Genomic DNA, 57,671 nt, shown 5'->3' with positions numbered 1-57,671 from the left:
CAAGCAGGCAAATTCGGCAAGCCCCGTGCGTTACGGCACCGTCCTGCAGATGAAGAACCTTCTCTTCAACATGATGGTCTTCCAGTCGCTGCCGCGATCCTACGGCGGTGAATGGATGGACAAGGACGGCAAGATCACCGTCGACTCCAATGCCTACAGGACGGGTCTCGAGCTCTACAAGAAGCTCTATGACGCCGGCGCCTCGCCAAAGGACTCGCTGAGCTACGAATACGCCGAAACCAACGCCGCCTTCGGCTCGGGCCAGGCCGCGACAGCACTGCAGTGGAACGCCGCAGCGGCAGACCTGACCAATGCCGAAAAAACTCCGGCTGTCGCCGAGGTGACTGGCATCGTTGCTCCCCCCGCCGGTCCAGACGGACGCGCCGACCACATTCACGGCCTTGGCCTTGGCCTCAACAAGAATGCCAAGAACAAGGAAGGCGCGGTCAAGTTCCTGAAGTGGCTGGCGAGTGAAGATGCGGCCCTGCTTTATGCCAAGAGCGGCGGTTCCCCGGCACTGTCGCCAGATGTCGTCGCCAAGGTCGCCAAGGAACGTCCCGATCTCGTCAAGCTTGGCGAATTTGCCAGCAAGTACGGCTACGTCATGAATGGCGCAACCTCCGCCAACGCGCTTTCGGTCTACGAGCTGCAGGCGAAGGAATTCACCGGATACTGGTCCGGCCAGCAGGGGCTCGACGACGCGCTTGCCCATGTGCAGACCGGCATGCAGGATCTCCTGAAGAAATAGGACAAAGCCGGCGTCAGCCCTTTGGCTGTCGCCGGCATTCCCGGCGGATCATGATGGCTACCGTAAAACATGCCGAAGGCAGGGCCTACCTGACGCCGCTTGTGGCGTTCCTGCTTCTGTTTCTCGGCTTTCCCTCTCTCGTCAACCTGATCTATTCGGTCTCGACGGTCAGTTTCGAAAACCTGCGCAGTCCAAGCCTCACTGGTCTTGGCAATTACACCTCGGTGCTGGCCGACGGAGAGTTCTGGCAGGCCGTATCCTTTTCCATGCGGTTCGGCAGCTTGACCGCACTGATGGAATGCCTGATCGGGCTGTTCCTCGCGATCTTCCTTGCGCCGCTTCTGGCCAGGCGGTCCTTCCTGATGGCACCATTGATGCTGCCGTTGATGGTTGCACCGGCGATGGTGGGCCTGATGTACCGTCTCGTCCTGCACGAGTTTGCCGGACCGGTGCCCTATTATCTGTTCCTGTGGTTCGGGGACAGCCCCGCATTCCTCGATGTGACCAACGCCTTCCGTACCCTTGTCGTCGTCGAGACGCTGCAATGGACGCCCTTCGCCTTCCTGCTCTTCTACATGGCCTACGTGGCGATCCCGCTTGATGTCCGGGAGGCCGCCGCACTCGACGGAGCACCCTGGTACAAGATCCTCTGGTGGATCGAGCTTCCGCTGATGGCGCCGACCCTCGTCATCGCCTTCTTCATCCGGTTCATCGATGGCTTTCGCGTCTTCGACAACGTCTATGCCCTGACCGGAAGCGGCGCCGGCGGATCGACGACATCGCTCTCGATCTACATCTACCAGGCATTTTTCAAGCAGGGGGCAATCGGAAAGGCCGTCGCGGCGTCGGTCGTGCTGTTCATCGCATCACTGGCCGTGCTCTACGGCCTGAACTGGCTTGCCGCCCGCAGGAGGACTTAGGCGATGCTCAATGCTGCTCGCTGGATCGTTTTTGCTGTCGCCGCCTTTGCCATGAACTTCCCGGTGATCGTCACGCTCGTCACCTCGCTGAAGAGCACGCGGGAACTGTCGATGAATGCCGGCCTGCTCGTCAGCCAACCGACGCTCGAGAACTACCTTCGCGTCCTGACAAACACGGATCGCTTCAACATCTACTCCTATCTTTTCAACAGCACGATCGCATCCCTGATCGGCACGGGCCTTGCCATCGTGCTGGCGTTTCCGGCTGCCTACGCCATTGCCCGAAGCGAGGCAGGCAAACGAACACTCCTGCCTGTCATCATCAACCTGCGGGCCGTGCCGCTGATCATCTTCGCCATCCCGCTCTACATGATGTATCAATGGCTGGGGCTTCTCGACACGCAGCTCGGGCTCGGGCTCATCCTGACGATCGTCAATACGCCGCTCGCACTCGTCATCATGGTCAACGCGATTTCCGACGTCCCGCTGGAGCTCGACGAGGCTGCGAAGGTTGATGGTGCGAGCTCCCTTGAGATCATGCTCCTGATCATTCGGCCGGTCGTGCGGCCGGCACTCGTGACCACATTCATCTTCGGCTTCATCACCGCCTGGAACGAGTTCCTGTTCGGCCTTATGTTGACAACCAGTCGAGCCGTTCCGATGACGGTCGGCGCTTCGTTTTTCTTTGCAGCCAGTGGCGGCGGTGTCCAGTGGGGAACGGCTTCGGCCGTGATGATACTTGGCGCATTGCCGCCGGCCGTGCTTGGACTTCTCATGTACAGGCAGATTTCCGGCTCGATGACCGCCGGCGCCGTCAAGGGATAGGTCTTCCGGCGGCCTCTCGGGTGGCCTTGACCGGTCTCTTGCGCGCTCCGGGCCTCGAAGATCCAGTTTTCCGGACAGCGAGAAAAACGGCCGGATCGCTACTTGGCATCGAAAGTATAAAACATGCTTCCGCAATATTTACGCATCTTGCCTCAATATACATTCCACCGAGCCAAATCCTGCCCCAATGCTTGCATGATATACTTTTTGTTTCGACTGAACAAATTCGATCACAGGGACTTAATTGCCTGATTTTCCTGATTTAATTCAATATAGGATTTGGCATCGAAAAATTATATTATCGCAAATATGTTTTTACTGTTGCATGCGGAGTTATTTGCGCCTAGCATGTAATGACCGCGATACCAAGGACGATCAATAATACGTCCGGGTGGGGTTTCCTTAAACTGCAAGAATTCATTCCGTAGAAGTCATTCCTCGGAAGGTTTAACTACGCGCAGACAGAGGTCGCCCATGGAACTTGATCTTCATTCCATTCACCATGCCTCCACGCAAAAAGTTGCTCTTCTCGACGCCTACTATCCGGGCACGGAGACGCGCACCCATCGGGTCAGTGTCTTCGGTGCCGGCTATGTTGGTTGCGTATCTTCCGCATGTCTCTGCAATGACGGTTTCCCCGTCGTCGCAGTCGATCCCGATCCCTTCAAGGTCGACCATCTCGCCGACGGTCAGGCTCCGATCGTGGAGCCGGGTCTGGACGAGTTGCTTCACAACGCCCATGACGGCGCACTGCTAAATGCCACGCAATCGGCAGCCGATGCCATCAACGACACGGATATCTCGTTCTGCTGTGTCGGTACGCCAAGTCTTCCCGATGGAACGCTCGATACCAGCCATGTGCGGCAGGTTTGCGAGGATATCGGCAAGGCACTTCGGCACAAGAACGAGTTCCACATCGTCGTCATGCGGTCGACCATCCTGCCCGGTACGATGGAAGAGATCGTCATCCCGACACTGGAGACCGCTTCCGGCAAGGTTGCTGGACGTGATTTCGGCATTGCCTACTATCCGGAGTTTCTTCGTGAAAGCACGGCGATTGCTGACTACTACAAACCAGGCGCGATCGTGTTTGGACAGTATGGGGACGATACCCGTTCGATCGACGCCCTCAGGGACCTTGTCAGCGGCATCGACGTGACACCGCACGTCATCCCGATGCGAAGCGCCGAAATCGTCAAATACGCCAACAACTGCTGGCATGCCGTGAAAATCAGCTTCTCCAACGAGATCGGCAACATCTGCAAGGCCAAGGATATCGACAGCCATGTGGTGATGGACGTGCTCTGCTCGGACACCCGCCTGAATATTTCCCGGGCCTACATGAAGCCCGGTTTTGCCTTTGGCGGCTCCTGCCTTCCCAAGGATCTCAGGGCATTGACGGCACTCGGCCGGTCGATGAACGTTCCGACACCGCTTCTGGATGCGGCCAGGCTTGCCAACACCGTCCAGATCGATCACGCGCGTTCGCTCGTCGATGCGGCACCGCACGAAAAAATCGGCTTCATCGGCGTGACCTTCAAGGCAGACACCGATGATCTCAGGGAAAGCCCGCTCCTCGAACTGGTCGAGGGTTTCCTTGGCAAGGGCAAGGAGGTGACGATCTACGATCCACACGTTGCCAGGGATGCCAGCCAGGGCCGCAACTACCTCAGGCATATCGCCGTCCATTTGCGCGACAGCATGGACGAGGTCATTGCGTCCTCCGAGGTCATCGTCGTCGGCAACAAGTATCCCGGCCTGAAGGATGCACTCGAAGCCGCCGGCATGCCGGTTACGGTGATCGATCTCGCCCGCATCGAACGGCCGCAGAACGGGAACGTCACCTACCACGGTTTGTGCTGGTGATTGTTCTGCGCCGGCCGCGGCAGGTGGCCGGCGCATCCATCCGGTGCGGGTGGAGGGAAAGCCCGGGGGCTTCCCGATTTCTGTCAGCTCTTTGTTCATGATCAATAAGGCAGGAACCATGGCGGGGATACCGTACGCCGATCACGCAAGACCTGTTGCGACACCAGTGGACCGTCTGCCTGCTGTGTCGACGTTCGGCCGCGAGGGTCGTGCCGCCGCGCGCTTTGTTGCCTGGAGCGAGACATTCGAGGCGCATCTGGCCTATATCGTCCTTGTCGTCGGCATCGCCTGCATCACCCCGATCGACAGTCTTGCAAGCGCCCACTCGGGAGCGCTGTTCGGCCTCGGCCTACTTGCGATCTGGCGCTATGGCTGGGGACTGACACATTTCGTGCGGTCCAACATCTATCGCTTTCTTGTCTTTCCAAAAATGCGCAAGGTCGCCGATGACTGCATGCGCGCCAGTGATGGCAGCGCGAGCAAACAGCGTGCCTTTCTGCTCGTGACCAGCTACCGCATCGACAGCGATACGACGGCCGCCGTCTATCGCGCCGCATTCGAGGCGGCAAAACGCGCGCCCTGCGAAACAACAGTCGTGGCATCCATTGTCGAGCTCGGCGACCAGCGGCTGATCAAGCTGGTTCATCGGCTGATCTGTGGCAATAACACGAAGGTGTCGCTGATCATCACCCGCATTGCCGGCAGTGGAAAACGCGACGCGCTCGCCTATGCCTTCCGGGCAATCTCCCGGCAGGACCCAGGAGAGGACGACGTCGTCGCCGTCATCGACGGAGATTCGATCGTACCACCCGATCTCATCGGCAGATGCCTCGGCTTTTTCCGTGCCAGCAGCCGGGTCGGGGCGCTGACGACCGACGAGGTTTCCCGGGTGCACGGCAAGGCGAAGTTCCATATCTGGTACAGCCTGCGTTTTGCCCAGCGGCACATTCTCATGTCGTCGAACGGGCTGTCCCGCAAGGTGCTCACCCTGACGGGGCGCATGTCGATGTTCCGGGCATCGATCGTCTGCAATCCCGACTTCGTAAGACAGGTCGAGTCTGATTACGTCGATCACTGGCGCTTCGGCCGCCTGAAATTCCTAACTGGTGACGACAAGTCGAGCTGGTTCTGGCTTCTGCGCAACGGCTACCAGATGCTCTACGTTCCCGATGTCGTCGTCGCAACCGTTGAGGAACCTCCGTCGAAACGGTTTTTCCCGGCGGCGACGCAGTTGATGGTGCGCTGGTTCGGCAACATGCTGCGCACCAATTCGCGGGCACTGAGGCTCGGACCGCGCAAGGTCGGCTACTTCACCTGGTGGACAATCTTCGATCAGCGCGTGTCGATGTGGACCTCCCTTGCCGGACTGGCAATGGTGTGTCTGGTCGGGCTGTTCGAAACGCCATTCGCGTTCCTGATCTACGTTCTCTGGGTTCTGGTTACCCGCTACGTATTGACGCTGATGCTGTTCAATTCCAGACCGCGGGTGTCTGCCCTCTATCCGTTTTTCATCTACTTCAACCAGATCTACGGATCGATCATCAAGACCTACATCTTCTTCCATCTCAACAAGCAGCGCTGGACCCGCCAGAAGACAACGCTTGCAGATGGTCGTACCCGTTTCGCCGGGCGGCTTCGCGAAGCGTCCTCCGCTTTCGTGCAGGTCACCGCGGTCATGGTTTTCATCACACTCGTCGCTCTCGTGCTGGGGCAATTGGCTGTCCCGGACGCATCCATACTTGCAATGGCCTACGGACTGGACCCGATAGATTGAGGAAGCGGATATGAACGTCGTCAAATTCGAAGCCGATGTACAGCGCCAGCATCCACGTTTTAAGCTTCCCTTGAAATGCATCATCGAGGGCTACCGCTATGAGTGCCTCGACTGGTCGGTCGGCGGTATCGGCGTCGCGACCGGCAAGACCCGATTACAGGAGTTCGGGACGTTTCCCGTCGACCTGGAATTCCCCTTCGACGGCTTTGTCTTCACCCTGAGAGTGACCGCGCAGGTTCGCTACAACGATCCGGTCAAGGGACGTACCGGATTCCAGTACATGTCCCTGACCGAAGAACAACTTCGCTTCCTCCGTTATGTCAGGGATGCGCATCTGACCGGTGAGGTTGTCACCCTCAACGACCTTCTCGATCTAACGAGCCGGTCGATCGAGCACCACACCCGCAAGAAGGAAGCCGAACCTCTGGAACCCTCGGGACGCCATCGCTATGCGGCGCTCGCCGAGCGGTCGCTTCGCATTGGGTTGCTCGGAACTCTCTGCCTGGCGGTCGTCCTGTTCCTGTGGGGCGCGCTCTATCAGAAACTCTGGACCTTCCGCGCTGACGAGTCGCTCGTGACGATCGATTCAGCGCCCGTGATTGCGCCGTCCGACGGGGTCCTCACCAACGTCGTGACTGAAGGGGCGGTTAAGGCGGGCGATCCGGTAGCGACGATATTGCCGACGGCCAACAACAAGAGCATCAGCGTGCTCGCCCGCTGTGACTGCATTGTTCAGGACGTTCAGGTGGAACTGGACAGCCAGGTGAGGGCCGGTCAGCGGCTTCTTTCCCTGCGTATGGCCAATGCCAAGCCGCATGTCGTGGCGATGGTCGACTACACCGAGGCGCAGCGCCTCTTCAGGGGCGCGCGGGTGCTCGTCGATCTTCCGCATGGACCGCGGATCCCGAACGCATCGATCCGGGACCTGCCGAAGCTGACAACCACCGACCTTGAATCCGGCGACCGGATCCCGATCAACATCGACGTCGGCGATGCCGACCTGTCGTCCTTCGTCGGAACGCCCGTGACCGTCCGCTTCGTGCAACTGCCTTGGACGGGGCTTCCGCTCACCGAAGCCGTAAGCGAGGCGGTCGGGGCAATCGATACCGGGAGCACGCCACCTGCACAGCCGAAAGGGTGAGACGCGCCCCGCGTGCAACAGCACGTCAAGCGAGTTCGACAGTCTGCAATGACGAGGAAACGGACGGAGTCCATGCGTATGACCTGCACAAAGCGATCCCTCGCAGAATTGACGGCCCCGGTTCTGGCTGTCGTCGTCCTCGCCATCGGCCTGGCCCCGGCATGCGCGCGGGCCGCTGATAGCGCCGACGAGATCATCGACAGGATCCACCAGTCCATCCTTGACGTCGACAAGGCCAAGGCGCCAGCCGATCGCGTCAAGGCCTATGACCGCGCCCGCGACGAGCTGACCGCATTGAAACAGGCGGCAGAGAGCGGTGACGAGGCAGCGCGAACGGGCATAGACGGATTGAAGACGGATGGCATCACGCCCGATGTCGTGACGTCCGGATCGCTGAGCGCGATCTTATCCAGCCTGACGGACAAGGGCGTCGATCCCGACGAGCGCATCGCCACGCGGGTGAAGATCGACGAGCTGATTGAAGAACTCTCGGCGCCGGCGCTGAAGGTCTCCGCTCTCGCCTATTATGCCCGCCAGATCGCAAGCGATCATGATGCGGCTCTTGCCCTTCTCGATCGGGCCATCGGCGAGACCGCCAAATTGACCTCGGCCCAGGAAAAGAACGCAGCGCTGAACGATATCGCCCAGGTTGGCGCATATGTCGAACCGATGCTGACCTCGAAGATCATCAACAGGGCGGTCAGCAGCATGTGGCCGACACGGATGCGAGGGTTTGCGCGCTACGACGTTGCCCTTCGTATCCTCGGCGATCGGAAAGTCGGCAAGACGGATGTCAGGGACGCCAAGTTCGACGATCTCTCCGCCGCAATCGAAACCGAACTCTCCGCCGGCCGGATCGAGCAGGCCCTGCTTCTCGCCCTCGCGGTCGATCCGGAATCGTCGAAACATCGCGCGCAAGCGATGAATGAGGTGCTCGATGCCGCGCTCAAGGCAAATGCCGTAAACCTGTTTCCGGTGCTGTCCACGAGCTTGGCCGACAGGAGCGACCAGGAAGACCTGATCGTCCGCATCGTGAAGAACCGTGTCGATGCCAATCGCCTGATCGACGCGACCGCAATGACCGAAGCGATGGAGACCGGTCCGGGACTTGCGGAGATCGACTTCATCCTGGCGACCGAACTTGACGATCGCGGCCTGACCAAGATGGCCCTCGAACAATATCAGCGAGGCACGACCATCGCCAAGGCGTTGAGCGGCGAGGCGAAGGAAGCAGCCCTTATTGCGGCGATCAGCGGTGCTACCGATCTGAAGCGCTTTGACGATGCCAGCGCCTTTGCAGGCCAGCTGACGGACATGGCGGGAGCGTCAAGTGCGCTTGGCAATCTTGCAAAGGCATTCGCAGACAGCGACGACCTCACCAAGGCTGAAGCGCTTCTGCCGAAAATTGCCGAACAGAAGGACCGCGAACAGGCCCTTTCAGGCATTGGTCGTGCGAAGGCAAGGGCAGGCGATCTCAATGCGGCAGCGAGCATTGCAAACGAGATCGCAAACGATGAGGACAAGGGTCGCGTGCAGTCGGAAATCGTCCGGGTCTTTGCCCGCAGCGGCAGGATCGACGATGCGCTCGGCCTTGCAACGTCGATCAAGGAGCCGGAGTATCGCGTTGAAGCCCTGCTGCGCCTCGCCAAGGAAATGTCCGGAAAGAGCGGGGCTGACCGCGCCCGCGATGTCGTCGGTCAGGCCATCAGCTTCACCGGCGGCATAGGCAAGGCGCAACAGCGTGACGACCTCTATTTGGACATCATCGACTACCTGTCAAAGTCCAATCAGATCGACCTTGCCAAATCGCTCGTCGGAAAGATTTCAGACGAGAAGCTGAAGGCCAAGGCAGCCGGACGCATCGCAAGCCGCGCCGCCCTGTCCGGCGATGCCAAGAGTGCGTTTGCCTATCTCGACAGCCAGCTCTCGGCGGGCGAGGAGGCCATCAGGGCCGAGGTGCTTGTCGCAGCCGCGAGCGATCCGGCCTATGTCAAGACAGCTGTCCTTTCCACCCGTGACATTCGCGATCCGATGTTGCGCGTGAAGACGTTTCGGGCCATCGCTGAAGTGCAACTCTCCCATCTCGACCGCCTCGGTTTCGGGATGGGCAGGGGCGAGCCTGCGGACTACGTGATGCCAGTGAGCGGGGCGCAGGACAAGGACCAATCCACCGCAGGCGTGTCCAAGTCGATCTTCAGCGACGGCAGGATGTCGATCCATACGACGTCGATGTCGACGCCGCCGCTTGCCCAGGGCTATCCAGATATCAGCAAGACCGCAGCGACCACGCGCGCGATGATTCCGCTGCCTGTCGCGGGGCGTGTCTCGATAACGCTTGGAAACCTCAGTCCCTATGAGAGCAAGTTCATGGAAGATCTCGCCGGCGGATCGACCGGCCTCTCCCATGCGGCACGGGCGCAGGGCCTGCTTTACCCGCGGATCATTGTTGTCCAGAGCGGCATCTATACGCTTGGCAGTCTGGCGATGCAGCTCGGCAGCGTCGGCGACACGCCGCTCATCGAACGGGACGGTGATGTCGTGACCCTTCGCGCTCCCTTGCTCGTCGGCGAGGAAGCAAGCCTGATCCTGTCCGGCCAGGAGGCCTCCGTCTATCGCCTGTCGGCAACTGGCGGTGCCTTCATGGCGATTGCCGGCAAACTCTACATCCAGGACACGACGGTGACATCGTGGGACGAGACGCTGAACGAGCCGAGGAGCTCCAGCAAGGCCACGCGCGGATCCTTCCGCCCGTTCATTGTCGGCTGGAGCAATTCAGAAATGTATATTGGCGGATCGGTCATGGATTCGCTGGGCTATGCAGCCTCGAAGTCATTCGGGCTGACTTTTTCGGCCGGTCCGAAGGCCATCGCCAAGGCCCGCGATGCCTTGAAAAACCCGACCGGCATTGTCGTCGAGAACTACTTCCACAATTTCGAATACGGCTTCTACTCCTATGAAGCCGATGACATCTCCCTTGTTGGCAACGAGTACGCGAACAATGTTCTGTACGCGGTCGATCCGCACGACCGCTCGCAGCGGCTGCTGATCGCGCTCAACACCGCCCACGACACCATCGTGAAGCATGGGATCATCATCTCGCGCGGCGTCGACGCCAGCTGGAAGGTCGGCAACGTCGTTTTCCACAACAAGGGCTCCGGCCTCATGCTGGACCGCGACAGCGTCGACAACCTTCTCTATGGCAACTTCTCCTTCGAAAACGACCAGGACGGACTGACCTTCTTCGAAAGCAGTTGCAATCTTGCGGTCGCAAATGCCTTCATCGACAACGGCCGGTCCGGGATCAGGCTTCGCAACAGCTGGGATGTCGCCGTCAGGGACAATACGATCGTTCGCAACAAGCTCGAGGCGATCAGCGGTTACATCAGCGACCTGTCTTCCGCGCAAGACGAGCACAGGCGCGATCTTGTCATGGATCCCTATGTGCCGCTGACAACCTTCACAGCGACGGGCAACCTGATTTCCGCCAACGGCAAGGGCATCAAGGCGGACGGTGCTTCCGGCGTGACGCTTGCGCAAAACGAATTCCAGAGCCAGGAAGGACGCCTACTCGACGGCGACGCCCGTCCCTTCGAGGGACATGTCCTGCGCTTCAACGGGCATGAACCTGTCGCAATCGCCTCCACATGCCGGCCGCTGCGCCCGGTCAACTATGAATGTGCGTTCCGCAAGGCCGGACTGGTCGGGGAAAACGATGCCCTCTTCTTCGACAGCAAAGCAGAAGGCAACTGCACGGACACGCATGGCTCGGTCCAGTTCGATGGCTTCCACGCAAAAGGAGACAGCACGTGAAAAAAGCGGCTCCCATGTTCATGGCCGTGCGCCACGGGCTCGCCTTCCTGGCCCTCCTATCAACTGTGGCAGTATCGCCCCTTGAGACGCTGGCGGCGGCTTCAGAGACGACCGACAGCGCTTCCTATCAGGGCCTCTTCGACGTCGCAGCCCGCAGGGCATTCCTCGCGCAGAAATCATCGTCCGACGCACGCAAGGCATGCCTGTCGGTCGACGCCGATCCAAAGTGGATGGACATCGAGATTGTCAAGGGCCTGACGACCACCGAAGGCTACGGAACCGACGGGTCCGGCAACCAGTATGCGTTTGCTGTCATGGTGCTCTCTGGCCGCGCACTCGCGGGCGACAAGCGTGCGGAGGACATGCTGAAGCGGTTCCTGCTGAAATGGGCGGACGCCGGCGCATTTTCTAAGACCGAGAAAATCCACGACGCCTATTACGCCCTGAAGCGGCTGATGCTGCCGACCGTTGTTGCCTTTTCGATCATTCGCGACGGGCTCAGCGATGAAGACAAGCAGAAGCTCACTGCCTGGATCGATCCGCTGGTTCGGCGCACCGACCAGATGTTCGAGGGAAGTGTCGACTACAACAATCACCGGTATCTCGCCGACAGCGTGCTGATGGCCTGGGGCAGCCTGACCGGCGACCGGGCGCTCTATCAGAAGGGTATCGACCGCTTCCGCGTCATCCTTGACGATGCGCGCGCCGACGGCAGCCTGCCTCTCGAAACCCGCCGCGGTGCGCGCTCCCTCTGGTACATGCGCCAGTCGCTGACGAGCATGACCGTCATGGCTGAAATCGCCAGGGGCGCAGGCGACGATCTGTTCGACGCCACGGCCACGTCAGACGGTGCCAAAAAATCGATGTGGACGGTGCTGTCCTACTGGATGAACGGCATGACCAACCCGATCCTGGTCAACGCCTACGCGGCGGAGAACTATATTCCAGGTCCGGAGGAGGATTTCATGAAGCCCGATTTCGGCTTCCTGGAAAACCGCGGCAACGGACGGCACTATCTCGCCTTCCTCGAAGCCATCGCAGTGCGCGAGCCGGAGAACTTCCCGGGCAGGCGGGCAGGGGCCCTCCTCGAGCGGGAAGGTGCGAACGAACGTCCTCTCATCGATGAGTTCGCCGGTGGCAACGCCACCTGCTTCTGGAGGCAAGGATGACCCGTTGCCGGAACCGCCGCCACTCTGTTCTTGTCGCAGCCATGTGCCTCGCTTTGTCGACGCCTGTCCTGGCAGCCGACGAAGCGGCGTCAGAACTGGTGGTAGAACCGGCACAGCAGGTCGATCTCCTCATTCAGCGCCACGACAGCGACGGTCTGGTCAAGCTCGCCAGACAATTGCAAGGTGGGGATGCGGTCTCGGTCGACAATCCGCTGCGGGTTCCGGATTTTCCAAAGGCGCGCCAGGCGTTTGAAGCTGCCGTGACGATTCCGGGTCCAAGACAGGGCGAAGCAAAGCTCTTTCTCGCCAAGATGATGCTGAGCGGGGAGGGGGGACCGGTCGATGTCGACCGCGCGCTGTCCCTGCTTGAGGATGTCATCAAGGCAGGCAACGCCGAAGCCGCATTTCTTCGCGGGCAAAGGCTGGCATCGCGTCCAGACCGGATCGCGCAGGCGCGTGATGACCTCAATCTTGCCCTTCGCCTTGGCGACGCGGCGGCAGCATTCGAGCTTGCCAAGCTTCCCGGCTCGACCCCTGAACAGGCGGCCGCCATGACGCAATTCGGCATCAACCTCCTTGGCCAGCGAGCCGCGCGCGGCGACGCCAACGCCGCATTCGATCTTGGTGGCTACTATCGCAGGCTATCGGCCAAACCGGAGGATCAGGAAAAGGCACTCTCCTGGTACCGCAAGTCGGCGGAACTCGGACAGGCGACGGCCACCTTGTGGGTCGCCCGCCTGCTCGCAAATCCGGACTCCCCGCTGTTTGATCCCGCCGCCGCAGTCAAGCAGTACGAGGCGGCCGCGCGCGAGGGGTCGATCGAGGCTGCACAGGAGCTGGTCCGCGATTTTGCCGATGCCGGCAAGCTTTCCGTGCCACCTGCAGTCTATGACACCTGGATCGGAAAGCTGATCGACGCCAAGGACGCCACGGCGGTCCTCTACTATTCGCAGGCATTGCAGGAGACGGCCGAGCAGCGCAGGACGTCGTCGGACGCCCTTTACGAGGCGACGATGTCCGGCCGGGTGGCTCCCGAGGACCTGGTCCGGATCGGCGAGAGCTTCCGGGACGGCGCCGGCGTCGTCATCGATCAGACCCGCGCGGCAAACATTTTCAGGCTTGGCGTCGAAAACGGATCGGGCGCGGCGCTGACACGGTTCGCCCATATCGTCATCGATGTCCCGTCACTGCGCAGCCATGAAAATGTGGCGCTTGCCGCCGCCAAGCTGTCTGAGCTTTCCTCAAAAGGCAGCGTGACCGGGGAAATGCTGCTTGGCGACATGTATGCGAAAGGCGTCCTTGGCGCCGTCGACGAGACGAAAGCCATCGATCACTATCTCAAGGCTCTTGCACATGCAGAATCGGTCGAGGTCCTCAATCGCGTTGCCGACGTCTACCTTTCCTCCCCCGACAACGATACGCAGAGGAAGGCCTTTCCCTTCATCGAGCGCGCATCGAGCGCCGGCAGCGAAAGCGCCATGCTCAAGGAGGCCCAGGCTTACGCCGATGGCAAGCTCGTCCGCCAGGACTTCGACAAGGCTGTGACCCTCTACAGGAAGGCAATCGCGCTTGGTGCCACCGACGCACTGGTAAACCTTGCCAACCTCTACCTCTCGCGTGGCGGAGACAGCGCGTTCAAGGACGCGCATGAAGCCTTCTCCAGTGCGATTGCAGCGGGAAACCGCGAAGCGCCGGTGGAAATGGCAAGGTTCCTCAAGGCCAACGGCAAGCTCGACGAAGCGATCAGCCGATTGACCACGGCCGCCCGGAAGAAGAACAGCCCGGCTGCCGTCGAACTTTACCAGTACCTTTCGGAGCGGGCCCAGAATCCTGATGTCGGCATCCAATGGCTGCGTCTTGCACTGAAGACCGTCAGCGATATCCCACGCGAGAAAGTACGTCTGGCAAGCGCCATGCTGCTGCCTTCCGACGTCAGGCTGAACGGTCAGGCTGCCTTCATGCTGCGTGAACTTGCCGGCGCGAATATTCCAGGTGCCGCCGTTGCCCTCGCCAATGTCTACATCGAGGGGAAAGGGGACGCGAAGGATGTTCCGGCCGGCCTGGAGCTGCTCGAACAGGCATCGCAGAAGGGTGAGATCGATGCCCTTACGAAACTCGGCGATCTCTACATGGATGGCCAGTTTGTCGAGGGCGACGAGCCGCGGGCCGTCGGCTACTACCGTGCCGCGCTGGTGATCCATCCGACAGATCCGTCCGCTAACATGCGCCTGGCGCGAGCCTATCGCGAGGGCCGCGGTGTCAAGCGCGATCTCGCGGTCGCGGCGACCAACCTGAAGACGGCCTCCGATGCTGGCAATCCGATGGCGACACGCGAACTTGGCCTCGCCTACATGTGGGGCAGCGGTGTCGAAAAGAAGGAAGACAAGGGCCTTCAGCTGCTGCGCTCGGCGGCCGACCATGGCTATGCATTTGCCTGGCACGACCTTGCCGAAACCTATGGTTCAGCCGTCGGACCCGGTGTCGATGCATCGCAAGCATTCCGGATGAACATGCGCGGCGCAAAGGAAGGTCACGTCTCCGCGATGATCGGGGCCGGCATCGCGCTTCTGTCCGGCTTCGGCACCCAACGCGATCCCGAGGCTGGCATTCTCTGGCTGGAACGGGCGTCTGCGAGCACCGGATGGGATGCCTCCGACGCCATGTACCGTCTGGCCGAGGTCTATCAATACGGCATCGGTGTCGACAGGAACCTTGAAAAGGCACGGGAATGGGAGCTTCGTGCCGCCAATGCGGGAAGCACCACGGCAATGTTTCATCTCGCCCTGCAACTCGAAGCCGACAATACGGACGCAAGCAGGGCCGAGGCCATCAAATGGTTGGAGAGCGCCCGGGCGCTGAAGCATGTCCAGGCCGCCAAGAAGCTCAGGACGATGCAGGCGGGAGACGGCACGGCCGCATCCTCGCCAGGGGCAGAAGACAAAGGGGTGGAAGACAATGGTGTGGAAGAGTGAGCGCCAACGCAGCGTCACGTTTCGCAAGCGTCTGCCGCGTCCGCCGCTCAGCGGCGTGAACCTGCAAGGAACCCCCGAGAGCAGTTGGCGGGTGCTGGCGTGCACCGCGCTGATTGTTCCGGCACGTGGCGATCGCGATCACGGCCCATCCAATGACTGGGTCGTTCTGGTGAGAGACGAAATCCTCTCGCAAGCGCGCCAGCGCCTGCACCGGAGAGGAAAGGCCACCCGCAGCAAGAACGACGACGACCGGAAGCAGTAAGGTGATGTTGGCATGGCGAACGGAAACAGCAGATTGAATGCGGTAGAGGCTCGAAACGGCCGGCCACTTTTCGGACTGGCCGTGACTGCCATGCTTGCCCTATACGCGCCGATCCTTTCGACCGGGGCGATCGCCGCCCCGGGCACGTTGATCCCGTTGAGCCCCGATTTCGACTACTCGCATATCTGCGTCACGCCGCCCGCCGCGCCTGCACCGCGAAACTGGAGCAGCTGGAACGGCAAAAGCGCCGGCACGATGTCACCGGACGACATGCTGAGAGATGCCCAGACGCTCTTCAATCCCTATAGCCGCTTCACAAGAAGCCCGGCCACCGCCGAACGTATTGCCCGCTACCTCATAGAGGTTCCCTTTGCGGGATCAGGACGGGCACTGCACCTTTATGGCCGTATCCTTGCAGACAAGGATGATGCTTCTCTTCACGGCGATGAGATCGTCAAGGTCGAGACTGAGGCAATCAGGCGCGGCACGATCGAGGCGGGAACTTTCCTTGGCAGGCTCTATCGCGAAGGGTCCGTCATCCCTGCCGACGCCGCCAAGGCGCTGAGCTACCTGACAGCGGCAGCAAATGCCGGCGATCCGGCCGCCGACCTCGAGCTTGCCCGTCTCTATTTCCGCAATCCCCAATTGTCGAGCAATCCGGATGAAAGCCGTGTCTATCTTAATCGCGCCGTGGCAAAGCTGTCGGAAAGGCTGGGAACGGGCGATTGTAGCGTCCTGACTGCATTCGCCGACATCATGACCGATGCCGATCTCGGGCTCGATGACCGGGCGGGATCCGCACAATGGCTGCAGGCCGCGGTGAATCTCGGCGACGTCAGGGCCATGTCGACACTTGCGCGGCGCTATCTGCAGGAGACCGATGACGCGAGCAGGCAACAGGCGACCGACTTGCTGAGACAGGCGTCGGCGCTTGGCCATTCCGCAAGCCGGCTTGCCCTTGCCGACCTTCTGCTTTCGACCTCGCCTGACGGCAGCGGCCGGACCGAGGCATTCAACCTGCTTGCCGCGGAGGCAGAGCGCAACAACCCGCGCGCCTATGAAATGAAGGCCGCCTACTATCGCGGCGGCTACGGCGCCGGCGTCGATACCGGGCTGGAGCAGCAGAATCTCGAGAAGGCGGCGGCACTGCCCGATGCCAATCTGAAGACGCTGGAACGGCTCGGCACGCTCTATGCCGGAGGCTCTGCCAGTGCCGCCGACTTCGAGCGCGCCAGGAAGGTGCTCATGAAGGCTGTCGATCGCGGATCGTCCCTTTCGGCCTTCGAGCTCTACAAGCTTTCGTCTGGAGACAAGCCATCGATCAAGCTCGACGAAGATCCGCTCGCCTATCTCAAGACGGCTGCGGACCGGGGCCTTGGGGTCGCGATGAGCGAACTTTCTTTGCTTTATTCCTGTGGCGCCGGCGTCGAGAGGAACCCTGAGATCGCCCATGCCTGGCTCGAAAAGGCCGCAGCCGCCGGCAATGTGGCAAGCCTCCTTGCATTGGCGGATGAAGCGGCAGCCAAACGAACAGATGCAGGAAGCGCCGCATCGCTCGACTTTCTCAAGCAGGCGGCCGAACAGGGCGACGTCGAGGCCATGATGCGCATCAGCCTGTCCTATCGCGACGGGCGCGGCACGCAAAAGGACGGCGAGGCAGCCGAAGCCTGGCACAAGCGCGCCGTGACATCCGACCCCGGCGTTGCAGCGGTGACCGAGGCACGCTCGCTTCTGTCGCCCGATGCTCCCGAAAAACGCGATGCCGTCAAGGCACGCGCAATCCTCGAGACAGCGGCCGCGACAGGCAACCCGGACCTGCTCTTCGAACTGGCGAGGCTTTATGCCGATCCCGATCCGACACTCGAGCCCGATCCCCGGAAAGCTACATCGCTGTTTGCGGCGGCGGCCGCCAAGGGAAGCGTTCCGGCCATGCTGCGGCTGGTGGACATGAGGGTCGCAGCCGCGGATGGTGGTGGCATGGAATGGCAGCAATGGCTCGGCCGGGCGAGCGCCACAGGCGATCTGCGCGCCACCCTCGTGCAGGCCGACGTCGAGGGCCGCGACGACCGGAAGGCCGCCATTCTGAAGTCTGTGCTCGACCGGCCACTCTGCTCGGAGAAGGAACAGGTGCAGGCTGCCCTGGCGATGCGGTCCGTGCCGCAGTTCAGGCAGAATTATTTCGATCTGTTCGACAGGGTCATGGCAGCGCCGATGCGGGACCCGACCACGCAGTATCAGGTCGCAAGGTTCCTTCTCAATGAGCGCCCGGCCGACAAGCCAAGAGCGATCGAGCTGATGAAGACCGCCGCGGAAGGCGGAAAGCGCGAGGCCATGCGCGAGATCGGCCGGATGTACGGAGCCGGCGATGGGCTGCCGCTCGACGAAAAGAACAGCTACATCTGGCTCCTGAGAAGCGCTCGGCTCGGTGACGAGGGCGCCCTGGAAAGCCTGGTCAAGGAGATTCTGTCCGAGCAAAGCTCGCTCAATGATCCGACAAGCGGCGACGCAAAGATCGATATCCTGCTACGTGATCTCGCGGCCGAGAATTCCGCCCAGGTCGCCAGTCTTTTGTCCAGGCTTTATCTGAGGCTCGCCGAAGGAAGCCCGGCCTTTGCGCCGGCGGCAAAGACCTGGACCCTGAAGGCTGCCTCGCTCGGAAGCGGGCCGGCCATGCTCAACGTCTCCGATTTTTATGCCGCCGGCACGCACGGGTTCGAACATTCCGACAGCATGAGTACCGAATGGCTCGCCAAAGCGGCGCACGCCGGATACCGCGGGGCATTCGAGAAGTACGCGATCGCGTTGCAGATCGGGTTCGGCACGAAGCCCGATGCAGAAGAAGCGCAGCGCTGGCTTGGCCGGTCGACCGACCAGGCAAGATGAAGAGATGAAGGCAGGAGCAGGCGTCATGAAGAGCACCCTTTGCATAATACTGACCGCTCTGATGGCAACAGTTGTCGCCATGCCGGCGTCGGCCAAGGTTGTGAAGCCGACGCCGAAGCCCGTAGTCGAGACCTACGCAAACTTCGAGGCGATGCGGATCGCAAAGGGATGGCCTGACGCCGCCGCAGCAGCGAGGCTTCCCCTGCCGAAACGGCTGCTGATTGCAACGGCAGCTCTGACCACCAAGGACAGGTTGGTGCGTGATCCCGATTACGGCTTCGCGCTTCTGCTCGCCCAGCCGACGTCGCGGGACGCCACCAGGCTTCTCGCCAAGGGCGTACTGATGAACGACTATAGCTTCGGGGAGAGGACGCCGGCTGTCCTTCGCTCGCTTGCAACCGAAGCGATGCGCGGATGCAAGAGCTGTGTGGCGGCCTATGGATTGATCCACTTCGAAGGCCAGGACATCCCCCGGAATGACGCGGTCGCCTATAAATGGTATCGCTGGGCGGCGGTCGTGGGAAATGCAAAGGGTATCGAGGCATTGTCCCTTGCTCTTGTCGAAGGACGCGGTACGCCGAAGAATATTGTCGAGGCCAAGAAGTGGGCCGCCCGCCTCGAACCGGCGCGCCGGGCAAAGCTCTACACCGAAATGGCGAAGCGGGTCGTGCTGAGCAACAGCCAGGAGGACATGGCGGCAAGCTCCGACCTCCTTTTGCAATCGATGGCACTCAATCCCGCCGATGCCGGCCGGCCGGCAAAGCAGCTTCTCAATCTCGACTACGCTCCGGAAGCGCAGGACAAGGCAATGGCGGCGATCCGGGCCGCCGGGCCAAAGGCTGATCCAAATGCGCTGAAGATCATGGCAGAAGTACTTTGGAAGAGGGGAACACCTGAGGCGGTTGCCGAAGCCGTCTCGATGTTCCAGACATTGGCCCAGGGCGGCGATCCCGAGGCCGTCGACTACCTGTCCAAGGCGCTCGCCCGCTCGGATCTCGACAAGGACAAGAAAGACAAGATCATCGCAAGTCTGACCCTGGCGGCAGACAGTGGTTACGCACAGGCCTCGAAGGCACTTGGCAATGCCTACTACTACGGAACCGGGGTCGATGCCTCGCTCGAAAAGGCCGAAAGCTACCGCGAGCGTGCTGCCAGGCAGAATGATCCCGAGGCCCAGTATCTACTTGGCATGATGCTGCTGCAGTCGACGAGCGATAGACAGAATGACGAAAAGGGCCGGCAATGGCTGGAGAAGTCCGCGACAGGTGGATATCCACTGGCACGGGCCGCGCTCCAGAAGCTGTCGTCGAATTGAGCTCCGCAGCAGGATGCCTGCCTCATAAAGGATCAGCAGTCGCGCAGCGGCTCCAGCTTTGTCTTTCCCGCCTTTGTCTTCCTGGCGTCGCCATCAAACGTGTTGCCGCAGACCTTGCCCTGCGGGCCACGCTGCGCCTTGACGACGCCGACACCCACTTTCCGGAAGGTGTTGCCGTAGACGTCATTGTTGATGCCATCCGTGTCGCTGTCGCCGCCGAGGCGCACACCCGCCCCCCTCACGTCGCTGACGGTGTTGTAGCGGAACACGTTGTTGTTCCCGCGAGAATCAAAACCGGCGGAATTCTTGTCCCTCTGGCCACTGCACTGGTTGTGCTCGACGATGTTGCGGCTCGATCCCTCCTTGATGTCGACGCATTCATTGCCGTTCGTATCGATGACATTGTGATGCACGTGGTTGCCGTCGGAAGCATCGACGGCGCGGTCGGGTGCTCCATGGGCGCCGCGCTGCTCGGGCGCGGTGCCGATATAGATTCCTTCACCGTTCTTGCCGCCGCCCCTGAAGGCGAAATCATAGAGGCCGCAATTGCCGATCGTGGAATAGGCAATCTCGTTTTGACGCGTCTGGTAGCGCAGCCTGATGCATTCGCCACCGGCATTCCTGACCGACATGTTCACGATGCGAAGACCCGTCACGCCATCCCCGGGCCTTTTGCCGACCGCATAGATCAGCTTGTCCCTGTAACTGCCCTTGTCGTGGCGGGCGCCGAATTTTCCATCGACCGTGAAGCCCCGCAATTCGAGATAATCATGATTGATCTCGATCACCCTTGCTGCACCGCCGCCCTTGACGACCGCAGAGCGCGGACCGGTGATGATGATCGGCTTGCCGGGCCTGCCGTCGCGGACCGTCTTGAAGTCCTGGTAGTAGATCCCCGGCTTCAACCGGATCACGTCGCCTGGCGCAGCTCTTTCAAGCGCGGACTGGATCGTCCTGCCTCCGGATGGCGTAACGTCAATCGTCGCCGAAAGCCCGGGGCTGGCGAAGGCCGTGCATGCACAGATCACCGTCACAAGGACGGCGTAATGACGGGACGGGAATGCAGGGGCCATTGCATGTCTCTCGCGTTTCATCGACGGATTGAGGCGGGCAGTGCAAGCAGGCTTTCCAATGGCAGATGTTTCGACATTCAGCCAACGGCCAACCATGTGGAATTAACGCAAGACTTTGTCAAATCATGGATAGGAGACAGACTTCCATCACCCCTTGCCTCGTGAAACGTGACGCCCGTCGATTTCAGGCGCGATATCGCCTTTCGAGATCGACATCGAAGGAGAAAAACCATGTTGAAACTCGTCCTTGTCGCCTCCGCCGTCCTGTCACTGTCCGCACCGGTTGTCCTTGCCGACAGCCCCTGGTACCGGATCGTTCCGGTGCCGAACGCGCCAGGCTGCAAGGTCCTTGCCGACCCGAGCGGCCGACCGATCCAGCAGCGATACGAAAGCGGTGGCGCCCGTATCTATGCCATAGGGGGCAAGGCCTGCCCTGAACGGTTCCCCGGCGACAATTACGCCACGATCTCGACGGCTCGCTCGATCACGACAGACGGGAACTTTGCGCGGATCATTACCAAGACGCGCAAGCTCGTCGTGACCCGCGGCGGCACCGGGAGCAACTATACCTTTGCAATCAACAAGCTCGACGTTCCGAGATAAACACAATACGACGGGGGCAGGGCTGCCCTCGACCAACCGGACCAGGTCCAGCCACGAACGTAAATGTGGTATCGTTCCCACATGTTCAGCGATACGCCCTCCGTTTATTTGGGGTATTGCTCATGCTTCGATTGCCTCTTCTCTTCCAGGAAGCCGACACCCAACTTCGCCAAAAAAAACGGGCGGTAGGCTGCGACAACGGGCCCGTTCGAATGTCCGCTTGCTGCGCGCCCGGGCGCGCCTGCGCCGGCGTTACATTCGAGGCTTCCGTCCTGTACTTCATTGGCCGCGCAGCCAAGCGTGTGCTAATATGAACGGAGAGGGCAGAGTGATACCGGTGTAGAGGATATCTCTCCGGTACATATCGTTGTTTCCAATCCGTTTGTGGAGTTGGTTGGGCTTCAGCTCCAACCCATGCGTATGATGCCCTCGTTCGACTCGCGTTTCCCTCAATGCTGATGTGACCGTTTCAATCTGATGGTAGTGACAAGGAGGGTACCATGCGAATGAAATTGGCTTTCTTGACGCAGGTCGCTGCAGCGGCCCTGACATGTTCAGCCTGGGCCGCAAGCGCCCAGGAAATCACAGGGACACCGGGTGCACCGGACGCGACGACGACCCTTGACGAGCGATACCTTCCCAATCCGCCGACGCCGTTTGGTGGTGAAATCGGGCTGAGCGCCAAGGACTCAAAACCCTATTGGCCGCCGCAGGTCGTCCCTCCCAAGGGCGCCCCCAATATCCTTTTGATCATGACCGACGATGTCGGTTACGGGGTCGCCGGTACGTTCGGCGGTGTTGTCCCGACTCCGGCGCTCGATCGGGAAGGCCCCCGACACGCTGCCACCCAGTAAGCATACCATCGAGTTCGATTTCACATCGGACACCCACAATATGGGCAGCGGCGGTACGGGCATCCTCAAAGTGGATGGCAAGGAGGTCGCCAACCAGAAAATTCCGCACACTGTCCCAGCTCTTATGCCATGGGACGAGACCTTCGATGTCGGTGTTGATACTCGCACAGGTGTCGACGACAAGGACTACCAGGTGCCGTTCGCCTTCACCGGAACGATCGACAAGCTGACGGTCCAGTTGAACTGAGACCGTGCTGCGGCCTCTGCACAGTCCTGGGGCCCGGCAACAAGGCCGTTCCCGGGACGTTCAACACCTGGAGGTTGATACCGTGGAGAACAGCCAGGACGACTGGACCTTTCAGGCACCAGGAGCCGACATTCACGTCACCCCACGAAGGGCAGTTCTTCAAGTGTGGCCGGGGATCAGGACCGGGCGCAGCTTTTGTGCGCCGAGCCAATCCCGCTCTGTAAAGGCTGGCACGTCGGCTGAGATGATGCCGAAATGCATACAGAGTCCAAAGCAACGCGATCAAGTAAATACGCTTGGTTGCGTCATTGCATTTATAATATCTCAAGTATTATTGCTGTAATTAGCCCCGCTATTTCAATAGATTTTAGATTTACCCAATAAGGCGTATCGGGGGTGAATTGTTGCGCGCGTTAATCCCATGCTAACTATACGGCAGGGTTGAGGACGTGCACTATGACTATTCCGGTCGAATACAACTGGAGCCCGAATCATTCCGTCAGAAGCGACCGGAAATGGCTCGGTTTCAACGCCATTGCGATTTCCTGCATCGCCGCTTCGTGCGACTTTGTCGCCCTGATCGGGGCAAGTGCTGCCGGCCATCTGCTTTATCAGCAGATCGGCACGGGCACCGCTGCGGATATGTCGCCCTATGTCGGGGTTGGGCTTTTCGTCGCGACGGTTTTCGTTCTGGCGATGTTTGGCGTCCATGGCTATCGTCCCCGCGAAATCCTGTCGTTCCGCCGTCAGCTGCTGATGATCCTGACCCTCCTGCCGGCAGCGATCCTCTTGTTCATCGCCGTTGCGCTGTTCCTGAAGGTCGGGACGACCATGTCCAGGGGCTCCCTGATCACGACGGCTGGTCTTTCTGTCGCCGGTCTCGTGGCACTGCGATTGTGCTGGCGCCAGGTCGGCGATGCCTTTTCTCGTGCGCAGTTTCCCTCCCGCACGGTACTTCTGATCTGCCCAGGCTCGATGCAGGTCGAACCGGTCATCCAGAGGGCAACTCAGAGCGGGCTTTCCGTCAATCACATCATGAAGATTGCCGAGAATGACCTTTCGCTTGGATGGATGGGGGAAGTCTACCAGGAACACGGCATCGACGACGTCGATGAGGTCCTGGTCGCCTGGAGCGACTATGGCAATCTTCGTGCCCTGGAAAAGTGCCTTTCCGACCTTCGCCAGTTCTGCGTGCCGGTCAGCGTCATGTTCGGTGGCGTGGTTGGCGAGGTTGTCGAGGGCTTCGCGCAGACGGTCGGCGAGCGGCGCGCCTTCCAGATTCATCGGCCGCCACTCGATTTTTACCAGCGCGCCCTGAAACGCGCCTTCGACATCCTGTTTTCGATCGCCGCCCTCTTCGTGATGTTTCCGATCTGCCTGATGGTCGCAATCGCGGTCAAGCTCGACAGCCCGGGCCCGATTTTCTTTGCCCAGTCACGCAAGGGCTACAACGGCCGCGCTTTCCGCATCCTCAAGTTCCGCAGCATGACGGTCTTGGAAGATGGTGGCAACGTCCGCCAGGCGACGCGCAACGATCCCCGGGTCACCCGGGTGGGCGGCTTCATACGGTCGACGAGCCTCGATGAACTGCCGCAATTCTGGAACGTCCTTCGTGGCGACATGTCCGTCGTCGGACCGCGCCCGCATGCAATGGCACATGACGATCTCTACGGCACGCTGATTGCCCAATATGCAACGCGGCGGAACGTCAAGCCGGGCCTTACCGGCTGGGCCCAGATCAGCGGATGCCGCGGCGAAACGCCGACATTGGACCGGATGGCCGACCGGGTTCAACACGATCTCTGGTATATCAACAACTGGTCATTCTGGCTTGATGTGAAAATAGTATTGCTGACCATGCGCACGATGTTAGATCGGAGCAATGTTTACTAGAGGGCAATCGCTGTTTAGTGTTGCGTTGCAACAGGGGTGTCTCGACAATGATATTGGTGACTGGCGGAGCCGGTTTTATCGGCTCGAACTTCATTCTGGACTGGTTGGCAAACAGCAAAGAGCCTGTCGTCAATCTCGATGCGCTCACCTACGCTGGCAATATCCGCAACCTCGACGCGCTCGCCGATGACGAAAGGCACATTTTCGTGCATGGCAGCATCGCGGATACGGCACTGGTTGCGAGCCTTCTCGAGCGCCACAAGCCACGCGCCATCATCAACTTCGCGGCCGAGAGCCATGTCGACCGATCCATCCATGGTCCGGAAGATTTCGTCCAGACGAACATCGTCGGGACATTCCGGCTGCTCGAAGCGGCCCGCGCCTACTTTGCAAAGCTGCCCGATCGCCAGGGCTTCCGCTTCCTGCAGATATCGACCGATGAAGTATTCGGCACGCTCGGCCCGGACGATCCGGCATTCGACGAACAGACGCAGTACCAGCCGAACAGCCCGTACTCTGCCAGCAAGGCGGCAGGCGACCATCTGGTGCGCGCCTACCACCATACCTACGGCTTGCCGGTTCTGACGACGAACTGCTCCAACAACTACGGTCCCTATCATTTCCCAGAGAAGCTCATCCCGCTTGTCATTCACAATGCCTTGCAGGGCCGCCCGTTGCCGCTCTACGGCGATGGCCAGCAGATCCGCGACTGGCTCTATGTGAACGATCACTGCAGCGCCGTGCGCCGTGTCCTCGAAGCGGGCCGTCCCGGAGAGACCTACAATATCGGCGGCTGGAACGAGCACACCAATCTCGACCTCGTCAACCTCCTTTGCGAAGTCCTCGACGAAATGGCGCCAAAGGCCGACGGAACCTCGTACAACACCCAGATCACCTTTGTCACCGATCGTCCCGGCCATGACAGGCGCTATGCCATCAATGCCGGCAGGATGGAAACGGATCTCGGCTGGCGCCCCGTGGAGACGCTGGAGAGCGGCATCAGGAAGACGGTGCGCTGGTATCTCGACAATGCCGAGTGGGTGACGGGCGTCACCTCGGGAAGCTATCGAAACTGGATCGCCAAGCAGTACGCATGAACATCCTTCTCCTCGGAAAGAACGGCCAGGTCGGCCAGGAACTCCAGCGCACGCTGCTGCCGTTCGGCGCGGTGACCGCGCTTGGTCGTGACGGGCTCGACATCGAAGCAACAGACCGGCTCGCCGAAACGGTCAGCGCGCACGCACCCGATATCATCGTCAATGCGGCGGCGTGGACGAAGGTCGACCTGGCGGAGGCCGAATCCGAGAGGGCCTTTCGTGTCAATGCCGAGGCTGTCGCGGTCCTTGCGGAGATCGCTCTCGAACGCAAGGCAACGCTTGTCCACTACTCCACGGACTACGTCTTCGATGGCAGCAAGCCATCGGCCTACCGTGAAGGCGATGTGACAAATCCGTTGAATGCCTATGGCCGATCGAAGCTTGCGGGCGAGGAAGCGATCCTGTCCAGCGGATGCGATGCGATCGTGCTCAGGACGAGCTGGGTCTTTTCCGCACACGGCGCCAATTTCATAAAGACCATCCTTCGCCTCGCCAGAGAACGGAAAAGCCTGCGGGTGGTGGCGGATCAATTCGGCGCCCCGACCTCGGCGGAACTGATCGCCGACGTCACGGCGCTCGCGCTCGCCGCCCATCGCCGCCGCGAGCTTCCAGGTGGCGTTTACCACCTGACGGCGCGCGGCAGGACGAGCTGGCACGAGCTTGCCCGCTACGTCGTCGGGCGCGCCAGTGAGCTGGGTTTTGACCTGCAGGCGGGGGCAGCTGACATCGAGCCTATTTCAACCGCGGACTATCCGCTGCCGGCAGCCCGACCATCCAATTCAGAGCTCGACAGCGATGGCCTGGCCAACTGCCTGGGACTGGAGCTTCCGGACTGGACGATCCACGTGGACAGGATGCTTCATCAACTGAGAAGACGGGAGCTTCAGTCGTGAACCGAAAGGGCATCATCCTCGCCGGCGGCTCCGGCACGAGACTTCATCCGGCGACGCTCGCCATCAGCAAGCAGCTGCTGCCGGTGTTCGACAAACCGATGATCTACTACCCGCTGAGCACGCTGATGCTCGCCGGCATTCGCGATATCCTGGTGATCTCGACGCCTCAGGACATTCCCCGCTTCGAGCAGCTGCTCGGAAGTGGCAGCCAATGGGGTGTGAACTTCTCCTATGCCGTCCAGCCGTCCCCTGACGGTCTTGCCCAGGCCTTCATCATCGGGGAGGAATTCCTCGCCGGCTCACCGTCGGCACTGGTGCTTGGTGACAACATCTTTTACGGGCACGACCTGCCCCTTTTGCTGCAAAGCGGCATGTCGCGCGAAACCGGATCGACCGTCTTCGCCTACCATGTTCTCGATCCGGAACGCTATGGCGTCGTCGATTTCGACGGCACGAACAGGGCGCTCTCGATCGAGGAAAAGCCGGCGCAGCCGAAATCGAACTATGCCGTGACCGGCCTTTATTTCTATGATGCCCGGGCGGTCGAGTTCGCCAAGGCACTCAAGCCTTCGCCGCGCGGCGAACTTGAGATCACCGACCTCAATCTCCGCTATCTCGAGGACAGCAATCTGACCGTCGAGATCATGGGCCGCGGCTATGCATGGCTCGACACCGGAACACACGACTCGCTGCTTGACGCCAGCCAGTTCATTTCCACGCTCGAGCATCGGCAGGGCCTGAAGGTGTCCTGTCCGGAGGAGATCGCCTTTCGAAACGGCTGGATCGATGTCGCAGCGCTCGAGCACCTGGCGACACCTCTCGCAAAGAGCGGATACGGGAAATATCTCCTCAGGCTCGTTTCGGAGGCTGCGACGCGATGAAGGCGACACGACTTGCAATCCCCGAGGTGCTGCTGATCGAACCGACGGTCTTCGGTGACGACCGCGGCTTCTTCTTCGAGAGCTTCAACCAGGCGAAATTCAATGCGCTTGTGGGCTCCGATGTCAGCTTCGTGCAGGACAATCATTCGAAATCCGCAAAGGGCGTCCTCAGGGGACTGCACTACCAGGTCAGGCAGCCGCAGGGAAAGCTGGTGCGGGTCGTCGAAGGCGAGGTGTTCGATGTCGCCGTCGACCTGCGCAGGACCTCGCCAACCTTCGGCAGGTGGGTAGGGGAAATTCTCTCTGCCGGGAACAAGCGCCAGGTCTTTATCCCGACCGGCTTTGCCCATGGCTTTCTGGTTCTCTCCGAGACGGCCCAATTCCTCTACAAGACCACGGATTTCTACGCGCCGGAAAGCGAGCGGGCCATTGTCTGGAACGACCCCTCGCTCGCCATCCGCTGGCCGATCGATACGGCGCCACTCCTGTCGGGCAAGGATGCGGCCGCGGCCGCCTTCAAGGACGCCGAGGTGTTCGACGACGCCCTGGTCGGCTGATCTCTGATGAGCTCTTCCCCGGACCGCCGGATCGGCGTTGCTGTGGACCCCAGGAACCTGATGGCAAAGGACGAAAAGCGCGTTGAGTGAACTTGGCGGCGGATCCGACCTGACATTTTACGCCCGGGTGATCGCCTGGGCGCTGTTTGCCTTCATCCTGTTCGTGACGGTCTCCCCGATCAGGATGCGGCCGCGGACGATCACCCGCGTCAACCTCGACAGGGCGCTTGCCTTTGCCTCCATGGCATTTTTCTTCGTGCTCGGCTATCCACGCTCCACGGCATGCGTGGTCCTTGCCTGCGTGGTCGGTTCCGCCCTTTCGGAACTGCTGCAGCTGTTGTCGCCGTCGCGCCATGCGCGATTTGGCGATGCGATGGCAAAATCGATCGGAGCGGCAGCCGGTGCCGGCGTTGCCATCGCCGCGCTCGCCACATCAAGCCTCGTCGCAAGCTGAGCGGCGGACCATGCATTCGTCGATGCCGGCTTTTCGGAAACGTTTTAGTGTGGCAGATAGGAACGGGTTGATCGGGGAGAGAGATTGCCGCAGATGAAGGGAATTCGCCAGCTCGCTAAGCATCTCGATATTTCGATCGGAACAGTTTCGCGTGCGCTGAATGGTCGGCCTGACGTCAACGAGGAGACGCGCAAGCGCGTGCTGGCGGCCGCCGAGGAAATCGGCTATGTCGCCAACCAGTCCGGCAGAAGCCTTCGCCAGGGGACGACCAATGTCATTGGCCTGATGATCGAATCCAGCAAAGAGACGGTCGAAAACAGCGACAACTTCTTCCTCGGCGTTACCGGCGGGCTGCAAAGCGTGCTCTCCCGCCACAAGCTCGACCTGCTGATGCTGCCTTGCCCGAATGACGAGGACCCGCACGAATATCTGAAACGGATGGTTGCGCGGCGGATCGTCGATGCGATGATCATCTCCGCCACCCAGCGCGTCGACAAACGCATCGATCTCCTGATCAAGACGAAGATCCCCTTCGTGGCGCTCGGACGCAGCGCGTCCGGCGGCAACCACACATGGATCGACCTCGATTTTGAAGGCGTTGCTGCCTGCGCCGTCGACCGGCTGGTGTCCAAGGGTCATCGCCGCATCGCCATAGCCGCGCCGTCGAACGACATCAATCTCGGTTATATTTTTGTCGATGCCTATCGCAAGTCGCTTGAACGACACGGCATTGCCTTTGATCCCTCGCTGGTCATCCGGGTCAAATCGAGCGAGCAGGGGGGCTATCAGGCGGGCCACGAAATTCTGCGGCTCGACAGCAAGCCGACCGCCATCATCCTGATCTATGAGCTCATGGCGATCGGTCTCTATCGCCGCCTCAACGAGGCAGGCATCGTACCCGGACGCGATCTTGCCGTGATCGGCTTTCGCGAGGAACCGCGCGGAAAATTCCTGCAGCCGTCGCTCACCTGCTTTCGCATGTCGCTGCGTGACCTCGGCGTCGAACTCGCCGAAACCCTGCTTGCCACCATGCCTGCCTATGCCGAACATTATCCGAAGGGTGCCCGCAACACGATCTGGCCGCTCGAGCTCGCGCCAGGCGAGAGCGATGCTTTTTCGCTGAAGGCTTAAGTCGCGCCGCGTGCGGGGACGCTTCGCTGGCGACGGATTCGTCGGATGACGCGAGGCAGAAAGGCTCGTCATCAGGCCGAACTTTTTTCCTGCTGCCTGCGGCGCAGACTGCCTAAAGCCCCGCCATTCCACACGTTTTCGGCCGCATTTGCGAGGGCATGACCCGGTATTGACACCAGGAAACGTTTCCGCTTAGTATCGTAAACGTTTACGGGATGCGTTTCGGGAGGAAAGCCGGAAACCACCCATCGGAGGAAATCGTGATTTTGAAAGCCGTTCTATGCGGGTGCGGAGCCATGTCCAAAGGCTGGCTGCGCGCCATCAAGGAAACGCCGACGCTGGCGGCCGCCATCGAGGTCAGCGGCCTCGTCGACGTCAACCCGGCAGCAGCCGAAGCGCTGGCATCCGAATTCGGTCTTGAGGGCGCCGTCATCGGCACGGACTTGTCCGAAGTCATTGCACAGTCGAGCGCAGACATCGTGTTCGATGTCGTCGTGCCTGCGGCTCGCTTCACCGTTGTCTCGACCGCGCTGAAGGCCGGATGCCACGTGCTAAGCGAGAAGCCCATGGCGACCTCGCTTGCAGAAGGGGCGGCACTGATCGATCTTGCCGCCGAAACCGGCAGGATCCACGCCATCATCCAGAACCGCCGCTTCATATCGGGCGTGCGCCGCATGCACCGCTTCGTCAAGAGCGGAGCGATCGGCGACCTGACCGCCATTCATTGCGACTTCTTTCTCGGCCCGCATTTCGGGGGGTTCCGCGAGGAGATGGACAACGTCCTTCTGCTCGACATGGCGATCCATACCTTCGACGCGGCCCGCTTTGTCGCCGACAAGAAGCCGCTCGCTGTCTATTGCGTCGAGAAGAATCCGAAGGGGTCATGGTACAGGCATGGTGCAAGCGCCAATGCGACCTTCGAATTTTCCGATGATGTCATCTTTACCTATCGCGGCTCTTGGTGCGCCGAAGGCGAGCGCACGAGCTGGGAAAGCGAATGGCGCCTCGTTGGCTCGCGCGGCATGCTCACCTGGGATGGCGCCGATAAGTTCCGCGCCACCGTCGCCGGCACGGAGCCCGGCCTGCTACACGGGTCTGCGCCCGTAAACGTTCCCGACCCCGAGCACGAGGAAGAGACGCACGGTCATGCCAGCGTCATCTGCGACTTCGTCGAGGCGATCAGATCAGGCAAGCGGCCGGAAACCGCGAGCTCCGACAACATCAGGAGCCTGGCCATGGTCTTTGCCGCAATCGAGAGCGCCAGAACCGGCAAGCGCATCGAAATTTCAGCATAAGGAAAGATATTGTGAGCAACCCCGCCAAGTCCATTCGTATCGGCACCATGGTCAGCGCCTCCAACGGCGGCGCCGACAAGCGCATCGGCCAGATCGCCAATTTGGGCTTCGAAAGCTTCGAGCCCTTCTTCTGGCAGACGACGAACCGGCAGGACCTTGCCGAGCTCGGAAAGCGCTGCGTCGACGCCATCGGCGACCGCGACATCACCATCTCGACGCTCGGCATGTTCGGCAATCCGCTTGAAACCACCGAGATCGATCTCGAGACGCTGCAGGGATGGAAAGACTGCATCGACAATGCCCACCATTTCGGGGCGACCTGCGTTGCCGGCTTTACCGGCCGTGTCCGCAACAAGCCGCTGACCGACAGCCTGCCGCGCTACAAGGAAATCTGGAGCGATCTTGCCAAGCGGGCCGCCGACAAGGGCATCAAGATCGCCTTCGAAAACTGCGCCATGGACGGCAACTGGGCGACCGGCGACTGGAACATCGCGCACAATCCCGACGCCTGGGAACTGATCTTCAACGAAACCCCGGACGACCATATCGGCATCGAATGGGAACCCTGCCACCAGATGGTCTACCTGATCGAGCCGCTGCCGCAGATCCGCAAATGGGCCAAGAAGATCTTCCACGTGCATGGCAAGGATGCGACGATCCGCTGGGACGTCATCAAGGAGCATGGCATCTTCGGCAAGGAGAAGTTCGTCTTCATGCGCACGCCGGGCTTTGGCGACAGCAACTGGACGGACATCATTTCCGAACTGCGCCTTGCAGGCTGGTCCGGTTCGATCGATATCGAAGGCTGGCATGACCCGGTCTATCGCGATCAACTCGAAATGACCGGCCAGGTTCACGCGCTCAACCACCTCAAGCATGCCCGGGGCGGCGCTTTCGTCGTCGATCCGGTTTGATCAAGTCGTGGCCGGCGAGGAGGATTCGCCGGCTTTTCAAGGGATAACCACAAAGGAGGAGAACTATGGGTATCCACAAGTTTGCAATGATTGGCGCCGTGGCGCTGGCAGGCGTCTCTCTCTTCGGCCTCTCCGCGAAGGCCGAAGACGTCACGCTGACGCTGTGGTCGCTGGACAAGGACATCCAGCCCGCTCCCAATCTCGTCAAGGAATTCAACGCCCAGAACAACGGCATCAAGATCGAGTATCGCCTCATCCAGTTCGATGACGTCGTCACCGAAGCGATGCGCGCCTATGCCACGGGCCAGGCTCCCGACATCATTGCCGTCGACAATCCGGAACATGCGATGTTTGCCTCGCGTGGCGCCTTCCTCGACATCACCGACATGGTCAAGTCGTCCTCGGTCATCAAGCCGGACAATTATTTTCCGGGTCCGCTGAAGTCCGTTGAATGGGACGGCAAGTATTTTGGCGTGCCGAAGGCAACGAACACGATCGCGCTCTACTACAACAAGGACATGTTCAAGGCGAAGGGCCTCGACCCCAACAAGCCGCCGCAGACCTGGGACGAGCTTGTCGAGGATGCGCGCAAGCTCACCGATCCCGCCAAGAACGTCTATGGTCTCGCCTTCTCCGCCAAGGCGAACGAGGAGGGCACCTTCCAGTTCCTTCCCTGGGCGCAGATGGGCGGCGGCAGCTACGAGAACATCAATGCCGAGGGCGCGGTCAAGGCGCTGGAGACCTGGAAAACGATCATGGACGAGAAGCTCGCCTCTCCTGACACGTTGACGCGCGGCCAGTGGGACTCGACCGGCACCTTCAATTCGGGAAATGCCGCCATGGCGATCTCCGGCCCCTGGGAGCTTGATCGCATGACGAAGGAAGCAAAGTTCGACTGGGGCGTTGCCCTGCTTCCGGTTCCGAAGGAGGGCGCGGAGCGCTCCTCGGCGATGGGCGACTTCAACTGGGCGATCTTTGCCAGCACGAAGCATCCAGCCGAGGCCTTCAAGGCACTCGAGTTCTTCGCCTCCCAGGATGACAAGATGTTCAAGAACTACGGCCAGCTCCCGGCCCGTTCCGACATCACCATCCCCGAGACCGGCGAAAAGCTCAAGGATCACGCGCTGAAGGTCTTCATCGAACAGCTGAAATACGCCAAGCCGCGCGGTCCGCACCCGCAATGGCCGAAGATCTCCAAGGCAATTCAGGACGCCATCCAGGCTGCCCTGACCGGTCAGATGTCGCCGAAGGACGCACTCGACCAGGCCGCCGACAAGATCAAGGCTGTGCTCGGCTAACCCTTTCCGGACAACCGGATGGCCTTCGGGCCATCCCACCATTTCCTCCCGGCAGGGGCTGTCTTAAAGCGAAAGCGCAAGGCAGCCCCGTTCGGAGTATTGGAGGATCGATGAAACGGATTCTTTCAAGCGTCAGGGACGGCCGTGGCTTCGACATCATGCTCGTCGCCTTTCCGCTGGCGTTCCTGTTCCTGATGGCGGGACTGCCACTCATCTACAACGTGGTGATGAGCTTCCAGGAGGTCGACATGTTCAGCCTCGGAACCTTCTCGCGCCCATTCGTCGGCTTCAAGAACTACACGGACCTCTTTGCCCAGCCGGAAACCTGGCCGATCCTCGGCAACACGGTGATATTCGTGGTCGGCTCGATCGCCGGGCAGTTCCTCATCGGCTTTGGCCTTGCCCTGTTCTTCTGGGTCAGGTTCCCCGGCGCCTCCTGGCTCAGAGGCCTGTTTCTTGTCTCCTGGGTCATGCCTGGCCTCGTTGTCGGCGCGATCTGGAACTGGATCCTCTCGGGCGACTTCGGTGTCCTCAACTTCATCCTGAAGGAGAGCGGCATCATCGGCAGCAACATCTTCTGGCGCTCCGATCCGCACTTCTCGCTCTATGCCGTCATCATCGCCAATGTCTGGCTCGGAACTGCCTTCAACATGATCCTGCTGTCGGTCGGCCTTTCGGGTATTCCCGGCGATCTCTACGAGGCAGCCGAGCTCGATGGCGCCAATGCCTGGCAGCGCTTCTGGACGATCACGCTGCCAATGATGCGCTCGACGATCGGCGCCATCATCGCGCTTGGCCTGATCTTCACATTGCAGCAGTTCGACCTCTTTGCCGCGATTACCTCGGGTGGCCCGAACAACTCCTCCAACGTCACGCAGTACTGGGCCTGGGATTTGTCCTTCCGCCAGTATGATTTCGCCAAGGGTGCGACCATTTCCGTCATCATGATTGTCTTCGTCATGTTCGCTTCGGTCGTCTACGTCCGCTCGACACGTCATGAGGTGCGCGGATGAGCGAGACGACACGCAACCGCCTGATGCTCGTGATCGCCATCGTCATGGCCGCGATCTATCTGTTCCCGCTCTACTGGATGTACATCACCGCACTCAAGGGCGGGTCCGAGATGTTCGCCACGCCGCCGAGCTTCTGGCCAGGCGATCCGCAATGGGGCACCTTCGGCTATGTCTGGGAAAGCCGCGGCATGGGCCGCTACCTCTGGAACTCGCTGGTCATCGCCGTCGGCGCTGTCACGCTGATCACCGTGCTCGGTGTCGGCTGCGCCTACGTGCTGGCACGCTACCGCAATGTCTGGGTAGACATCGGGCTCTTCCTGATCCTGATGCTGCAGGTTCTGCCCGCGTCGCTGATGGTAACGCCGATCTTCGTCGGCTTCTCGCAGCTCGGCATGCTGGATTATCCACGCCTTGCCGTTATCATCGCGATTGCCGCAAAGAGCATGCCCTTCTTCGTCGTCCTGGTCAGGGCCACGTTCATGGCCGTGCCGATGGAGCTCGAGGAGGCCGCCCTTGTCGACGGAAACAGCCGCATCGGCGCTTTCTTCAGCATCGTGCTGCCGCTGGCCCGCAATGGCATTCTGGTCAGCGCCATCCTGATCTTCATGCAGGCCTTCGGCGAGTTCGTCTATTCGAAGTCGATGATCCAGGCAGCCGAGCTTCAGCCGGCAAGCGTTGGCCTCAACTCCTTCATGGGACCAAACACCAACGAGTGGAACAACATCATGGCCTACGCCACGATGTATGTGACACCGATCCTCGCCATTTTCGTCCTCTTGCAGCGCCGCATCGTATCCGGCCTCACCTCTGGAGCCCTCAAATGACCAATCAGATCGAGCTCAGCGGCGTCAACAAGCACTATGGCGCATTCCATGCCCTGAAGAACATCAACCTGTCGATTGCCAAGGGCACCTTCGTCGCGCTTGTCGGCCCGTCGGGCTGTGGAAAGTCCACACTTCTGCGCTCTCTCGCAGGGCTGGAAAGCATCTCGGAAGGCGAGCTCAAAATCGCCGGCGAACGCATGAACAACGTGCCGCCACGCAAGCGCGACGTCGCCATGGTGTTCCAGTCCTACGCGCTCTACCCGCACATGACCGTGGAAGAGAACCTCACCTACAGCCTGCGCATCCGCGGCGTCGCGAAGGCTGAAGCCAGGAAGGCGGCAGCCGAGGTTGCTGCGACCACCGGCCTGTCGCATCTCCTGAAGCGCTATCCGCGCGAATTGTCAGGCGGCCAGCGCCAGCGTGTCGCGATGAGCCGCGCGATCATCCGCCACCCGAAGGCCTTCCTGTTCGACGAGCCGCTGTCAAACCTCGATGCCACCCTTCGCGTCCACATGCGCAAGGAAATCCGCGCGCTGCATGACCGGCTGCACGCGACCTCGGTCTACGTGACCCATGACCAGATCGAAGCCATGACCATGGCCGACCACGTCGTCGTGATGCGCGAAGGCGTGATCGAGCAGCAGGGCAAGCCACTCGATCTCTACGACAAGCCCGCCAACAAGTTCGTCGCAGGCTTCATCGGATCGCCCGCCATGAACTTCATTCCGGCCGTGGCCAGCGACGATGGCAACAGCCTGACGATCGATCTCGGCAACGTCAAGCACCGGATCGCGATCGATCACCAGGTGCAGCCTGGGCGCAAGGTCACGGCCGGCATCCGCCCTGAGCATATCGGCGTTACCGCCCCAGGGCAGGGGACCTTTGACGTCCCGGTGGCGGTGGTCGAGTCGACAGGTTCTTCCACCTTTATCACGGCATCGACGACCCCTGAACTGACGATCGTGGAGACGGGACGTGGCACCGCCCGGGCGGGAGAGGCGATCGGCGCGACCGTCGATCCCGCGAACCTGCATCTCTTCGACGAGACGAGCGGGGCACGCCTCTGATTTGTCAAGCGGCCGGACGATGATCCGGCCGCTCATCAATCCTAGCGGCCGCCTTCGATCTTGCGATGCCGTTGGTTCGTGCCGCCGGCTCCGTACGGGTAATCGGCGACCAGAGGCTGGCTGATTTCGTTCAGCCTTGCCATCTCGCCCTCCGACAGGACGAGCTTTGCCGCGGCAAGGTTGTCCGCGAGCTGTTCGTTTGTTCGTGCTCCCAGAATGACCGAGGTCACGGCCGGCCGCGCTGCCGTCCACGACAATGCGACCTGCGCCATGCTGACGCCACGGGACTTTGCAATGTCAGCTACGGTGTCGATGATGGCCCAGGTCCGCTCCTGCGCATTCCGCTTCGTGTAGGATTCCATCCCCCGTGCGGGGTTTTCGCCAAGACGGGTGGCGCCGGTCGGCGTCTCGTCGCGGCGATACTTGCCCGTCAGCCAGCCGCCCCCAAGCGGCGACCAGGGCAACAGGCCCATGCCTGCGTCCTGGCAGGCCGCGACGATCTCGAGCTCGATGTCGCGCACCAGGAGATTGTACTGGGGTTGCAGCGTCACCGGCAGGCTGTAGCTGCGCGCCTTGGCAATCTCCGCCGCCTTGGCGATCTGCCAGCCGACATAATTGGAAAATCCGTAATAGCCGATCTTGCCTGCTGAAACGGCATCGTCAAGGAAGCGCAATGTCTCCTCGATCGGCGTCAGCGCATCCCATGCATGCATCTGGTAGAGGTCGATATGCTCAAGGCCGAGGCGCGCGAGCGAGGCATCGAGTGCCTGGTTGAGGTGGCGGCGCGACAGCCCGATGTCATTCGGGCCCGGTCCCATCGGAAACCGGCCCTTTGTAGCGATGACAGCCTGCCTGGCTTCCGTCGGTCGCTGCTTCAGCCAGCGGCCGATGATTTCCTCCGACGCCCCGGCGCTGTAGACGTCGGCCGTGTCGACGAAGTTACCGCCCCAGGCGAAGTAATCGTCGAGCAGCCTGTGCGATGCCGCTTCGTCCGCCTCCGCACCGAACGTCATGGTGCCGAGGCAATAGGCGGTCACGACCGCACCGCTGTTGCCAAGCCTGCGATAGTCCATGGAGATCTCCTCGTCTTCAAATGGAACGTTTTGCCTGAGCGGCTGAAATCATCCGTACGACGCCATCGGTTTTGACGTCGGCCTTGCCGGAGAAAGTGTGTCTACGACGTCTCACGTCAACCGAGACGATACAAGCGACAACTTCGTGACATCGAAGGCCGGCCGCAGGTTGCAATGGGAATAGACCGCTCATGAGCAATGATGGGCGGATCTGTCGCGGGCTCATTGATAGGTGTCTGGGAAAAAGGGGACATGTCGCAGCGCTGCCCCGTCCGGTGGCCTCGTGCGTCGACCTCGGACGGGGTGCTGCGATCGTCATGAGCGGTGGGATGATTCGACTAAGCCGGCGTCGCGACACTCGGATCGTCCGCAAGAACGCGCGCCTCGAGGATCGAAACGCCATAGGCTGCCATCAGCCACAGGCACAAGGCGACGCAACGTGGCACGGGTTGCTCGCCGGCGGCCAACCGCCGGCGGGTTTGTTCGTCGACCCCGAGCAGTTCGTGAATGTCGCTTGCCGACAGTCTTGCGACCTCCACGGCCGCTCTAAATTCAGACGGTGTCATGTTACCCCCTGGCGCGATTTTCTCGCGTATAAGTCTCCTCCAATCAGGGGCAAGCCTTTATCGGGCATCCGCTTCCAAGATCGGAGCATTGTTCCAATTCCAAGCGGGCGGCAGCGCCTGGCTCAAGAACATCCGCTCGACCTGACGGCCGAACATCGGGGCTAGAAGCCCATGCTCGGCCGGTGTCGGAAGCCTGTGTTCAGAGCCTCGTGACGATGACCTCCAGATATTCGCTTGGCACGACCACGGTGCCGTCATCGGCGCGATTGAACCGCTCCATGAGCGCCAGCAGGTCGTTGGTCAGCATATCCCGCGCAACCGGATCAAGGGCGGCGAATGTTTTCAGCACGGGACCATAATAGGTCCGGAAGACCTCAAGCCAGTGGTCCGGTGACTTGTAGCGGAACACGAACTGCCGCGGCGTCGCCGCGATAGACGCGACCGCACCCGGGAACAGTTCCTCAAGCCGCGCCCGTGAACCCCAAAGCGCCGGTGAGCGGGAACCTGCCGGAGGCAGCACATGCTTACCGATCGTCTTGAACATCTGCCCGATGAAACCGTCAGGGGTCCAGTTCGCAAGACCGACCGAACCACCGCGCTTGCAGACCCGAAGAAGCTCGGACGCGGCGCGCTCCTGGTCGGGCGTGAACATCACGCCGAAAATCGAAAGCACGTTGTCGAAAGACTGGTCGGCAAACGGCAGATGTTCCGCATCCGCCACCTGGAAGGCGATCGGCAGCCGGTCGGCCTTGGCGCGCTCCTGGCCGCGTTCGAGCAGAGCTGGAACGTAATCGGTCGCGGTGACCTCGCACCAGCGTCGGGCGGCGGCAAGCGCGCCGTTGCCGTTTCCGGCCGCAACATCGAGCACCGTTGCACCCGCGCGCAGATCGAGCGCTTCACAGAGGCTTTCGCCGACGATTTGCAAGGTTGTCCCAACGATTGCGTAGTCGCCCGAAGACCAGGCGCTTTGCTGCCGGGCTTTGAGCGCGCCGAAATCAACGGCTGGCTGAGTATCACGCGCGACGGCCGCAGATGTGGACATTGTTTTCTCCTTCGGTCAGATTGGTCGGCCTCATGGTGCGTCTATAGCAACCGTGGTTGGGCACGTGTCGTGCCGCAGTCTCTGGTTTAGACGGGGATAGTTGGGGTCGGCGTGGCAGCTGGCGTGGGAACGAGCGTGGAATCGGGTGGCGCAGAGGCCAAACAGCACGGGCGCTCGCTTGAGATCCGACTGCTTGGTCCGATGGCGATCCGGCGCGACAGCGTCGACCTGAAACTCCCCGGATCCCGCAAGGTGCGATCGCTTCTTGCCTATCTTGCGCTCTCGCCCCGACCCCGCGGCAGGTCACAGCTTTGCGATCTGCTGTGGGACATTCCTGACGATCCGCGTGGCGAGTTGCGATGGTGCCTGAGCAAGATCCGGTCGCTCATCGGGGAACAACGCGTTATCACCGACGGCGGCGCTGTGGGCCTGGACCTGTCGGACTGCTCTGTCGATGCTATCGAGGTGGAGACGGCCTATCAGCACGGCTTCAAGACGCATTCTGAAGACCAGTTGCGATCCCTGGCGGCGCTGTTTGCCGGCGACTTTCACGATGGGTCGAGCCTCGAACGGAGCCCGGCGTTCGAAACATGGCTGGTGTCGCAGCGCCGTCGACTGCGCGACATTCATGCCGCCCTTCTTGAGCATATGGTGCAGCGTTTGCCGTCGGAGGAGGCCCAGGCCTACCTCGATCGCTGGATCCAGCTTTCGCCCTTCGATATTCGCCCGCACGAACTGCTCTTGATGTCCCTCGCCAGGGCGGGCCGTTTTCGAGAGGGCGAGGAGCATCTTGACGCGACCACGAAACTTTTTCGTGCCGAAGGTATCAACGAGCGACCCCTGCATGACGCCTGGCTGACGGTGAGAACACAGACCGACGACAGCTTCCGGCCGCGACAGGCCAGTGCTAATGCCGTGCCCTCATCGTCTCCCCGCGACACAGAAACCTTGCCCAAAGAGCCGCGGCGGCCGTCGATTGCGATCATGCCGTTCAATGAGATGTCGGCCGTGGCCGCCCCTGGCGGTCCTTGCGATGCTTTGGCATACGACATCATCACCCGGCTTGCGAAGCTTCGCTCCTTTCACGTCATCGCCCAAGGCACGATGTTCGCACTGAGGGAGCGCCACCACACGGTCGGCGAGACGGCGCAGCTGCTGGGCGTCGACTATGTCGTCGACGGATCGTTCCAGCGCATCGCTGACCGTATCATCGTTCGCGTCGAGTTGACCGAAGCAAGGTCGTCTCGCATCGCCTGGACTGATGTCTTCGAGCGCCGGGTTGCCGATACCTTCCTCCTCCTTGACGAAATCGGCAGCAGAATCGTCGTCTCGATCGAGCGCGAAGTCGAGGCGATCGAGAGCAATCGTGCCCTCCTGAAGGCGCCGAACTCTCTTGATGCGTGGGAGGCTCACCACCTGGGGCTCTGGCACATGTATCGCTTCACCAAAAGCGACAACGAGCAAGCGCAGCTTTTTTTCGAAAGAGCAATAGGACTGGACCCGACATTTGCCCGCGCCCATGCCGGGCTGTCCTTTACCCATTTCCAGAGTGCCTTTCAGCATTGGGCAGATCGCGACGCCGAGGCCGAGCTTGCCTATCGGGCGGCGAGCCAGAGCATGATGGCAGACGAGCGGGACCCGACGGCCCACCTTGCCATGGGTCGAGCGCTGTGGTTACGGGCGCTGCACGATCAGTCGGTCGGTGAGCTGCAACAGGCAGTCGAACTGAGCCCAAGCTTCGCCATCGCCCACTACTCTCTCGCCTTCGTTCAATCCCAGTCCGGTGATCCGCGTGCAGCGGTTGTTGCAGCCGATCACTCCCGCGCGCTCAGTCCTTTCGACCCGCTGCTTTTCGGAATGCTCGCGAGCCGAGCCCTGGCCCTCGTGCGTCTCGGCAACATCGAGGACGCCGCAGATTGGGGTGTCAAGGCCGCAGCCCGTCCGAACGCCCATGCCCATATTCTGGCGATCGCGACGCTTTGCCTTTCCATTGCCGGACGCCTGGTTGAAGCAAAAGCGTATCTGGCAATGCTTCACGATCGATATCCGGCCTACCGCCTTGGTGACTTCATGTCGGCCTTCCATTTTCCTCGCGACGACCAGGTCTTGTTTCGGCAGGGTGCAAAGCGGGTCGGCCTGGATTGAAAGGCCGGACCGCGCGAATGCATCGACCGCCTTGGCGATCCCCTGTGGGGCCAAAGGCGCCGGGACCGTAGCGAAGCGCCCTGTTCAGCACTCAAGAAAGGGTGAAGCTGCGGTTGGCGAGCGCGCCGCGTCAGAGGCTTGCGATCTTTCGCAGTTCCTCGGCTGTCGTTGTCGGGAAGCCGAAGAATTCGAGATACGCCGGGATCTGTTCGAAGAGCATATCGGTGCCGACCTGAAAGGCGCATCCCCTGGCGCGAGCTGCGGCGAGAAACGGGGTGATCTCCGTTTTCATGACAACTTCGCCGACGAAGGTGTCAGGGGAGAGACGTGATACGTCGACGGGCAGCGGATCATCCTGGCGCATGCCGAGCGGCGTTGCGTTGACGACGATGTCAAAACCGCTTGGGTCCGCAGAGCCGGCCGTGACCTGGGTGTCCGGATAATAGGTGTTCAGTCGTTCATGCAGCCCGCTCAGAGCGATCATGTTACCGTCATGAAGAGCGATGCGTCGAACACCCGCCGCAGCCAGCGAAGCGGCGATCGCAGAACCAACGCCGCCAGCCCCGGCGATCAGCACATCGGTTCCTGCTACTTTTCGCCCCTTGCGCAGCAGCCCCCGGACAAAGCCGTCGCCGTCAAACATGTCGCCGATCAGTTCGCCACTAGAGCCGAGGCGGATCGCATTGCATGAGCCCGCTACCTTGGCGTTCGTGGATATTGTGTCGAGGAGGCTCATCGTCGTGACCTTGTGCGGCATGGTCACGAGCGCCCCGTGGATGTTGGAGAGCCGGAACAGGACCTTGAGGAAGGGCGGGTAGTCCTCGGGTTTGCAGCCCATTGGGACAACGATGGCATCGATCCCACTGGTTTCAAAGTAGGGATTGTAGATCAGCGGCGCCTTAAAGGACTCCGTCGGGTAGCCGAGATGTGCGATGAGCCGTGTGGTGCCGCTGATCATGATAGCGTCCCCTTGGTCACGGCGTTGTTGAGCAGGACAGTCTGACCCGAACGCGCAGACGATTTGATAGCCTCAATTACCCGAAGGGTCGCAAGCCCCTCCCGCGCACTGACAAGCGGGCTTTGCTTGCCTGATATGACATCGCAGAAATGGTTGAGCTGGACGGCGAGCGGATCGGCGGCATCAAATGCGACGTGCTCCTGGACCAGCTGTTCCAGCCAGTTCGGCGCTCCGACACTCGTCCAAAGCGTGAGCTGGGGGATGGAAAGCGACCCGGTGGTGCCACCAATCTGGTAGCAGGACTGATCCTGCCGGGGATAGGCGGGGTTTTCGCCGGCTGTCAGTTCCCAACTCCATGGCGAGGCGATGGCATCGGACGCATTAAACGTCGCAAGAACACCGCTCTCGAACCGGACCAGGATGACAGCGGTCTCCTCGACAGCCAGTTGTCTCGTGGAATTCGACTGCATCGCATGGACGCTGTCGACCCCCCCAAAGAAGTAACGGAAGAGGTCAACATCGTGGACCAGGTTGATGAGGATTGGACCGCCGCCCGCCTCGCGCCGCCAATCTACATCAAAATAGTCGTCCGGCTTGGCAACCCAGAAGCTCCCGTGTGCCGTCAGGACCGTCCCCAACCGGCCGCTGTCAAGGATCTGTTTGACCGCCTTGATCATCGGATTGTGCCGACGGTGATGACCGATCAGGATTGGTACACCTGCAGCTTCGGCCGCTGCCGCGATGGTCTCCGCCGCAGCGGCATCGTGCGCGATCGGCTTTTCGACGAGCGTCGGCAGCCCCGCGTGAATGGCTTCAAGCGCATTCTCTGTATGGAGCTCGTTGGGCGTTGCAATGATGATGCCGTCAAGTGGCACATTCGCTTTGGCTTCCGCGAGGGTCGAAAACCAGGTAGCGCCCTTGCGAGAAGCGAAATCTCTTGCCGAGGTGGACGGATCAATGATCGCGCCAAGCATCGCCCGCGGCTCAGCCGATATCCTTTCGATATGGCGCTTGCCTATCAGGCCCGCGCCCATGACCGCGATCTTCAACGGGGTAGTTTGGCTAGTCATTCAACGTCCCCAGATTCAGTTTCGAAGGATTTCGCCGAGGAACTTGCGCGTGCGGTCGTGGCGCGGATTGGTGAAGAAGTCCGCGGGTTGGGCTTCCTCAACGATCGCGCCGCTCGCCATGAAGATCACCCGGTCGGCGACTTGGCGGGCAAAGCCCATCTCGTGCGTCACGCAGATCATCGTCATGCCTTCGTCGGCGAGGCTGATCATGGTGTCGAGGACCTCCTTGACCATCTCGGGATCGAGAGCCGACGTCGGCTCGTCGAAGAGCATCACCTTCGGTCGCATGCATAGCGCTCGAGCGATGGCCACGCGCTGCTGCTGGCCACCGGAAAGCTGGATGGGGTATTTGCTGGCCTGTTCCAGAATCTTGACCCTGTTCAGAAGTGCGCGGGCACGCTCTTCGGCCTCCGGCTTTCGCAGCCCGAGTGACCGCATCGGCGCCAGCATGCAGTTCTCGAGGACCGTCAGGTGCGGAAAGAGATTGAACTGCTGGAAAACCATGCCGACTTCACGGCGGATGGCGTCGATCGCCTTGGCCTGGTTTCCCATCAGGATGCCGCCGACGCGGATCTCGCCCTTCTCGTAGCTCTCCAGGTGATTGATGCAGCGGATGAGCGTCGACTTACCGCTGCCGGAAGGGCCGCAGAGAACGATCTTCTCGCCTTTTTGCACGGACATGTTGATGTCGTGCAGCGCTTGAAACGCGCCATACCATTTCTCCACGTGGGTCATGGTGATCATGGTCTCGGCGGCAGATGTCGACATGTTGCTCATGGTCTCGTTCTCATCAACGGCGTTCAGCGGGCACCAGAGGCGGCGAAGCGGCGTTCGAGCCGCGCGCCGAGGATCGTCAGCGGGCAGCACATCAGGAAGTAGAGCGCACCGACGATCCCAAAGACCGTCAGCGGCTGGAAGATCTGGTTGGAGATGATGTTGCCGGCCCGGGTCAGTTCGGTGAAGCCGACAATGGAGGCCAATGACGTTCCCTTGATCAACTGCACGAGGAAGCCAACCGTCGCGGGCAGGGAGATGCGGATTGCCTGCGGCAGGATCACATCCTTCATGCGCGAGATGTATTTGAGGCTGAGCGCTTTTGCCGCCTCCGTCTGGCCGCGAGGCACGGCATCGATCGAGCCACGCCAGATCTCGCCAAGATAGGCGCTGGCATGCAGCGTCAAACCGATCGCGACCGCGAGCCAGGCGTCGAGCTTCAGGCCGATCAGGGCAAGCCCGTAGTAGACGACGAAGAGCTGCATGAGCAGCGGCGTGCCCTGAAAAATGCCAATATAGCCCGCCGTCACGCGCTCCAACAGCGGCCATTGCGAGGTACGCGCCAATGCTACGCCAAGCCCTGCAATGCCGCCGCACACAAAGCCGACTGCTGACAGAAGAACGGTCCACTTGAGGCCGATCAGGAGAAAGACGAATTCGTCCGTGCCCATCGTTCGTCTCCTATTTGACCGGATAGCTGAAGTAGCGGGCCGACAGGAGCGAGAAGAAGCGCATCATCAGCCAGGAAATGACGAGGTAGAAAATCGTCACGGTGAAATAGACTTCGAAGCTCCGGAAACTTTCGGATTCGATGCGCTGGGACACCGAGGTCAACTCGTAAGCAGAAATTGCCGAAGCAATGCTGGTAGACAGCGTCAGCAGCACAAACTGGCTGGTCAACGACGGGTAGATCGCCCGCAACGCAGGCTTCAGGATGACCAGCCGAAACACCTGCAGCTTATGCAGGCCAAGCGCCAACCCGGCTTCCATCTGGCCCTTGGGGATGGATTGGACGCCGCCACGGATGATTTCGATCGCATAAGCGCCCCCGTTGATGCCGAGGGCGATGATCGCCGTCGGCGTCGGGTCGAGCCGGATGCCGGCAAGCGGCAGGGCGAAATAGAGAAAGAAAATCTGCACCAGGAACGGCGTATTGCGGATCAGTTCGACGAAACCGATCACCAGCCAGCGGACGGGCTTCAGAGGCGAGTCGCGCAGGGCTACGCCGCCAACGCCGATGATGATCGCAAGCAGCATGCCGCAGATCGCCAGCAGGAAGGTGCCGAGACAGCCAAGTAGCAGGCTCGCAAGCCCATCGATGACTGGCGTGAAATCAAGTTGGTAGTTCATGCCGCGCTCAGCTCCGCCCTGCCATTTCGGCCATCGCCTCGATCGCCAGTTCGTAACCACGGGCGCCGAAACCAATCATGATTGCGGTCGCGACGCGCGAGATCAGTGAATTGTGGTAGATGCTCTCGCGGGCATGCACATTCGATATATGCAGTTCGATCTTCGGCGCATCGAAGGTCTTCAGCGCGTCAAGCAGGGCGATCGATGTGAAGGTATAGGCAGCCGGATTGATGATGATGCCGCACGCCTCGTTTCGCGCCTGGTGCACGCTTTCGACCAGTTCCCCCTCGAAATTGGTCTGCCGGAAGTCGACCATAAAGCCTAGGCCCCGTGCCCGGACAATGCATCTTTCCTTGATGTCGGCGAGCGTCGTGGTGCCGTAAATGGTCGGCTCGCGCTGGCCAAGGAGATTAAGGTTCGGCCCGTTGAGCACAAAGATGGTCTTGGTCATGGTCGCGCTCCTCGAAACGCACGGCTTCTCAGGTATAGCGGCAACGTCGACGGGCATCGTGATGCCCGTCGCTCCTACCCGCTGGAACAGGTCGGCCGGTCAGTTGGCGGCGAAGGGGATGCCCTCGAGCTTCTCCGGAAATTCCGGTACGGGAACTTTCATCCACTTGTCGTAGATGGTCTTCAGTTCGCCGTCGGCCTTGATCTTGTCGATGAAGGCGTTGATCGAAGCGTTGATTTCCTTTTCCCCCAGCCGCGTGCAGGCACCATTGTAGAGCTTCTGGAATTCGAGCTTGTTTTCGAATTCGCCCGGGCGGGCCTTCTCGACGCGGTCCATGTAGAAGATGTTGCCGCCGAGAGCCTGGACCTGGCCGGAGACAAGAGCCTGGACGCTCGGAGCGTCGCCATCGAAGCGGCGGATTGTTGCCGTTTGCGGCGCATTCTTGGTCACCTGGGTATCCTGTGCCGCACCTTTCGCGACGCCGATCGTCAGGTTCGCCATGTCGTTATTGGTCTTGATCGGCATGGATTTCGGAGCAATCAGCACGATCGCATTGGCGACGTACGGCTTGGAGAACTGAACGGCCTTGGCGCGGTCCGGTAGCATCGCCATGGTTGCAAACAGCACGTCGACGCGACCCGTCGTCAGCGCCGGTATGCGGTTATTGACCTCCAGCGGCACGAACTCGACCTCGACGCCGAGCTCCTTGGCATAAAGAGTTGCGATATCCGCGTCGAGGCCATCCTGCTTGCCGCCGCTCGTGACGAAGCCCCACGGCGGGTTGTCGCCCTGGATGCCGACGATGATTTTTCCTCGGGCCTTGATTTCGTCCGGGGTAATGGCGGCGGCCGGCCTTGCCAGCCCGGCTGCGGCTATCAGAGCGGCAGCGCAAAGCATCGCGTTTCGCCGCGTTAGCATTGATTTCAGCATGGATTCCTCCTCCGTTGGGCGGCCATTTGCGACCGCGACAGTCCACTCTCCCTGACCGTATGTCCTAATCCTTGTCAGACAGCTTGTCCTAAATCAACATATTTTTCTGAAAATCTATGATGATTCGTTTTTTGCCAATTGAATTGAAATCGTCACGACATTCGGCATAATGCCTTGCGGTCAATTTGGGAGGATGGCGGCATCGATCGATGTTGCCCCTGTCAGCTGAGTACGAAAGGGTTCTGATCATGAAGACCTCGATTGCCACGGTGAGCATCAGTGGCGAATTGCCGGAAAAGCTGGAAGCAATTGCGAAAGCAGGTTTCGACGGTGTGGAGATATTCGAGAACGACTTTCTGGCCTTCGACGGCAGGCCCGCCGAAGTCGGGAGGATGGCAAGGGATCTCGGTCTGGAGGTAACGCTTTTCCAGCCGTTCCGTGACTTCGAAGGCATGCCGGAACCCCTGCGCAGCCGTACCTTCGACCGGGCCGAGCGCAAATTCGATGTCATGCAGGAGCTCGGAACCGACCTTGTGCTTGTGTGCTCCAACGTTTCATCCGCGGCGCTTGGCGGCATCGACCGCGCAGCCGCCGATTTTCATGAGCTCGGCGAGCGCGCTGCGAAAAGGGGCTTGAGGGTCGGATACGAGGCGCTCGCCTGGGGACGCTTTATCAACGACCACCGGGATGCCTGGGAGATCGTGCGGCGGGCAAACCACCCGAACGTCGGGCTCATCCTCGACAGCTTCCACTCGCTGTCACGAAAAATCGATGTCAATTCAATCCGTTCCATTCCGCCGGAGAGGATCTTCATCGTCCAGCTCGCCGATGCTCCGCTGATCGATATGGATCTCCTCTACTGGAGCCGCCACTTCCGCAACATGCCGGGCGAGGGTGATCTTCCAGTCGCCGCGTTTACCGAGGCTGTCGCCTCGACAGGCTACGATGGCTATTTCTCGCTTGAGATCTTCAACGACCAGTTCCGCGGCGGTTCCACCCGCGAAATTGCCGCAGACGGCCACCGGTCGCTGATCTATCTCGGTGACCAGGTCAGCCGCAGCACAAGTGCCAGGATCGGCATCGACATGCCCCCGAGAGCGTCAGCACAGGGCGTCGGCTTCGTCGAATTTGCCACCGATGAGGAGGAGGCCGTCGAGCTCGATGGTCTGATCAGGGCACTCGGCTTTCGCAAGGCGGCGGTTCACCGCTCCAAGAAGGTCAGTCTGTATCAGCAGGGCGACATCCGCATTCTGGTCAACGTCGAGCCGGTTGGTTTTGCCAATGCTGCTTACGCTGTTCACGGAACCTTTGCCTACGCGATGGCACTCGTCGTCGATGATGCCGCCGCGGCCTACCGGCGCGCGATTGCCCTTGATGCCGAACCGTTCCGTCAGGCCGTTGCCGACGGCGAGCTCGAAATTCCAGCCATTCGCGGCGTCGGCGGCGCGTTGATCTACCTGATCGACGACAAGAGTCCGCTCGGGCAATTTTCCAGGATCGACTTCGAAGCGGTCGATGGTAAGGACGCCGGCGATGCGGGTCTGCGGCGGGTTGATCATATTGCGCAGACCGTGGCCTATGACGAGATGCTGACGTGGCTGTTGTTCTACACTGCAATCTTCGAAACAAAAAAGACGCCGATGGTCGACATCATCGACCCTGGCGGGGTGGTGCGCAGTCAGGTCGTCGAGAACGACACGGGCTCGCTCCGCATCACCATGAACGGCGCGGAAAATCGTCGCACGCTTGCCGGCCACTTCATCGCAGAGAAATTCGGATCCGGCATCCAGCATCTGGCATTTTCGACAGACGACATCTTCGCGACAGCGAAATCGCTGCGCGAAAGAGGCTTCAAGGCGCTTCACATCTCGCCAAACTACTATGATGACGTCGAGGCGCGCTTCGGCCTTGATCCACAGCTCAGCGAGCGGTTGAAAGCGGAGAACATTCTCTATGATCGCGACGAGCACGGCGAGTATTTCCAGCTCTACAGCGGGACCTACGGCGAAGGCTTCTTTTTCGAAATCGTCGAACGCCGCGGCTATCGCGGCTATGGTGCGCCCAACGCCATCTTCCGCATTGCTGCTTTGAAGAAGCAGATGCGGCCCGAGGGCGTGCCGAGGGATGCGATCTGACCTTGCGGCGGCCTAAGGAAGCCGACCGCTTTTCAGCACGTGGTCAACACCACTCTGGATATGCTGCCGGACCACGGCTTGCGCGCCTTCGACATCACGCTTCAATGCGAGCTTGAAAAGAAGCTTGTGATCATCGACGACCGGCTGCCCGCGAAAACTGCGGGCCAGCATGTGATAACGCAGAAAACGGTCGAAGACGGAAGAAAGAATAGTCATCAGCGTGGTCGAATTGCAGGCCGAGACAATCGCCTGATGGAACTCCCAGTCGTAACGAACCCAATCGATCGTGCGTGAGACATCCCCGCAGAGCAGCGTCTTCTCGGCCGCCGCGAGTTTATGGTGCGCGGCAACGATCCTTCCCTCCCATTCGAGGTTTCCGGCAGCGAAGGAGAGAGCGATCGCATGCGTCTCGAGGACAATGCGAAGGTCCGCAAGTTCCTCCAGCTCCTTGCGGGAGGCGGGGCTGACCTCAAAGCCGCGCTGTCCTTCTGCAAGCACCAGGTTTTCGGTCGTTAGACGGCTCAGGATTTCGCGCAAGGAAGAGACGCTGATCGAATAGCGCTCCTTTGCCTGTTCGAGCTTGATCTTTGCACCCGGCACGAGCCTGCCGGAAATGATGTCCTCGCGGATCTGGCGCAGGACGACATCGCTGACCGTCTCAGAGGGTTCGGATACAGGCTTGAGCATGGTGTTTCCTGATATGCCTAGATGTCACGCGTCATAGTCGCTGCTGGGCAAGGGCGTGCTCGACCCCGCCGAGGATGTGGCGCTCAAGGATTTTCTTCGCGGTCGCGCTGTCGCGGGCCAGTGCCGCTTCCAGAAGTTGCCGATGCTCAGCTTCTGCGACGTTTCCGCGGTATGACAAGGCCACCATCTGATAGCGCAGGTATTTGTCGAAGACGGCGGAATGCGTTTCCATGAGGAGACGCGATCCGCAGGCCGAGATCAAAGCCTGGTGGAATTCCCAATCGTAGCGCTTCCAGTCTTCAGTCTTGCTGGTGTCGCCGGAGGCCATCACTCCTTCCATGCGGGCGAGCTTGTAGTGAGCCGCCATCAATGCGGCCTCCCATTCGACACCGCCCTGTGCGAAGGATTGATCGAGCGCATGTTCTTCCAGCAGCAGCCGCAGCGCAGCGATTTCCCGCAGATCTGCCTCCGAAACAGGCGCGACTTCGAATCCGCGCTGACCCTCGGCGATGACAAGCCCTTCCGATGTCAGACGGTTCAGAATCTCCCGGAGCGTGCTGACGCTCGTATCATAGGCTGCTTTCAGATTTTCGAGCTTCAGCTTTTGCCCGGGTGACAGTCTCCCAAAGATGATATCGGCCTTGATCTGCCGATAGCTGCTCTCCGCGACGGTTTCGCCCAAAACTTTCTGCAGCAAAATGATCTCCGATATTTTGCATTTTGTCATACGTATAACGAGGATGCTGCACGCGTTCAATCGGTGATTACGAGCGATTTCCGACACCTACGCCTCGCCAACGTCGATCAGTGTGAGGCGGTTCTGAGGAAGGCGGCAGCGATAGCCGGAACCGGCGCACGAACCGAAACTGTGGAATACATCAATGCCTATGAAGGCATTCTTGAGACTGCGAAGGCGATTGACGCAGATCTTATCGTCATGGGCTCGCACAGCCGCGGTTTCGTCAACAGATTGATTATCGGAAGCCAGGCCTCAAAGGTGGTCAACCTGTCTGAGGTCCCGGTCCTCATCATCAAGCAGCGCCCGGCCACATAGAAGCCACCTCGGGCATTCCCGACAGTCTGGGCGTAGCCCTTTCCATTCAGCAACCTTCGACCGGGATCAGGCGCGCATTGTCCCGCTGCCTTGCCGCCCCAGGCGCTTACACCTCCATTTAAATCTGATATTTGGATATAAAACAAATATCTTGAAATAAAAAATCATACAGATTAGCGTGCCAAAAAATCGAATTCAATAAACGAGGAACACCGATGCGCGCAAAGGCAACCCTGAACAGGGAATTCACGATCTCGACCGTAGACAAGAGGGTCTACGGTTCATTTCTCGAACATATGGGACGGGCCGTTTACACCGGAATTTACGAGCCGGGCCACGAAAAAGCGGATTCGAATGGCTTCCGTACCGACGTTCTTGATATGGTCCGCGATCTGGATATGCCGATCGTACGCTATCCCGGCGGCAATTTCGTTTCGGCTTATCACTGGGAAGACGGTATCGGTCCGCGCGACCAGCGCCCGACGCGTCTTGATCTTGCCTGGCGGACCCGCGAGACGAACCAGATGGGCGTCAACGAGTTTGCCGACTGGTCGAAGCTGGCAAATACCGAAATGATGCTGGCGATGAACCTCGGCTCCCGCGGCCTGAACGACGCCCGCAACTTCCTCGAATATTGCAACCATCCCAGCGGCACCTACTGGAGCGACCTGCGCGTCAAGCACGGCTACAAGGACCCGCACAATGTGCGCATCTGGTGCCTCGGCAACGAGATCGACGGCCCCTGGCAGGTCGGCCACAAGACCGCGGCCGAATACGGACATCTTGCCAACGAAGTCAGCAAGGCTTTCAAATATTTTGACAAGACCCTCGAAACAGTTGTCTGCGGCTCGTCCAACGACAAGATGAAGACCTATCCCGAATGGGAAGCGACCGTTCTCGATGCGAGCTATGACAGTGTCGACTACATCTCGCTGCACAAGTATTTCGGCAATGAGGAAAATGATACGCTGAACTACTACGCCAAGGCGATCGATCTCGATCGCTACATCGTCACCATCGGCGGCGTCATCGACTATATCAAGGCGAAGAAGCGCTCGAAGCGTGACGTAAAGATCTGCTTCGACGAGTGGAATGTCTGGTACCATGACCGTAAGGAAGACGATCAGCGCTACAAGAATTGGGATTGGCCGGAAGCTCCGCCGCTTCTCGAAGAGCTCTACAATCTGGAAGACGCAATCTTCGTCGCTTCCTTGATCAACGTCTTCATCCGTCGCTCCGATCGCGTCAAGATCGCTTGCATGGCACAGCTCGTCAACGTGATCGCACCGATCCTTACCAAGGCTGGCGGCCCGGCTTGGCGGCAGTCGATCTACTATCCGCTGCAGTACGCATCGAAATACGGGCGCGGCACGGCGCTGACGGTTTCCGCTTCTGGTCCGACCTATGACTGCGACGTGGCCCAGGACGTACCCTATCTCGACCTGTCGGCCGTCCTGCAGGACGACGGCAAGACGATTGCGCTCTTTGCGATCAATCGCAGCCTCGACGAAGTCATGGACCTCAGTGTCGACCTGCAAGGCTTCAAGGGTGCCACGATCCTCCAGCATCGCACGATGGTTGGCGATGATCTGAAAGCGCGCAATTCGGTTGAAGATCAGACACGCATCGTGCCGAAGGCGGGTTCAAGCCTTTCCGTCACCGATACGGGCACGCTCTCGGGCTCACTGCCGCCGAAGTCGTACCACTTCGTGCTGCTGTCCGTCGCCTCGGCCTAGAAGGGCCGGTTCGGGGCGGCTCGGATAGGCCGTCCCGATCATGACGAGGATCGGGAGGATCAATGTCTGGTATCCGGTTGACGAATGTCAGCAAATCTTTCGGCGCGCTTAAGGTCATTCATGGCGTCGACATCGAGATAGAGCAGGGGGAATTCGCCGTCTTCGTCGGTCCCTCGGGCTGTGGCAAGTCGACCCTGCTCAGGATGATTGCCGGGCTGGAAGAGACGAGCGGCGGCAAGATCGCCATCGAGGGCGAGGACGTGACCCATCGAGAGGCCTCCAAGCGTGGAGTGGCGATGGTCTTTCAGTCTTACGCGCTCTATCCGCACCTCTCCGTTTACGAAAACATGGCCTTCAGCCTGACGATCGGTCGGCGCCCTAAGGCAGAGATCGAGCGCAAGGTTAAGGCGGCTGCCGAAATCCTGCGGCTCGGCGAATATCTCAACCACAAGCCTAGTCAGCTGTCAGGCGGCCAGCGCCAGCGCGTCGCGATTGGTCGGGCAATCGTGCGCGAACCGCGCGTCTTCCTGTTCGACGAACCGCTATCCAACCTCGATGCCGAGCTGCGCGTCAGGATGCGTATGGAGATCGCCCGTCTGCACCGGCAGATCGGCGCCACGATGGTCTATGTCACCCACGATCAGGTGGAGGCAATGACACTTGCCGACAAGATCATCGTGCTGAAAGCCGGCCTCGTGCAGCAGATCGGTGCGCCGCTGGAGCTTTACCGGAACCCGGCCAACATGTTCGTCGCCGGCTTCATCGGCTCGCCCGGCATGAATTTCCTGAAGGGCAGGGCCCTCGCGGCAAACGGCAACGCCCTGCGGGTCGCACTCGAGGATGCACCGGGTCAGGCTTTCGATCTGCCGGCCCGCACGGCGGTCGCCGTCGGTACACAGGTCTATGTCGGCGTGCGGCCGGAGCATATCGAACTCGGCGCCAGACAAGGCGCTGTGACAGTGCCGGTCACCGCTGAATTCATCGAGGAACTCGGCGGCACCGGATATCTGCATGTTCTGACGGGAAACGGTACGGAAATGACCGTCGAATGTCGTGATGGCCGTCCACAGCCGAAGGAGAAGATCAGTCTCTCTCTGAGAGTGCCCGAAATGTTGGCCTTCGACACCGAGGGCGGACGGCTCAGCTGACGGCCGCAGCCCAGCCGGGCGGGACACGTCGGACCTGACTGAAGAAGAACATTGCCGACCTTGGAGGAGGCCGGCGGTGAGGGGTACCCCGATGCCTTGGGGTGATGAGTAAACCACACTTTTATCGAGGAGGAACCGATGAAGAAGCTACTGAAACTCGCCGTTTCCGCGGCGATCGCCTTGCTGCCCTCAGCAGCAGCATTCGCGCAAACCGACATTACCTGGTGGGACTTCCTGAGCGGCGGCGACGGCGTTCGTATGAAGGCGCTCATCAAGGAGTTCAACGATACCCATCCGGATATCAAGATCAACGCGACCACGCTCGAATGGGGCGTGCCCTTCTACACCAAGGTCCAGACTTCGGCCGCCGTCGGCCAACAGCCCGACATCATGACCTATCACATGTCGCGCTACCCGCTGGCCGTGCCGACCGGCATCCTGCGTCCGATCTCGCAAGAAGAGCTCGCTGGTGCAGGTATCAAGAAGGAAAACTATGTCGATGCTGCTTGGAAACAGGCGACATTCGACAACAAGGTCTACGGAATTCCCTTCGACGTTCATTCCATCGTTCTCTACTACAACAAGACGATCCTGAAGGAAGCGGGCCTGCTCGGCGATGATGGCCTGCCGAAGGGCCTCGATGGCCTTGAGAATTTCAATGCGGCCCTGGAAAAGATTAAGGCAACCGGCAAGGTCGAGTATCCGCTGTCCTTGCACACGGATGAAGGCGGCTCCATGTGGCGCGTCTTTTACACGCTGCTCTCCCAACAGGGCGCCAAGTTCATCGACGGCGATGAAATCCTGCCAGGCGACGCAGGCGTGAAAGCGCTGCAAACCATGGCGAACTGGGTATCCACCGGTTACGCGCCGAAGCTGATCTCCTATGAAGCGTCGATCGCGCTGTTCACCTCGGGCAAAGCTGCGATGCACATCAACGGCGTCTGGGAAGTGCCGACGATGACTGACCTTGCCAAGAACGGCAATCTTGGCTTCGAGTGGGGTGCCATCGAAATCCCGAACCTGATGGGCACGCAGGCGACCTGGGCGGACTCGCACTCTTTCGCGATCCCGAACAGTGACTCCAAGCCGATCTCTCCGGAGAAGGTGAAGATCGTGCTCGAGATTATCAACTGGATGAACGAGCACAGCATCTCCTGGGCTTCCGCCGGTCATATCCCGGCCTACAAGCCGGTGACCGACACCAAGGAATTCAAGGAAATGCAGCCGAATGCGACCTATGCAAAGCTTGCAAACACGGCCACGTTTGATCCGGTTTCCAAGCTCGCCGGGGTCGCCGGCCCGATCTACGAGGCAACCCAGAACTTCGTGGTTCCTGCGCTCAACGGCCAGCTCGACCCGGCAGACGCGATCGAGCAGATGCGCGACGAGCTGAAGAGCCAGATGTAAGACGAGCCTGGCCGGAGCGAAACCTCCGGCCAGCACCGCTCTGAGGGAGATGTTCGTGGTTACCAGTGAAAAACGACGCAAGACGCTGACCGCCATCGTCATGATCGCGCCGTTCCTGATCGCCTATATGGTCGTATTTGCCTACCCCGTCTTCAAGATGTTTGCCTTGAGCTTCACCGACGCGCCTCTTATCGGCGACGGCAAATGGGTGGGTTTCGACAACTACGTGAAGCTCTTCCATCAGAAGCTCTTCTTCACATCGTTCTGGAATACCGGCTATTTCGTCGTGCTGACTGTGGTTCCGAATACGCTGATCGGCCTCGGTCTGGCATTGATGGTCGTGCGTCTGAAGGGCTGGCTGCAGAGCCTGATCCTGGTTCTGTTTTTCATACCTTACATCCTGCCCGTCTCGGTCGTGACCCAGATCTGGAAATGGGTGCTGGATCAGCAGTTCGGCGTTGCGCAGTTTGTCATCGAATTCCTCACCGGCAAACGCATCAGCGTGTTTCGCGATCCGCTTTGGGCGATGCCCATGGTGGCGCTGGTGACCGTCTGGTGGACCAACGGCTTCAACCTGCTGCTCTTCATTGCCGGGTTGCGGAACATTCCCCATGACTACTATGAGGCTGCGATGCTCGACGGCGCGACACGCTGGCAATGTTTCCGGCGCATCACCTGGCCTCTTATCTGGCCGGTCACCGCGCTCGTCCTGACGCTGCAACTGATCCTTCAGCTGAAGATTTTCGATCAGGTCTACCTGCTCACCGAAGGCGGCCCGTTCAATTCGACCTACGTCCTGTTGCAACTCGTCTATCGCGAGGCGTTTCGCACGAACCATGGCGGCGTCGGCTCCGCCGTTGCGGTTCTGCTCTTCATGATCATCGTCATCGTCTCGGTGCTACAATATCAGCTGTTGCGGGTAAGGGAGCGCTAAAATGCCCGGCAAGAACATCGGCAACCTGCTGCTGCTCGTCCTCACCTTCTGCATCGCCTGCATGTGGGCATTCCCCATCTACTGGGCAATTGTGACCTCGATGAAACCCGAACAGGAGGTCGTGTCGAAAACGACGTTCATTCCCGACGTCTTCAATTTTTCGGCCTACTACTATGCGCTGTTCGAAACGAAGCTTTCGACCTGGTACCTGAATTCCATCGTCACCTCGATCACTGTCACCGTCGTGGTGATCGTGATCAGCGTCATGTGCGCCTACGCGCTGTCGCAGATCGTCTTCCCCGGACGAAAGCTGCTCTACGGCATCATCCTCGCGAGCTTCATGGTGCCTTCGCAGGCGCTCGTTATCTCGCAGTTCGTACTGATGCATAAGCTCAACCTCATCAACACCTGGGGCGGGATCATCCTGCCACAGCTCATCGTTCCGGTCGTCGTCATCGTCTACAAACAATTCTTTGATTCCGTTCCGAAGGAGTTGCGGGAGGCTGCCAAGCTTGATGGTTGTGGTGAGTTCCAGATCCTCTTCAAGCTCTATCTGCCCTTGAACTGGGGTATCACCACAGCGCTTGCGATCATCACCTACATCATGGCCTGGAACGCGTTTCTCTGGCCATTCCTGGTCACGAACTCCGATGAGATGATGACAATCACCGTCGGCATTACCCAGACGAGAGATGCTTTCGGCGTCAAATATGCGCGTGACATGGCAGTGGCAATCCTCGCCGCAATGCCGGTTGCTGTAGCCTATCTGCTCTTCCAGAAGCGGGTGACGCAGGCGCTGATGCTGTCTTCCGGAATCAAGGGATGACGAGGATAAACCTTCGCCATCCGTTCCCGGGCTTCGTTGCCCGCCGGCCTTTCAGGGCCTGGGCAGCGGCGGAAACGTCCAGAAAAAGCCGCGACACCAGACAGGCTGCCGTGATATCAGCAACGATCTAACAAGAAAGAACCAGTAGCTGCGCATGGAGACGAAACTTCTCACCGTCGATCCCATCAAGGACGTCGAAGTCGTCCAGGCCCTCGGTTCCGCGACGCGCATAGAAATACTCAATCTGCTCCGCCAGTTGGGGCCCTTGAACGTGAATGACATTGCCGGCCGCATGGGGCTGCCGCAATCGACGGCAGCAACCAACCTCAAGGCGCTGGAACTTGCCGGTCTCATCCAGACCCACACGATGAAGGCGACGAAGGGTAACCAGAAGATCTGTTCCACCATCTATGACGAGATCCTCATCCGCTTCGACAGCGGTGGCACAAAGGCGTCCGAAGATGTCGTGACCGTCAGCATGCCGATCGGTCTCTTCACCGAGTTCGAGGTGGGAGCGCCCTGCGGCCTCTGCTCTGTCAACAATGTCATCGGCATGCTTGACGTGCAGGAGGTCTTTCTCGATCCGCAGCGCATGCAGGCTGCCCTGTTGTGGTTTACCCGCGGCTATGTGGAGTACAAGTTTCCCAACAATGCCAAGGTCTCCGGCAGGAGAATCCGCAAGGTCGAGTTCTCCGCGGAACTCAGCTCGGAGACGCCGGCCACCAACGCCAACTGGCCCTCCGACATCTCGATCTGGATCAACGGCATCAAGGCTGGTCACTGGACGTCTCCAGGCGATTATGGCGACCGGCGCGGCCTCTATTCTCCAGCCTGGTGGAAGCTCAGCGGCTCGCAATACGGCAAGCTGAAGACCTGGACGATCGACGACACCGGCACCTGGATCGACGGCGCCATGGTCTCGACGCAGACGATCTCTTCGCTTGGCATCGCCGATCATCACTCCATCCGTTTCCGCATCGGCATCGACGACAAGGCCGACAATCCTGGCGGCATGAACCTGTTTGGCAAGGGATTCGGCGATTTCGATCAGGATCTGGTTATGAGCCTGTTTTTCTAGGCCGCGGCGAGGGGCCTGAAGAAGTCGCAATGCTGGCGACTGCCGGATGCCGCCTCGGTCGCAAGCCTGAAGGGCCTGGAGCCTGTGGTCATCGACGGTGCATCAGAAACCGATAGTATCCTCGGTCGTTAGAGTGGTTGTCATGAAGGCATCTCCCTCCGTGCCAAGGTCGGGTCGTCCAGGGCGCGCGTGCATGCTGCAGATGTTTCACCGCCCTGGAAGCATCGTTTCCAGGCGCAGGAACGCGATGCGCTCGACTTGAGCGGTGGCCGTTTCAAACTCCTCGTCGCTCGTATTGCCGATGCGCTTTTCGAACGCCGCCAGAATATCGTCCTTGTTCAAGCCCTTCACCGCAATGATGAACGGAAAGCCGAACTTCTCGACATACGCGGCATTGAGCTCAGTGAAACGGTCGTGCTCCTGCGCACTAAGCCGGTCGAGCCCGGCGCCCGCCTGCTCCTTCTTGCTGTCCTCGGTCAATTCACCTGCGATTGCGAGGCGTCCTGCAAGATCGGGATGGGCACGCAG

50 protein-coding genes and 1 pseudogene (1 of these 51 running past the window's edge) are annotated in these 57,671 nt (G+C 60.3%); 37 read left to right on the top strand and 14 right to left on the bottom strand.

Features of this window, described 5'->3' with window-relative positions; genetic code table 11:
• From FHX16_RS27735 to FHX16_RS27680, 12 genes are all read left to right on the top strand, one after another.
• Window positions 1-748, top strand: the 3' portion of a protein-coding gene (locus FHX16_RS27735; RefSeq protein ID WP_259131546.1) for an extracellular solute-binding protein. The gene continues 584 nt to the left of window position 1, outside the view; only the last 748 of its 1,332 coding nucleotides appear in the window; the start codon falls outside the window, past its left edge; it ends in the stop codon at window positions 746-748.
• A 53-nt stretch (window positions 749-801) separates the two neighbouring features.
• Window positions 802-1,668, top strand: a complete 867-nt coding sequence (locus FHX16_RS27730) for a carbohydrate ABC transporter permease (protein ID WP_183757392.1) — start codon at window positions 802-804, stop codon at window positions 1,666-1,668.
• Window positions 1,669-1,671: 3 nt separating this feature from the next.
• Window positions 1,672-2,493 (top strand): carbohydrate ABC transporter permease, encoded by an 822-nt coding sequence (locus FHX16_RS27725; RefSeq protein ID WP_259131533.1) that lies wholly within the window; start codon window positions 1,672-1,674, stop codon window positions 2,491-2,493.
• A gap of 474 nt (window positions 2,494-2,967) precedes the next feature.
• Window positions 2,968-4,359, top strand: a complete 1,392-nt coding sequence (locus tag FHX16_RS27720) for a nucleotide sugar dehydrogenase (RefSeq protein ID WP_183757390.1) — start codon at window positions 2,968-2,970, stop codon at window positions 4,357-4,359.
• 118 nt (window positions 4,360-4,477) lie between these two features.
• Window positions 4,478-6,133, top strand: coding sequence for a glycosyltransferase (locus FHX16_RS27715; RefSeq protein WP_183864474.1), 1,656 nt, complete (start codon window positions 4,478-4,480; stop codon window positions 6,131-6,133).
• A 10-nt stretch (window positions 6,134-6,143) separates the two neighbouring features.
• Entirely contained in the window at window positions 6,144-7,274 is a 1,131-nt protein-coding gene (locus tag FHX16_RS27710) for a PilZ domain-containing protein (protein WP_259131528.1), read from the top strand.
• Window positions 7,275-7,352: 78 nt separating this feature from the next.
• Complete coding sequence (locus FHX16_RS27705; protein ID WP_259131526.1) at window positions 7,353-11,084, top strand: right-handed parallel beta-helix repeat-containing protein; 3,732 nt, start codon at window positions 7,353-7,355, stop codon at window positions 11,082-11,084.
• Window positions 11,081-12,253: an alginate lyase family protein gene (locus FHX16_RS27700; protein WP_183864472.1), complete on the top strand. Its 1,173-nt coding sequence runs from the start codon at window positions 11,081-11,083 to the stop codon at window positions 12,251-12,253. Before FHX16_RS27705 ends, FHX16_RS27700 begins: the two co-directional genes overlap by 4 nt.
• Window positions 12,250-15,225 carry an SEL1-like repeat protein gene (locus tag FHX16_RS27695; RefSeq protein ID WP_183864471.1) on the top strand — a complete coding sequence of 992 codons (2,976 nt, stop codon included), beginning with the start codon at window positions 12,250-12,252 and terminating at the stop codon, window positions 15,223-15,225. The genes FHX16_RS27700 and FHX16_RS27695 overlap by 4 nt, the downstream gene beginning before the upstream one ends.
• A complete protein-coding gene (locus FHX16_RS27690; protein WP_183757385.1) occupies window positions 15,209-15,487 on the top strand; it encodes a hypothetical protein in 279 nt (92 codons plus the stop codon). Before FHX16_RS27695 ends, FHX16_RS27690 begins: the two co-directional genes overlap by 17 nt.
• A 12-nt stretch (window positions 15,488-15,499) precedes the next feature.
• Window positions 15,500-18,370 carry a tetratricopeptide repeat protein gene (locus tag FHX16_RS27685; protein ID WP_259131522.1) on the top strand — a complete coding sequence of 957 codons (2,871 nt, stop codon included), beginning with the start codon at window positions 15,500-15,502 and terminating at the stop codon, window positions 18,368-18,370.
• Between the two features lie 25 nt (window positions 18,371-18,395).
• On the top strand, window positions 18,396-19,685 hold the full coding sequence (locus tag FHX16_RS27680) for an SEL1-like repeat protein (protein WP_183864469.1): 1,290 nt from the start codon (window positions 18,396-18,398) through the stop codon (window positions 19,683-19,685).
• Between the two features lie 32 nt (window positions 19,686-19,717).
• Here the strand turns inward: FHX16_RS27680 and FHX16_RS27675 are convergent, their stop codons facing one another.
• Complete coding sequence (locus FHX16_RS27675; protein WP_246712752.1) at window positions 19,718-20,758, bottom strand: nitrous oxide reductase family maturation protein NosD; 1,041 nt, start codon at window positions 20,756-20,758, stop codon at window positions 19,718-19,720.
• Window positions 20,759-20,989: 231 nt separating this feature from the next.
• On the opposite strand from FHX16_RS27675, the gene FHX16_RS27670 reads away from it, so the two are divergent.
• The 16 genes and pseudogenes from FHX16_RS27670 to FHX16_RS27595 all read left to right on the top strand — a co-directional run bounded on the left by FHX16_RS27670 (window position 20,990) and on the right by FHX16_RS27595 (window position 35,779).
• Window positions 20,990-21,361 (top strand): hypothetical protein, encoded by a 372-nt coding sequence (locus tag FHX16_RS27670; RefSeq protein WP_183757382.1) that lies wholly within the window; start codon window positions 20,990-20,992, stop codon window positions 21,359-21,361.
• A 506-nt stretch (window positions 21,362-21,867) separates the two neighbouring features.
• A pseudogene (locus tag FHX16_RS27665) lies at window positions 21,868-22,185 on the top strand (arylsulfatase); the annotation flags it as partial.
• 70 nt (window positions 22,186-22,255) lie between these two features.
• Window positions 22,256-22,462: a hypothetical protein gene (locus tag FHX16_RS27660; protein WP_259131520.1), complete on the top strand. Its 207-nt coding sequence runs from the start codon at window positions 22,256-22,258 to the stop codon at window positions 22,460-22,462.
• A gap of 456 nt (window positions 22,463-22,918) precedes the next feature.
• Window positions 22,919-24,355, top strand: coding sequence for an undecaprenyl-phosphate glucose phosphotransferase (locus FHX16_RS27655; protein WP_259131519.1), 1,437 nt, complete (start codon window positions 22,919-22,921; stop codon window positions 24,353-24,355).
• A gap of 47 nt (window positions 24,356-24,402) precedes the next feature.
• The gene (gene rfbB, locus FHX16_RS27650) at window positions 24,403-25,452 is read left to right on the top strand and encodes a dTDP-glucose 4,6-dehydratase (protein ID WP_259131518.1); all 1,050 of its coding nucleotides are present in this window, start codon (window positions 24,403-24,405) and stop codon (window positions 25,450-25,452) included.
• Complete coding sequence (rfbD, locus tag FHX16_RS27645) at window positions 25,449-26,345, top strand: dTDP-4-dehydrorhamnose reductase (RefSeq protein ID WP_183757379.1); 897 nt, start codon at window positions 25,449-25,451, stop codon at window positions 26,343-26,345. Before rfbB ends, rfbD begins: the two co-directional genes overlap by 4 nt.
• A complete protein-coding gene (rfbA, locus tag FHX16_RS27640; protein ID WP_259131516.1) occupies window positions 26,342-27,226 on the top strand; it encodes a glucose-1-phosphate thymidylyltransferase RfbA in 885 nt (294 codons plus the stop codon). Before rfbD ends, rfbA begins: the two co-directional genes overlap by 4 nt.
• Window positions 27,223-27,783: a dTDP-4-dehydrorhamnose 3,5-epimerase gene (gene rfbC / locus FHX16_RS27635; protein WP_183757377.1), complete on the top strand. Its 561-nt coding sequence runs from the start codon at window positions 27,223-27,225 to the stop codon at window positions 27,781-27,783. The genes rfbA and rfbC overlap by 4 nt, the downstream gene beginning before the upstream one ends.
• 82 nt (window positions 27,784-27,865) lie before the next feature.
• Window positions 27,866-28,237: a VanZ family protein gene (locus tag FHX16_RS27630; protein ID WP_183757376.1), complete on the top strand. Its 372-nt coding sequence runs from the start codon at window positions 27,866-27,868 to the stop codon at window positions 28,235-28,237.
• Window positions 28,238-28,330: 93 nt separating this feature from the next.
• The gene (locus FHX16_RS27625) at window positions 28,331-29,368 is read left to right on the top strand and encodes a LacI family DNA-binding transcriptional regulator (protein ID WP_183757405.1); all 1,038 of its coding nucleotides are present in this window, start codon (window positions 28,331-28,333) and stop codon (window positions 29,366-29,368) included.
• 215 nt (window positions 29,369-29,583) lie between these two features.
• Window positions 29,584-30,663, top strand: a complete 1,080-nt coding sequence (locus FHX16_RS27620; RefSeq protein ID WP_210281014.1) for a Gfo/Idh/MocA family protein — start codon at window positions 29,584-29,586, stop codon at window positions 30,661-30,663.
• A gap of 11 nt (window positions 30,664-30,674) precedes the next feature.
• Window positions 30,675-31,577: a sugar phosphate isomerase/epimerase gene (locus FHX16_RS27615; RefSeq protein WP_183757374.1), complete on the top strand. Its 903-nt coding sequence runs from the start codon at window positions 30,675-30,677 to the stop codon at window positions 31,575-31,577.
• Between the two features lie 65 nt (window positions 31,578-31,642).
• A complete protein-coding gene (locus FHX16_RS27610) occupies window positions 31,643-32,875 on the top strand; it encodes a sugar ABC transporter substrate-binding protein (protein ID WP_183864465.1) in 1,233 nt (410 codons plus the stop codon).
• Window positions 32,876-32,985: 110 nt separating this feature from the next.
• Window positions 32,986-33,888, top strand: a complete 903-nt coding sequence (locus FHX16_RS27605) for a carbohydrate ABC transporter permease (RefSeq protein WP_183757372.1) — start codon at window positions 32,986-32,988, stop codon at window positions 33,886-33,888.
• A complete protein-coding gene (locus FHX16_RS27600) occupies window positions 33,885-34,712 on the top strand; it encodes a carbohydrate ABC transporter permease (protein ID WP_183757371.1) in 828 nt (275 codons plus the stop codon). Before FHX16_RS27605 ends, FHX16_RS27600 begins: the two co-directional genes overlap by 4 nt.
• A complete protein-coding gene (locus FHX16_RS27595; protein ID WP_259131511.1) occupies window positions 34,709-35,779 on the top strand; it encodes an ABC transporter ATP-binding protein in 1,071 nt (356 codons plus the stop codon). Before FHX16_RS27600 ends, FHX16_RS27595 begins: the two co-directional genes overlap by 4 nt.
• Before the next feature lie 41 nt (window positions 35,780-35,820).
• Here FHX16_RS27595 and FHX16_RS27590 read toward each other — a convergent pair whose 3' ends face one another.
• The 3 genes from FHX16_RS27590 to FHX16_RS27580 all read right to left on the bottom strand — a co-directional run bounded on the left by FHX16_RS27590 (window position 35,821) and on the right by FHX16_RS27580 (window position 38,460).
• A complete protein-coding gene (locus tag FHX16_RS27590; protein ID WP_259131509.1) occupies window positions 35,821-36,852 on the bottom strand; it encodes an aldo/keto reductase in 1,032 nt (343 codons plus the stop codon).
• A gap of 338 nt (window positions 36,853-37,190) precedes the next feature.
• Entirely contained in the window at window positions 37,191-37,418 is a 228-nt protein-coding gene (locus tag FHX16_RS27585) for a hypothetical protein (protein ID WP_183757368.1), read from the bottom strand.
• 199 nt (window positions 37,419-37,617) lie between these two features.
• Window positions 37,618-38,460: a class I SAM-dependent methyltransferase gene (locus FHX16_RS27580; protein ID WP_259131506.1), complete on the bottom strand. Its 843-nt coding sequence runs from the start codon at window positions 38,458-38,460 to the stop codon at window positions 37,618-37,620.
• Between the two features lie 111 nt (window positions 38,461-38,571).
• Between FHX16_RS27580 and FHX16_RS27575 the strand changes: the two genes are divergently transcribed.
• Window positions 38,572-40,605, top strand: a complete 2,034-nt coding sequence (locus FHX16_RS27575; RefSeq protein WP_405049330.1) for a transcriptional regulator — start codon at window positions 38,572-38,574, stop codon at window positions 40,603-40,605.
• A 130-nt stretch (window positions 40,606-40,735) separates the two neighbouring features.
• On the opposite strand, the gene FHX16_RS27570 is transcribed toward FHX16_RS27575, so the two are convergent.
• The 7 genes from FHX16_RS27570 to FHX16_RS27540 all read right to left on the bottom strand — a co-directional run bounded on the left by FHX16_RS27570 (window position 40,736) and on the right by FHX16_RS27540 (window position 46,138).
• A complete protein-coding gene (locus FHX16_RS27570) occupies window positions 40,736-41,563 on the bottom strand; it encodes a shikimate dehydrogenase (protein ID WP_259131503.1) in 828 nt (275 codons plus the stop codon).
• Window positions 41,560-42,633 (bottom strand): Gfo/Idh/MocA family protein, encoded by a 1,074-nt coding sequence (locus FHX16_RS27565; protein ID WP_259131500.1) that lies wholly within the window; start codon window positions 42,631-42,633, stop codon window positions 41,560-41,562. Before FHX16_RS27565 ends, FHX16_RS27570 begins: the two co-directional genes overlap by 4 nt.
• Before the next feature lie 15 nt (window positions 42,634-42,648).
• Complete coding sequence (locus FHX16_RS27560) at window positions 42,649-43,377, bottom strand: amino acid ABC transporter ATP-binding protein (RefSeq protein WP_183757404.1); 729 nt, start codon at window positions 43,375-43,377, stop codon at window positions 42,649-42,651.
• A 56-nt stretch (window positions 43,378-43,433) separates the two neighbouring features.
• Window positions 43,434-44,078, bottom strand: coding sequence for an amino acid ABC transporter permease (locus FHX16_RS27555; RefSeq protein WP_183757363.1), 645 nt, complete (start codon window positions 44,076-44,078; stop codon window positions 43,434-43,436).
• 10 nt (window positions 44,079-44,088) lie between these two features.
• Complete coding sequence (locus tag FHX16_RS27550; protein ID WP_259131497.1) at window positions 44,089-44,757, bottom strand: amino acid ABC transporter permease; 669 nt, start codon at window positions 44,755-44,757, stop codon at window positions 44,089-44,091.
• Window positions 44,758-44,764: 7 nt separating this feature from the next.
• Window positions 44,765-45,208 (bottom strand): type II 3-dehydroquinate dehydratase, encoded by a 444-nt coding sequence (gene aroQ / locus FHX16_RS27545; RefSeq protein WP_183864459.1) that lies wholly within the window; start codon window positions 45,206-45,208, stop codon window positions 44,765-44,767.
• Window positions 45,209-45,307: 99 nt separating this feature from the next.
• Window positions 45,308-46,138 carry a transporter substrate-binding domain-containing protein gene (locus FHX16_RS27540; protein ID WP_259131492.1) on the bottom strand — a complete coding sequence of 277 codons (831 nt, stop codon included), beginning with the start codon at window positions 46,136-46,138 and terminating at the stop codon, window positions 45,308-45,310.
• A 248-nt stretch (window positions 46,139-46,386) separates the two neighbouring features.
• Here FHX16_RS27540 and FHX16_RS27535 point away from each other — a divergent pair, with 248 nt between their 5' ends.
• Window positions 46,387-48,273, top strand: a complete 1,887-nt coding sequence (locus FHX16_RS27535; RefSeq protein WP_259131489.1) for a bifunctional sugar phosphate isomerase/epimerase/4-hydroxyphenylpyruvate dioxygenase family protein — start codon at window positions 46,387-46,389, stop codon at window positions 48,271-48,273.
• A 12-nt stretch (window positions 48,274-48,285) separates the two neighbouring features.
• Here FHX16_RS27535 and FHX16_RS27530 read toward each other — a convergent pair whose 3' ends face one another.
• Together FHX16_RS27530 and FHX16_RS27525 are read right to left on the bottom strand one after the other, a co-directional pair.
• A complete protein-coding gene (locus FHX16_RS27530) occupies window positions 48,286-48,960 on the bottom strand; it encodes a GntR family transcriptional regulator (RefSeq protein WP_259131486.1) in 675 nt (224 codons plus the stop codon).
• Window positions 48,961-48,991: 31 nt separating this feature from the next.
• The gene (locus FHX16_RS27525) at window positions 48,992-49,657 is read right to left on the bottom strand and encodes a GntR family transcriptional regulator (protein WP_183757357.1); all 666 of its coding nucleotides are present in this window, start codon (window positions 49,655-49,657) and stop codon (window positions 48,992-48,994) included.
• Window positions 49,658-49,720: 63 nt separating this feature from the next.
• On the opposite strand from FHX16_RS27525, the gene FHX16_RS27520 reads away from it, so the two are divergent.
• The 7 genes from FHX16_RS27520 (at window position 49,721) to FHX16_RS27490 (ending at window position 57,143) form a co-directional block, all read left to right on the top strand.
• Complete coding sequence (locus FHX16_RS27520) at window positions 49,721-50,014, top strand: universal stress protein (protein ID WP_259131484.1); 294 nt, start codon at window positions 49,721-49,723, stop codon at window positions 50,012-50,014.
• A 215-nt stretch (window positions 50,015-50,229) separates the two neighbouring features.
• Complete coding sequence (locus tag FHX16_RS27515; protein ID WP_183757355.1) at window positions 50,230-51,750, top strand: alpha-N-arabinofuranosidase; 1,521 nt, start codon at window positions 50,230-50,232, stop codon at window positions 51,748-51,750.
• 62 nt (window positions 51,751-51,812) lie between these two features.
• Window positions 51,813-52,898 (top strand): ABC transporter ATP-binding protein, encoded by a 1,086-nt coding sequence (locus FHX16_RS27510; RefSeq protein WP_183757354.1) that lies wholly within the window; start codon window positions 51,813-51,815, stop codon window positions 52,896-52,898.
• Between the two features lie 138 nt (window positions 52,899-53,036).
• Window positions 53,037-54,305, top strand: a complete 1,269-nt coding sequence (locus FHX16_RS27505) for an ABC transporter substrate-binding protein (protein WP_259131482.1) — start codon at window positions 53,037-53,039, stop codon at window positions 54,303-54,305.
• Between the two features lie 100 nt (window positions 54,306-54,405).
• Window positions 54,406-55,239 carry a carbohydrate ABC transporter permease gene (locus tag FHX16_RS27500; protein WP_259131542.1) on the top strand — a complete coding sequence of 278 codons (834 nt, stop codon included), beginning with the start codon at window positions 54,406-54,408 and terminating at the stop codon, window positions 55,237-55,239.
• Window position 55,240: 1 nt separating this feature from the next.
• Entirely contained in the window at window positions 55,241-56,065 is an 825-nt protein-coding gene (locus FHX16_RS27495; RefSeq protein ID WP_183757351.1) for a carbohydrate ABC transporter permease, read from the top strand.
• 154 nt (window positions 56,066-56,219) lie between these two features.
• The gene (locus FHX16_RS27490) at window positions 56,220-57,143 is read left to right on the top strand and encodes a transcriptional regulator (protein WP_259131478.1); all 924 of its coding nucleotides are present in this window, start codon (window positions 56,220-56,222) and stop codon (window positions 57,141-57,143) included.
• A gap of 207 nt (window positions 57,144-57,350) precedes the next feature.
• Here the strand turns inward: FHX16_RS27490 and uraD are convergent.
• On the bottom strand, window positions 57,351-57,671 hold a 321-nt coding region (gene uraD / locus FHX16_RS27485; protein ID WP_259131477.1), incomplete at its 5' end, for a 2-oxo-4-hydroxy-4-carboxy-5-ureidoimidazoline decarboxylase.

The organism is Rhizobium sp. BK661 (assembly GCF_024808825.1).
Lineage (GTDB): Bacteria > Pseudomonadota > Alphaproteobacteria > Rhizobiales > Rhizobiaceae > Rhizobium.
Note: the sequence above shows the minus strand (reverse complement) of the source record. Positions and strands in the feature narration are given on the sequence as shown.

Coding starts and splice junctions, on each gene's coding strand:
- FHX16_RS27730 (WP_183757392.1), top strand. CDS start 802: ATGGCTACCGTAAAACATGCCGAAGGCAGGGCCTACCTGACGCCGCTT.
- FHX16_RS27725 (WP_259131533.1), top strand. CDS start 1,672: ATGCTCAATGCTGCTCGCTGGATCGTTTTTGCTGTCGCCGCCTTTGCC.
- FHX16_RS27720 (WP_183757390.1), top strand. CDS start 2,968: ATGGAACTTGATCTTCATTCCATTCACCATGCCTCCACGCAAAAAGTT.
- FHX16_RS27715 (WP_183864474.1), top strand. CDS start 4,478: ATGGCGGGGATACCGTACGCCGATCACGCAAGACCTGTTGCGACACCA.
- FHX16_RS27710 (WP_259131528.1), top strand. CDS start 6,144: ATGAACGTCGTCAAATTCGAAGCCGATGTACAGCGCCAGCATCCACGT.
- FHX16_RS27705 (WP_259131526.1), top strand. CDS start 7,353: ATGACCTGCACAAAGCGATCCCTCGCAGAATTGACGGCCCCGGTTCTG.
- FHX16_RS27695 (WP_183864471.1), top strand. CDS start 12,250: ATGACCCGTTGCCGGAACCGCCGCCACTCTGTTCTTGTCGCAGCCATG.
- FHX16_RS27690 (WP_183757385.1), top strand. CDS start 15,209: ATGGTGTGGAAGAGTGAGCGCCAACGCAGCGTCACGTTTCGCAAGCGT.
- FHX16_RS27685 (WP_259131522.1), top strand. CDS start 15,500: ATGGCGAACGGAAACAGCAGATTGAATGCGGTAGAGGCTCGAAACGGC.
- FHX16_RS27680 (WP_183864469.1), top strand. CDS start 18,396: ATGAAGAGCACCCTTTGCATAATACTGACCGCTCTGATGGCAACAGTT.
- FHX16_RS27675 (WP_246712752.1), bottom strand. CDS start 20,758: ATGGCCCCTGCATTCCCGTCCCGTCATTACGCCGTCCTTGTGACGGTG.
- FHX16_RS27670 (WP_183757382.1), top strand. CDS start 20,990: ATGTTGAAACTCGTCCTTGTCGCCTCCGCCGTCCTGTCACTGTCCGCA.
- FHX16_RS27660 (WP_259131520.1), top strand. CDS start 22,256: ATGGGCAGCGGCGGTACGGGCATCCTCAAAGTGGATGGCAAGGAGGTC.
- FHX16_RS27655 (WP_259131519.1), top strand. CDS start 22,919: ATGACTATTCCGGTCGAATACAACTGGAGCCCGAATCATTCCGTCAGA.
- rfbB (WP_259131518.1), top strand. CDS start 24,403: ATGATATTGGTGACTGGCGGAGCCGGTTTTATCGGCTCGAACTTCATT.
- rfbD (WP_183757379.1), top strand. CDS start 25,449: ATGAACATCCTTCTCCTCGGAAAGAACGGCCAGGTCGGCCAGGAACTC.
- rfbC (WP_183757377.1), top strand. CDS start 27,223: ATGAAGGCGACACGACTTGCAATCCCCGAGGTGCTGCTGATCGAACCG.
- FHX16_RS27625 (WP_183757405.1), top strand. CDS start 28,331: ATGAAGGGAATTCGCCAGCTCGCTAAGCATCTCGATATTTCGATCGGA.
- FHX16_RS27620 (WP_210281014.1), top strand. CDS start 29,584: ATGCGTTTCGGGAGGAAAGCCGGAAACCACCCATCGGAGGAAATCGTG.
- FHX16_RS27610 (WP_183864465.1), top strand. CDS start 31,643: ATGGGTATCCACAAGTTTGCAATGATTGGCGCCGTGGCGCTGGCAGGC.
- FHX16_RS27605 (WP_183757372.1), top strand. CDS start 32,986: ATGAAACGGATTCTTTCAAGCGTCAGGGACGGCCGTGGCTTCGACATC.
- FHX16_RS27600 (WP_183757371.1), top strand. CDS start 33,885: ATGAGCGAGACGACACGCAACCGCCTGATGCTCGTGATCGCCATCGTC.
- FHX16_RS27595 (WP_259131511.1), top strand. CDS start 34,709: ATGACCAATCAGATCGAGCTCAGCGGCGTCAACAAGCACTATGGCGCA.
- FHX16_RS27590 (WP_259131509.1), bottom strand. CDS start 36,852: ATGGACTATCGCAGGCTTGGCAACAGCGGTGCGGTCGTGACCGCCTAT.
- FHX16_RS27585 (WP_183757368.1), bottom strand. CDS start 37,418: ATGACACCGTCTGAATTTAGAGCGGCCGTGGAGGTCGCAAGACTGTCG.
- FHX16_RS27580 (WP_259131506.1), bottom strand. CDS start 38,460: ATGTCCACATCTGCGGCCGTCGCGCGTGATACTCAGCCAGCCGTTGAT.
- FHX16_RS27570 (WP_259131503.1), bottom strand. CDS start 41,563: ATGATCAGCGGCACCACACGGCTCATCGCACATCTCGGCTACCCGACG.
- FHX16_RS27565 (WP_259131500.1), bottom strand. CDS start 42,633: ATGACTAGCCAAACTACCCCGTTGAAGATCGCGGTCATGGGCGCGGGC.
- FHX16_RS27560 (WP_183757404.1), bottom strand. CDS start 43,377: ATGATCACCATGACCCACGTGGAGAAATGGTATGGCGCGTTTCAAGCG.
- FHX16_RS27555 (WP_183757363.1), bottom strand. CDS start 44,078: ATGGGCACGGACGAATTCGTCTTTCTCCTGATCGGCCTCAAGTGGACC.
- FHX16_RS27550 (WP_259131497.1), bottom strand. CDS start 44,757: ATGAACTACCAACTTGATTTCACGCCAGTCATCGATGGGCTTGCGAGC.
- aroQ (WP_183864459.1), bottom strand. CDS start 45,208: ATGACCAAGACCATCTTTGTGCTCAACGGGCCGAACCTTAATCTCCTT.
- FHX16_RS27540 (WP_259131492.1), bottom strand. CDS start 46,138: ATGCTGAAATCAATGCTAACGCGGCGAAACGCGATGCTTTGCGCTGCC.
- FHX16_RS27535 (WP_259131489.1), top strand. CDS start 46,387: ATGAAGACCTCGATTGCCACGGTGAGCATCAGTGGCGAATTGCCGGAA.
- FHX16_RS27530 (WP_259131486.1), bottom strand. CDS start 48,960: ATGCTCAAGCCTGTATCCGAACCCTCTGAGACGGTCAGCGATGTCGTC.
- FHX16_RS27515 (WP_183757355.1), top strand. CDS start 50,230: ATGCGCGCAAAGGCAACCCTGAACAGGGAATTCACGATCTCGACCGTA.
- FHX16_RS27510 (WP_183757354.1), top strand. CDS start 51,813: ATGTCTGGTATCCGGTTGACGAATGTCAGCAAATCTTTCGGCGCGCTT.
- FHX16_RS27505 (WP_259131482.1), top strand. CDS start 53,037: ATGAAGAAGCTACTGAAACTCGCCGTTTCCGCGGCGATCGCCTTGCTG.
- FHX16_RS27500 (WP_259131542.1), top strand. CDS start 54,406: ATGATCGCGCCGTTCCTGATCGCCTATATGGTCGTATTTGCCTACCCC.
- FHX16_RS27495 (WP_183757351.1), top strand. CDS start 55,241: ATGCCCGGCAAGAACATCGGCAACCTGCTGCTGCTCGTCCTCACCTTC.
- FHX16_RS27490 (WP_259131478.1), top strand. CDS start 56,220: ATGGAGACGAAACTTCTCACCGTCGATCCCATCAAGGACGTCGAAGTC.